This is a genomic window from Saccharopolyspora sp. NPDC000359 (assembly GCF_040300525.1).
Classification (GTDB): Bacteria; Actinomycetota; Actinomycetes; order Mycobacteriales; family Pseudonocardiaceae; genus Saccharopolyspora.
Genome location: NZ_JBEPDU010000059.1, coordinates 1 through 45,573 on the forward strand (window position 1 = coordinate 1; position 45,573 = coordinate 45,573).

The 45,573-nt window shown below is 72.8% G+C and carries 41 protein-coding genes and 1 pseudogene; 23 read left to right on the plus strand and 19 right to left on the minus strand.

Annotation, left to right across the window (positions count from 1 at the left end; all coding sequences use genetic code 11):
* Window positions 1–442 precede the first annotated feature (442 nt).
* Window positions 443–1,264, plus strand: coding sequence for a bifunctional allantoicase/(S)-ureidoglycine aminohydrolase (locus tag ABT324_RS28635; RefSeq protein WP_351183766.1), 822 nt, complete (start codon window positions 443–445; stop codon window positions 1,262–1,264).
* Window positions 1,265–1,513: 249 nt separating this feature from the next.
* On the plus strand, window positions 1,514–2,437 hold the full coding sequence (locus ABT324_RS28640) for a GNAT family N-acetyltransferase (RefSeq protein WP_351183768.1): 924 nt from the start codon (window positions 1,514–1,516) through the stop codon (window positions 2,435–2,437).
* On the opposite strand, the gene mca is transcribed toward ABT324_RS28640, so the two are convergent.
* Both mca and ABT324_RS28650 read right to left on the minus strand, forming a co-directional pair.
* Window positions 2,418–3,287, minus strand: coding sequence for a mycothiol conjugate amidase Mca (gene mca / locus ABT324_RS28645; protein ID WP_351183770.1), 870 nt, complete (start codon window positions 3,285–3,287; stop codon window positions 2,418–2,420). The two genes, ABT324_RS28640 and mca, sit on opposite strands and share 20 nt — an antisense overlap.
* Before the next feature lie 2 nt (window positions 3,288–3,289).
* A complete protein-coding gene (locus tag ABT324_RS28650) occupies window positions 3,290–4,693 on the minus strand; it encodes a DHA2 family efflux MFS transporter permease subunit (RefSeq protein ID WP_351183772.1) in 1,404 nt (467 codons plus the stop codon).
* A gap of 95 nt (window positions 4,694–4,788) precedes the next feature.
* Here ABT324_RS28650 and ABT324_RS28655 point away from each other — a divergent pair, with 95 nt between their 5' ends.
* Window positions 4,789–5,391, plus strand: coding sequence for a TetR/AcrR family transcriptional regulator (locus ABT324_RS28655; RefSeq protein ID WP_351183774.1), 603 nt, complete (start codon window positions 4,789–4,791; stop codon window positions 5,389–5,391).
* On the opposite strand, the gene ABT324_RS28660 is transcribed toward ABT324_RS28655, so the two are convergent.
* The 3 genes from ABT324_RS28660 to sigC form a co-directional block, all read right to left on the minus strand.
* The gene (locus ABT324_RS28660; RefSeq protein ID WP_351183776.1) at window positions 5,388–6,317 is read right to left on the minus strand and encodes a DivIVA domain-containing protein; all 930 of its coding nucleotides are present in this window, start codon (window positions 6,315–6,317) and stop codon (window positions 5,388–5,390) included. The genes ABT324_RS28655 and ABT324_RS28660 overlap by 4 nt on opposite strands.
* Window positions 6,318–6,477: 160 nt before the next feature.
* The gene (locus tag ABT324_RS28665; protein WP_351183778.1) at window positions 6,478–7,176 is read right to left on the minus strand and encodes a zf-HC2 domain-containing protein; all 699 of its coding nucleotides are present in this window, start codon (window positions 7,174–7,176) and stop codon (window positions 6,478–6,480) included.
* Window positions 7,177–7,216: 40 nt separating this feature from the next.
* The gene (gene sigC / locus ABT324_RS28670) at window positions 7,217–7,762 is read right to left on the minus strand and encodes an RNA polymerase sigma factor SigC (RefSeq protein ID WP_351183780.1); all 546 of its coding nucleotides are present in this window, start codon (window positions 7,760–7,762) and stop codon (window positions 7,217–7,219) included.
* 178 nt (window positions 7,763–7,940) lie between these two features.
* Between sigC and ABT324_RS28675 the strand changes: the two genes are divergently transcribed.
* Together ABT324_RS28675 and ABT324_RS28680 are read left to right on the plus strand one after the other, a co-directional pair.
* Window positions 7,941–9,278, plus strand: coding sequence for a PepSY-associated TM helix domain-containing protein (locus ABT324_RS28675; protein ID WP_351183782.1), 1,338 nt, complete (start codon window positions 7,941–7,943; stop codon window positions 9,276–9,278).
* A 2-nt stretch (window positions 9,279–9,280) separates the two neighbouring features.
* The gene (locus tag ABT324_RS28680) at window positions 9,281–9,949 is read left to right on the plus strand and encodes a DUF5134 domain-containing protein (RefSeq protein ID WP_351183784.1); all 669 of its coding nucleotides are present in this window, start codon (window positions 9,281–9,283) and stop codon (window positions 9,947–9,949) included.
* 18 nt (window positions 9,950–9,967) lie between these two features.
* Here the strand turns inward: ABT324_RS28680 and ABT324_RS28685 are convergent, their stop codons facing one another.
* Window positions 9,968–10,852, minus strand: coding sequence for a universal stress protein (locus ABT324_RS28685; protein WP_351183786.1), 885 nt, complete (start codon window positions 10,850–10,852; stop codon window positions 9,968–9,970).
* Between the two features lie 160 nt (window positions 10,853–11,012).
* Here ABT324_RS28685 and ABT324_RS28690 point away from each other — a divergent pair, with 160 nt between their 5' ends.
* The 4 genes from ABT324_RS28690 (at window position 11,013) to ABT324_RS28705 (ending at window position 16,941) form a co-directional block, all read left to right on the plus strand.
* Entirely contained in the window at window positions 11,013–12,023 is a 1,011-nt protein-coding gene (locus ABT324_RS28690) for an Acg family FMN-binding oxidoreductase (RefSeq protein WP_351183788.1), read from the plus strand.
* A 141-nt stretch (window positions 12,024–12,164) separates the two neighbouring features.
* Window positions 12,165–13,961 carry a flavin-containing monooxygenase gene (locus ABT324_RS28695; RefSeq protein WP_351183789.1) on the plus strand — a complete coding sequence of 599 codons (1,797 nt, stop codon included), beginning with the start codon at window positions 12,165–12,167 and terminating at the stop codon, window positions 13,959–13,961.
* On the plus strand, window positions 13,951–15,534 hold the full coding sequence (locus tag ABT324_RS28700) for a hypothetical protein (RefSeq protein ID WP_351183791.1): 1,584 nt from the start codon (window positions 13,951–13,953) through the stop codon (window positions 15,532–15,534). The genes ABT324_RS28695 and ABT324_RS28700 overlap by 11 nt, the downstream gene beginning before the upstream one ends.
* A 186-nt stretch (window positions 15,535–15,720) precedes the next feature.
* Window positions 15,721–16,941, plus strand: coding sequence for a phosphodiester glycosidase family protein (locus tag ABT324_RS28705; RefSeq protein WP_351183793.1), 1,221 nt, complete (start codon window positions 15,721–15,723; stop codon window positions 16,939–16,941).
* Window positions 16,942–16,945: 4 nt separating this feature from the next.
* Here ABT324_RS28705 and ABT324_RS28710 read toward each other — a convergent pair whose 3' ends face one another.
* A complete protein-coding gene (locus ABT324_RS28710) occupies window positions 16,946–17,746 on the minus strand; it encodes a crotonase/enoyl-CoA hydratase family protein (RefSeq protein WP_351183795.1) in 801 nt (266 codons plus the stop codon).
* Window positions 17,747–17,973: 227 nt separating this feature from the next.
* Here ABT324_RS28710 and ABT324_RS28715 point away from each other — a divergent pair, with 227 nt between their 5' ends.
* Window positions 17,974–18,621, plus strand: a complete 648-nt coding sequence (locus tag ABT324_RS28715; RefSeq protein WP_351183841.1) for a FadR/GntR family transcriptional regulator — start codon at window positions 17,974–17,976, stop codon at window positions 18,619–18,621.
* Between the two features lie 55 nt (window positions 18,622–18,676).
* On the plus strand, window positions 18,677–19,615 hold the full coding sequence (locus ABT324_RS28720; RefSeq protein WP_351183797.1) for an asparaginase: 939 nt from the start codon (window positions 18,677–18,679) through the stop codon (window positions 19,613–19,615).
* A gap of 297 nt (window positions 19,616–19,912) precedes the next feature.
* Here ABT324_RS28720 and ABT324_RS28725 read toward each other — a convergent pair whose 3' ends face one another.
* The 4 genes and pseudogenes from ABT324_RS28725 to ABT324_RS28740 all read right to left on the minus strand — a co-directional run bounded on the left by ABT324_RS28725 (window position 19,913) and on the right by ABT324_RS28740 (window position 23,334).
* Entirely contained in the window at window positions 19,913–21,130 is a 1,218-nt protein-coding gene (locus ABT324_RS28725) for an acyl-CoA dehydrogenase family protein (RefSeq protein ID WP_351183799.1), read from the minus strand.
* 22 nt (window positions 21,131–21,152) lie between these two features.
* Entirely contained in the window at window positions 21,153–22,292 is a 1,140-nt protein-coding gene (gene sfnG / locus ABT324_RS28730; RefSeq protein WP_502949814.1) for a dimethylsulfone monooxygenase SfnG, read from the minus strand.
* A gap of 271 nt (window positions 22,293–22,563) precedes the next feature.
* Window positions 22,564–22,884: pseudogene (locus ABT324_RS28735) on the minus strand (LLM class flavin-dependent oxidoreductase); the annotation flags it as partial.
* Between the two features lie 129 nt (window positions 22,885–23,013).
* Window positions 23,014–23,334 (minus strand): hypothetical protein, encoded by a 321-nt coding sequence (locus ABT324_RS28740; protein ID WP_351183805.1) that lies wholly within the window; start codon window positions 23,332–23,334, stop codon window positions 23,014–23,016.
* 86 nt (window positions 23,335–23,420) lie between these two features.
* Here ABT324_RS28740 and ABT324_RS28745 point away from each other — a divergent pair, with 86 nt between their 5' ends.
* Both ABT324_RS28745 and ABT324_RS28750 read left to right on the plus strand, forming a co-directional pair.
* Entirely contained in the window at window positions 23,421–25,712 is a 2,292-nt protein-coding gene (locus ABT324_RS28745; RefSeq protein ID WP_351183807.1) for a molybdopterin-dependent oxidoreductase, read from the plus strand.
* Window positions 25,713–26,007: 295 nt separating this feature from the next.
* Window positions 26,008–26,523 carry a lytic polysaccharide monooxygenase auxiliary activity family 9 protein gene (locus ABT324_RS28750; protein ID WP_351183808.1) on the plus strand — a complete coding sequence of 172 codons (516 nt, stop codon included), beginning with the start codon at window positions 26,008–26,010 and terminating at the stop codon, window positions 26,521–26,523.
* 79 nt (window positions 26,524–26,602) lie between these two features.
* On the opposite strand, the gene ABT324_RS28755 is transcribed toward ABT324_RS28750, so the two are convergent.
* The gene (locus ABT324_RS28755) at window positions 26,603–27,514 is read right to left on the minus strand and encodes an AEC family transporter (RefSeq protein WP_351183843.1); all 912 of its coding nucleotides are present in this window, start codon (window positions 27,512–27,514) and stop codon (window positions 26,603–26,605) included.
* Between the two features lie 211 nt (window positions 27,515–27,725).
* On the minus strand, window positions 27,726–30,887 hold the full coding sequence (locus tag ABT324_RS28760) for an arabinosyltransferase domain-containing protein (RefSeq protein ID WP_351183810.1): 3,162 nt from the start codon (window positions 30,885–30,887) through the stop codon (window positions 27,726–27,728).
* A 258-nt stretch (window positions 30,888–31,145) separates the two neighbouring features.
* Here ABT324_RS28760 and ABT324_RS28765 point away from each other — a divergent pair, with 258 nt between their 5' ends.
* The 4 genes from ABT324_RS28765 (at window position 31,146) to ABT324_RS28780 (ending at window position 35,225) form a co-directional block, all read left to right on the plus strand.
* On the plus strand, window positions 31,146–31,940 hold the full coding sequence (locus ABT324_RS28765) for an IclR family transcriptional regulator (protein WP_351183812.1): 795 nt from the start codon (window positions 31,146–31,148) through the stop codon (window positions 31,938–31,940).
* 412 nt (window positions 31,941–32,352) lie between these two features.
* Window positions 32,353–33,522: a 4-hydroxybenzoate 3-monooxygenase gene (locus tag ABT324_RS28770; RefSeq protein WP_351183814.1), complete on the plus strand. Its 1,170-nt coding sequence runs from the start codon at window positions 32,353–32,355 to the stop codon at window positions 33,520–33,522.
* Window positions 33,523–33,627: 105 nt separating this feature from the next.
* Complete coding sequence (locus tag ABT324_RS28775; protein WP_351183816.1) at window positions 33,628–34,512, plus strand: hypothetical protein; 885 nt, start codon at window positions 33,628–33,630, stop codon at window positions 34,510–34,512.
* Window positions 34,509–35,225 (plus strand): hypothetical protein, encoded by a 717-nt coding sequence (locus ABT324_RS28780; RefSeq protein ID WP_351183818.1) that lies wholly within the window; start codon window positions 34,509–34,511, stop codon window positions 35,223–35,225. The genes ABT324_RS28775 and ABT324_RS28780 overlap by 4 nt, the downstream gene beginning before the upstream one ends.
* A 57-nt stretch (window positions 35,226–35,282) precedes the next feature.
* Here the strand turns inward: ABT324_RS28780 and mdlC are convergent, their stop codons facing one another.
* Entirely contained in the window at window positions 35,283–36,869 is a 1,587-nt protein-coding gene (mdlC, locus tag ABT324_RS28785; protein ID WP_351183820.1) for a benzoylformate decarboxylase, read from the minus strand.
* A 108-nt stretch (window positions 36,870–36,977) separates the two neighbouring features.
* Between mdlC and ABT324_RS28790 the strand changes: the two genes are divergently transcribed.
* On the plus strand, window positions 36,978–37,889 hold the full coding sequence (locus ABT324_RS28790; RefSeq protein ID WP_351183821.1) for a LysR family transcriptional regulator: 912 nt from the start codon (window positions 36,978–36,980) through the stop codon (window positions 37,887–37,889).
* Window positions 37,890–37,895: 6 nt separating this feature from the next.
* On the opposite strand, the gene ABT324_RS28795 is transcribed toward ABT324_RS28790, so the two are convergent.
* On the minus strand, window positions 37,896–38,018 hold the full coding sequence (locus ABT324_RS28795; protein WP_351183823.1) for a hypothetical protein: 123 nt from the start codon (window positions 38,016–38,018) through the stop codon (window positions 37,896–37,898).
* Window positions 38,019–38,270: 252 nt separating this feature from the next.
* A complete protein-coding gene (locus tag ABT324_RS28800; RefSeq protein WP_351183825.1) occupies window positions 38,271–38,900 on the minus strand; it encodes a VOC family protein in 630 nt (209 codons plus the stop codon).
* 95 nt (window positions 38,901–38,995) lie between these two features.
* On the opposite strand from ABT324_RS28800, the gene ABT324_RS28805 reads away from it, so the two are divergent.
* The 3 genes from ABT324_RS28805 to ABT324_RS28815 all read left to right on the plus strand — a co-directional run bounded on the left by ABT324_RS28805 (window position 38,996) and on the right by ABT324_RS28815 (window position 41,518).
* A complete protein-coding gene (locus ABT324_RS28805) occupies window positions 38,996–39,547 on the plus strand; it encodes a heme-binding beta-barrel domain-containing protein (protein WP_351183827.1) in 552 nt (183 codons plus the stop codon).
* A 61-nt stretch (window positions 39,548–39,608) separates the two neighbouring features.
* The gene (locus tag ABT324_RS28810) at window positions 39,609–40,064 is read left to right on the plus strand and encodes a MarR family winged helix-turn-helix transcriptional regulator (RefSeq protein WP_351183829.1); all 456 of its coding nucleotides are present in this window, start codon (window positions 39,609–39,611) and stop codon (window positions 40,062–40,064) included.
* 23 nt (window positions 40,065–40,087) lie between these two features.
* On the plus strand, window positions 40,088–41,518 hold the full coding sequence (locus ABT324_RS28815; protein WP_351183831.1) for an MFS transporter: 1,431 nt from the start codon (window positions 40,088–40,090) through the stop codon (window positions 41,516–41,518).
* A 112-nt stretch (window positions 41,519–41,630) separates the two neighbouring features.
* Here ABT324_RS28815 and ABT324_RS28820 read toward each other — a convergent pair whose 3' ends face one another.
* The 3 genes from ABT324_RS28820 to ABT324_RS28830 all read right to left on the minus strand — a co-directional run bounded on the left by ABT324_RS28820 (window position 41,631) and on the right by ABT324_RS28830 (window position 43,841).
* Entirely contained in the window at window positions 41,631–41,834 is a 204-nt protein-coding gene (locus ABT324_RS28820; RefSeq protein WP_150066750.1) for a cold-shock protein, read from the minus strand.
* A 368-nt stretch (window positions 41,835–42,202) separates the two neighbouring features.
* Complete coding sequence (locus tag ABT324_RS28825; protein WP_351183833.1) at window positions 42,203–42,823, minus strand: L-threonylcarbamoyladenylate synthase; 621 nt, start codon at window positions 42,821–42,823, stop codon at window positions 42,203–42,205.
* A gap of 52 nt (window positions 42,824–42,875) precedes the next feature.
* On the minus strand, window positions 42,876–43,841 hold the full coding sequence (locus ABT324_RS28830) for a helix-turn-helix transcriptional regulator (RefSeq protein ID WP_351183835.1): 966 nt from the start codon (window positions 43,839–43,841) through the stop codon (window positions 42,876–42,878).
* Window positions 43,842–44,126: 285 nt separating this feature from the next.
* Here ABT324_RS28830 and ABT324_RS28835 point away from each other — a divergent pair, with 285 nt between their 5' ends.
* Window positions 44,127–44,765 carry a C39 family peptidase gene (locus ABT324_RS28835; RefSeq protein ID WP_351183837.1) on the plus strand — a complete coding sequence of 213 codons (639 nt, stop codon included), beginning with the start codon at window positions 44,127–44,129 and terminating at the stop codon, window positions 44,763–44,765.
* Window positions 44,766–44,787: 22 nt separating this feature from the next.
* On the plus strand, window positions 44,788–45,573 hold a 786-nt coding region (locus ABT324_RS28840), incomplete at its 3' end, for a cutinase family protein (RefSeq protein ID WP_351183839.1).

The window sequence follows — 45,573 nt, forward strand, 5'->3', positions numbered from 1 at the left end:
GGGGGGGGGGGGGTTCCCCCCCCCCCCACTCTCTGCCCCCCGGCCGGGGGGGGGGGGTTTTTCTATTCCACTCTCTCCCTAATCCACCCCCCCCCCCCCCCACCCCTCGTCAGGCGAGCAAGGAGTCCCCGGTTGGTTGCGCAGAACTCCGCCCGGGTGGTGGGTGCCCGGTGGGGCGGTGTGCGCGTGTCCGCGGTGGCCGACCGGGTTGACCGGCACGCCGCCGAGACCGGTGTCGCGCGGGCTGGCCACGAGGCCCGGGCGGGCGTTGAGCCAAAACGATTAGGCGCGGGTCACGGGCTCGTCAATGTGACGAATCGAGGCTGTCCATTCCGGGCTCGGGGCCTTACTCTGTGGACGTCTCGAACGCTGGCGGGCGCGGCGCACCCGGCACGCCTGCGCGCCCCAGCGTGCGAACGCCGATCAGGACAGGAGTTGCAACTTGAGCGAGCCGACGTACTACGCCCCCGAAGGTGGCCTGCCGTCGCAGACGACGCTGCTGACCGACCGCGCCATCGTGAAGGAGGCGTACACCGTCATCCCTCGCGGTGTCCTCCGCGACATCGTCACCAGCAACCTGCCGGGGTGGGACAACACCCGCTCGTGGATCCTCGCCCGACCCATCGCCGGGTTCGCCACCACCTTCGCGCAGTACATCGTCGAGGTCGGGCCGGGCGGCGGCAGCACGAAGCCGGAGCCGGAGAGCGGCGTGGAGTCGGTGCTGTTCCTGCTCACCGGCAACCTCGACGTGGTCATCGAGGGCGAGAAGCACCAGCTGACCCCGGGCGGGTACGCCTTCCTGCCGCCGGGCGCGAACTGGTCGGTGGCCAACACCTCCGACGCGGTGGCGAGCTTCCAGTGGGTGCGCAAGGCCTACGAGCACGTCGAGGGGATCCCGGTTCCGAAGGCGTTCGCGCTGCAGGAGCAGGACGTCGAGCCGACGCCGATGCCCGACACCGACGGCCGGTGGGCCACCACCCGGTTCGTCGACCCGAACGACCTCTCGCACGACATGCACGTCAACATCGTGACGTTCGAGCCGGGCGCGGCGATCCCGTTCGCCGAGACGCACGTGATGGAGCACGGGCTCTACGTGCTCGAGGGCAAGGCGGTCTACCGGCTCAACGACGACTGGGTCGAGGTCGAGGCCGGTGACTTCATGTGGCTGCGCGCCTTCTGCCCGCAGGCCTGCTACGCCGGTGGTCCCGGCAGGTTCCGCTACCTGCTGTACAAGGACGTCAACCGCCAGATCAAGCTGACCTGATCGACGGCGTGGCCCGGCGGAGCGGACCCGCCGGGCCGCCCCAAGACCTCGGTGCGCCACTGCACAGCCACGGCTTCCAGCTCACCAGATGAGCCAGGCACGTTGTCCGACAGGGCTTTTGCCGCCAGATCGCTCCAGAAGCCACTTCTGGTGCAGTGCGAGGAGGAATGTCGGCGCGTGCGCGCGGGAACTAGGCTGTACGTGATCCCCCGCCGTCTCCCAGAGCGCGCTTTGACCGGAATTCCCGACGTGACCACGCGCCCGATCACCGGGCACGGCGAGCTCGAGCTGTTCTCGCGGCTGCCCTACACCCTCAACGAGGAACTGGCCGACGACCTCGCCGCCGGCCGCCGACACCCGGGCTGGATGTGGGTCGCGCTGCGCGGTGGTCGGCTGCTGGCCCGGGTGGCCTGGTGGGGTCGACCGGGCGATGCGGCACCGCGGATCCTGGACGTGGTCGACGTCGACGACGCGGAACCCGACCGCGTGGACATCGGCGCGCACCTGCTGCGCACCGCGATGACCGCCACCCTGCCACTCGGGGCCCACCCTCCCGAGTACAGCCGCTTCGTCCCACCGGACTGGCGCGCGGATCCGGCGAGCGAGCGGGTCGTCGCGGATCGCGTGGCGGTGCTGGAGCGGGTGGGCGCCGAGCTCTTCGTGGAACGGCTGCGCCTGGTGTGGGAGCCGGGGACACCAGTGCCCGAGCCCAGCGGCCGCCTCCGGTTCCGGCCGGTCGAGGACGCCGCGGAGCTGGTGGACTTGATGACCGCTGCCCTGGACGGGACGTTGGACGCGCACTCCCGCGACGACCTGACCCGGATGTCGGCGCGCGAGGCGGCCATCGCGCAGTACGAGGACGAGTTCGCCCGCCTCGCAAGCCCCCGGCAGTGGTGGCGGATCGCGACGCTGCCCTGCGGGGAGCCGGTGGGCTTCGTCATCCCGGCCCACAACGGCTACAACGCCACGATCGCCTACCTCGCCGTGCTGCCCGCCCACCGCGGGAACGGCCACATCGACGACGTCCTGGCCGAGGGCACCCGCGTGCTCGCCGAGCAGCACGTCCCGCGCATCCGGGCGGCGACCGACCGCGGCAACACCCCGATGGCCGACGCCTTCCGCCGCGCCGGGTACGTCGAGTTCGAGCGCGAGATCAAGATGACCTGGAGCTGACCGCCCGGATCCCGGCGAACAGGTCGTGCTCCGGCAGGCTGGTGGGCACCTCGGACCGGGCGAGGTGGTAGTCCTCGGTGGGCCAGACCTCGCGCTCGACCTCCCTGGGGTGGGCGAAGAACGGGTTGTCCGGGCCCATCTGCGTAGCGTGCGCGAGCGCGGCCCGGTCCCTGGTCGCGAAGTGCTCGGCGCAGTGCACGCGGGTGGTGACCTCCAGTTCCGGGGCGTCGGCGGGCCATTCGGCGAGCACCGGCCCCATCAACGACTCGATGCCCCGGTGCAGCATCGCCTCGTGCAGGGCTTGGAACCACTTCCGGGACAGCGCGACCTGGTAGTAGAGCTTGAGCGGCTGCCAGGCCGCCCCGGCGTCCGGGTGGCGCGCCGGGTCCCCTGCCGCGTCGAAGGCCGCGACCGCGACCTGGTGGGTCTTGATGTGGTCGGGGTGCGGGTAGCCGCCGGACTCGTCGTAGGTGATGACCACGTGCGGCCGGAACTCCCGGATGACCGCCACCAGCGCGGCGACCGCGACTTCGGTGGGCTCCAGCGCGAAGCAGCCCGCGGGCAGCGGCTCGCCCCCAGCGGGCAGTCCGGAGTCGGTGAACCCGAGGAACTGCTGGCGCACACCGAGGACCTCGGCCGCCGCCGCCATCTCCCGCCTGCGGACCTCGGCGATGTCCTCCCGGACCTCCGGCCGGTCCACCGCCGGGTTGAGCACGTCACCGCGCTCGCCGCCGGTGCAGGTCACCACCAGGACCTCCGCCCCCTCCTCGGCGTAGCGGGCCAGCGTCGCGGCGCCCTTGCTGGATTCGTCGTCGGGGTGGGCGTGCACGGTCATCAGGCGCAGGGTCATGGTCACTCCCCTTTCCGGGATGGGAACAGGAACGCGGGGACGAGGCTCAGCGCGCTGAGGCCGAAGGCCCACCAGAACGTGTCGCCGAACGCCACCGCCGGGTCCGGGTCGCCGTTCTGCAGCACGACGACCAGCAATGCTGTGCCGAGCGAACCGCCGACCCGGTTGAGCACGTTCACCGCGCTCGCCGCTCGCGGCGCCTCGTGCCGGGCCACGCTGCTGTAGACCGCGGCCATGCCGGGCGCCATGGTCAGGCCCATGCCGATGCCGCGGAGCACCAGGGAGGCGGTCAGCAGCCAGCCCGGTGGTCCGGCCGCGAGCTGGGTGAAGGCCAGCGTGCCCACCAGGGAGGCGCTGATGCCGGTGAGCAGCAGCGGGCGCGGCCCGAGCCGGTCGGTCAGCCGCCCTGCCAGGTAGGTGGTGATGGCCGTGCCGAGCGCCTGCGGGGCCAGCAGTAGCCCGGCTTCCAGCGCGTTGACCTGCTGGACCTGTTGGTAGTACAGGGAAATCAGCAGCATCGAGCTGTACAGCGAAGCACCGAGCAGGAACGAGTTGCCGGTGGCGGCGGCGAACCCTCGTCTGGCGAAGAACCGCAGGTCGATTAGCGGCACCCCAGCGCTGCGCAGCGCGTGCACCACGTAGGCGACAAGCAGCGCCACCCCGAGCAGCAGCGGCAGGAGCGTACCCGGCGCGGTGAAACCGCCCGCGTCCCCCGCCACGGTGAACCCGTAGACCAGGGCCGCCAACCCGGGCGAGATCAGCACGAGCCCGCGCAGGTCCAGCCGGTTCTGCGGGACCCGCGAGCCGATCGACGGCAGCCACCGCACCGCGACCAGCAGCACAGCCGCGCCGATGGGCAGGTTGACCAGGAACATCCACCGCCAGTCCAGGCCCTGCACGACCAACCCGCCGAGCACCGGGCCGAGCACCGGCGCGAACATCACCGGCACCGAGGTCACAGCCATGACCCGCCCCATCCGGGAGGGCCCGGCGGCTTGGGCCACCATCGCCTGGCCGATCGGCTGCATCATCCCGCCGCCGATGCCCTGCACCACGCGGAACGCGATCAGCGCCGGGGCGGACCACGCGAGCCCGCACAGCGCCGAGCCGCCGACGAACACCGCCACCGAGCACAGCCACATCCGCTTGGCGCCGAACCGCTCCGCTGCCCAGCCGGAGACCGGCACCACCACCGACACCGCGAGCAGGTAGCCGGTCAGCACCCACTGCACCGTGCTCAGCGGCGCGCTCAGGTCCTGCGCGACCGCGTCGATGCCGACGTTGACGATCGTCGCGTCCAACCCGGCCAGCACCGCGGCGCAGAGCAAGATCCCCGCGGCGCGCCACATCTCGGCGTCCGTTCCACCAGCGGACTTCGCCGCGCGGGCGCTCGCCGGAGCCGTCATGGTCACCTCCTCCATTCGAAAGACCGGAGCGAACTTATGTCGAACCCATTAATTAGGTCAAGCCTAATCACTGGGTCTGGGCTAAGCTGGGTGCCATGGGCACGACGGGGTTGCGGGACCGGCGCAAGCGGCAGACGCGGCAGGAGATCTCCAACATCGCCACCCGGCTGTTCACCGAGCGCGGGTTCGAGGACGTGACGATCGCGCAGGTCGCCGCGGCCGCCGGGGTGGCGAAGATGACCGTCACCAACCACTTCCCGCGCAAGGAGGACCTGGTCCTCGACATCCACGAGGAGTTCGCCGCGCGCCTCGGCGAGGTCGTCGCCGACCGCCGCAAGGGCGAGTCACCGCTGGCCGCGCTGCGCCGCGCCTACTTCGAGGACCTGGCCCGGCGCGATGCGATGCTCGGCTTCTCCGGCCCGGACTTCGCCCGCCTGCTCGCCGGGAGCCCCACCCTGCTGGCCCGGCTGAGGGAGATCCACGAGGAGCGGGAGGCCCCGCTGGCGGCCGCGCTGGCCGACGAGCTCGACGGATTCGCCGCCGCGCTCGTCGCCGCGCACGTCGTCGCCGCGCACCGGACGTTGTTCCGCGAGGTGCAGCGGCGCGCGCTAGCCGGGCAGGACCACGACGAGATCGCCACCGCGGTCGAACCGCTGGCGGTGCGCGCCTTCGACGCGCTGGAGCGGCTGCTCGACTAGGCGCGGTCCGGGGCCGGTGCGGTCGCCAGGTGCTCGGCGACGAGGTCCAGCAGGGAGTCGACCTCGTCGGGGTCGTAGCCGCCCGCCTCGGCCTCACTGAACGCCGCGCAGCGCACCTCGTCAGCGGTCAGCGAGTCGTCCCCGCGCAGGGTCGCCGCCACCCGGTCGAGCAGGGCGTCGACCTCGTCCACGTCGTAGCCGCGCTCCCCCGCCGCCGCCTCGCTGAACACCACGCTGCTGATCGCCTCCGCGGTGAGCTTCGGGGTGGTGCGCATTCGGCGGAAGGCCTGGGCGATCGGCATCCGCTGCGCCGGGATGGCCCGCCCGCGCGGCGCCAGGTGCTTGAGGCTGGCCGAGACCATCACCAGGAACGCCACCACCCCGGCCTCCTGGTAGCCGGGGTGGCCGGGCTTCGGCGGGTTGAACCGGGCGGTCAGCAGGTCCTGCGCGGTCAGGGTGTCGGCTCCGCGCAGCGTCGCCGCGACGCGGTCCACGAACGCGTCCACCTCGGCCTTGTCCAGCGCTGGCTGCTGCGGTCCGGCCTGGTCGAAGCCGGGGTGCGCCACCAGCTCGGGCTGCTCGATCCGCGGCACGGCCTGCTGCTCGGCGCGCCGCACCACCCGCGACCCCGGCTCGGTGCGCCGCACCACCGGCCGGTTGCGCTCCTCCTGGACCTCGCGCTTCATCAGGGTGAGCGCGACCTGGTCCAGGAACGCGTCGACCTGCGCCTTCTTGTAGGCGCGCGAACCCCGCTTGCGCGTGCTGAACCGGACGGTCAGCACGTCGCGCGCGGTCACCACCCGCTTGCCGCGCAACGTCGCCACCACGCGTTGCAGGAACGCGTCCACCTCGGCCTCGTCGTAGCCGCGTTCGCGGCGCCAGGCCCTGGCGAAGACCACGTTGCGCACGTCGTCGGGGGTAAGCATCGGCGTGCCTCCAGGCGAGCGGGTTCCACCGGACGCATCCCCGGCCACCGCGCCGGGCCCCGACTCGCCCGTTCTGCGCCGCACAGCTTGCCCGGGCAGCCCCACGAGATCAAGCCCCTGCACCGCGGGCAGCAGCGCGACTGCGCCGGGTGGCGCAACGTCAAGCGGCGTGGTGGCTGACCGGGCGGAGGTGCCGGCGCTCGGTCTCGTCGTCCTGGTCCGGTGGCTCGGCCGCCCGCCCGGTGCCCGCCCGGTGCCCGGGTGGCGCGGCGGCACCCGGTTCCGGGGCGTCGCGGTGGTCGTGGCGCACCACGACCAGCAGGACCAGGCCCGCGACGAGGAAGCCGTGCGAGAGCAGCCGCGCAGCGGGGACCGCTTCGTTGAGCAGGTCGACCACGCTGAAGCCGACGAGCACCACCAGGAAGGCCGAAAGCACCGGCAGCAGGCCAGGAGCCGTCCGCGGCCGCACCGCGCTCAGCAGCAGTCCCACGCCCAGCGCCACGTTCCAGGCCGTGCTCTCGTTGAACAGGTGGGCGCTCAAGTGACCGCCGTGGCCGAGGTCCGCCGACCCGATCACCTGCACCAACCCGAGCAGCAGCTGGCACAGCGCCACGCAGGCCAGTAGCAGCCTCGGCCAGCGCCGCCGGTGGGGACGCGCCGCCAGCACACCACCGACCAGGTCGGGGGTGGGTTCGGCCGGGCGGACGCGCAAGCGCCGGGTCAGCTCGGCCGCACCGCGCTGCCACTCCCGGCAGTCCCCGCAGTCCGCCAGGTGCTCGTCGAGCTCCGCCGCGGGCATCGGCGGGTCCTCGCCGTCCAGCCGCGCTGAGATCCCCTCGCGAAAGTGCGAACAGTCCACGTCCATCCAGTCGTCGCCCGCGTTCCCGTAGTTCCCGGTCTCACCCGATTTCCTCGGATCGGCGTCGGCGGCCCCCCAGCAGGTCCTCCCGCGCTCGCGCGACCCTGGAGCGCACGGTACCGACCGGGCAGCCGCACACCTCGGCGGTCTCCTGGTAGGACAACCCCAGGACCTGGGTCAGCAGCAGCGCTTCCCGCCGCTCCGGATCCAGGTCGTCGAGCATGACGGTGAGCTCCACCAGCTCCTCGAACCCGCGCCGCGGGGTGTCCACCAGGGCCGCGTCGACCGGGGACACCGGCCGCGCGCGTTCGTAGCGCACCTGGTCGACCGCCACCCGGCGGGCGATGGAGAGCAGCCAGGTCCGCGCCGAGGAGCGCCCTTCGAAGCGGGGCAGGCTCCGCAGCGCCCGCAGGTAGGTCTCCTGGGCCAGGTCGTCGGCGCTGCGGGCACCGGCGAGGTGGGCCAGGAAGCGCCACACGTCCCGTTGCGTGGCGCGGACGAACGCCTCCAGCGCGGCCCGATCACCGCGGCCCGCGGCGAACGCGAGGTCGGTCAGCCGGGCGTCGTCGACCGCGGAGCTGCTCATGATCACGCAGGCTACCGCCGGAGCACGTCGACGAGAACGCTTGCTGGCCAGGCCTTCTCAGCCGGTGGATCAAATCTGGCAAATCCCGTTCTCACACCGGTCGCGCGAACCGCCGGGAACCGGAGCGGCCCCCGGCACGACTGCTACTGCGACGGGGCCGAACACGCCGAGGAGCAGCATGTCAGTCGAGGAGTCCACCGCCCGGGAACCGGCGGCGCCACCGCAGCGGCCGAACGAGCCGTGGTGGCCAGCGCTGCGACCACTGGTGCGGCGCCTGCACTTCTACGCCGGCGTCTTCGTCGGCCCGTTCCTGGTCGTGACCGCGTTGACCGGCCTGCTCTACATCTTCTCCCCACAGCTGGAGCAGGCCCTCTACGACCACGAGCTGCACGTCCCGCCGGGGCCGACCACGCAGTCGCTCGCGACCCAGGTCGGCGTCGCCCGCGATGCGCTGCCCGGCGCGGAGCTGGCCGCGGTGCGCCCGGCGCCGACCCCCACCGACACCACGCGGGTCATCTTCGACAACCCCGACGTGGCGGGCAGCTACTACCGCACGGTGTTCGTCGACCCGCACACCACCGAGGTCCGCGGCGTGCTGGAGACCTACGGCAGCAGCCAGTCGCTGCCGGTGCGCACCTGGCTGGCCCAGCTGCACCGCACCCTGCACCTCGGGGAGGTCGGCCGGGTCTACAGCGAGCTGGCCGCCAGCTGGCTGTGGGTGGTGGCGCTCGGCGGGCTGCTGATGTGGGTGCGCCGCAAGCGCAGCAGCGCCCGGTCGCTGGTGGCTCCCCGGTTGCGCGGCGCGGGTCGCCGCCGGGTGCTGTCCTGGCACGGATCGGTGGGCCTGTGGGCCTGCGCGGGGCTGCTGTTCCTGTCCGCGACCGGCCTGACCTGGTCGCTGTTCGCGGGCGAGAACGTCACGCAGTTGCGCTCGGCGCTGTCCTGGGAGACCCCGTCGGTGGCCACCGACCTGCCGCACCCGCCCAGCGGTGACGTCGGCTTCGACCAGGTGCACGCCGCCGCGATCGCGCACGGGGTGACCGGGCCGGTGGAGATCACCGCACCCGACGACGGCGCCTACAAGGTCGAGCAGACCGAGCGGCACTGGCCCACGCAGCTGGACGCCGTCGCGGTGGACCCGGGCAGCGGGCAGGTCGTCTCGGAACTGCGCTTCGCCGACCACTCGCTGGTGGCCAAGCTCGCCCGGTGGGGCGTCGACGCGCACATGGGGCTGCTGTTCGGCCTGCCGAACCAGCTGGTGCTCGCCGCGCTGGTCCTCGGGTTGGCCAGCATGGTCGGCATGGCCTACCGGATGTGGTGGCTGCGCAGGCCGACGCGTGGTTTCGGCGCACCACCGGAGCGTGGCGCCTGGCGGCGGGTCCCCGGGCGGGTCCTGGCGCCGATCATCCTCGCCGTCGCGTTCGTCGGGTACGCGCTGCCGGTGCTCGGTGCGTCCCTGCTGCTGTTCCTGGCCATCGACGTCGCGCTGGGCGCGCGCCGCCGGACGGAGGTCTGATCGTGGTGGAACCCCTGCTGCTCCGCTGGCTCCTGACCGCGCTGTTCACCGCTTCCGCGCTCTGGGGCCTGCACCGGTTGGTCCGGGCGGAGCCGATCTCACCGGTGTCGGCCCGCGGCGTGGCGGGCCAGGAGGTCCCGGGGACCCCGGCGGTGCGGATCAGCGCTGCTGCGCACGTCGTCATGAGCGCGGCGATGATCGCGATGTGCTGGCCGTGGGGCATGGCGCTGCCCGTCATCCCGCAGCTGGTGGTGTTCGGGGCCGCGGTGGCCTGGTTCCTGGCGCTGACCGCCAACGCCCGCTGGTGCACCGGGCACCGCCGGTGGCAGCAGGCGCACCACGCCGTGATGGCGGCCGGGATGTGCTGGATGCTGGCTGCGATGCCCGCCCTGATGTCGCACCAGCCGACCGGGTCCGGTCACGGGCACCACCACTCGATGGGCGCCGGGGTCCTGGCCTCGGCACCGGCCACCGCCCCGGTGAACGCGGTGGCGGTCGTCTGCCTGGTGCTCGGCGGCTACTTCGTGCTGACCTCGCTGCCGTGGCTGTCGGTCGCGGTGGACATCGGCAGGTGCGCCCGGACTCGACCGCAGCGCGCGGCCGCGTACGAAGCGGCCTGCCACGCCGGGATGGCCGTGGGGATGGGGGTGGTGCTGCTGACCCTGGCGTGACCGGTCCGCAGTGGACGGTCACGGGGCGCGCAGGACCGCCACCGGGCAGGGCGCGCGGTTGACGACCGCGTGGCTCACCGAACCGAGGAAGGTGCGCCGGACCGGCCCCCGGCCGTGGCTGCCCACCACCAGCAGGCTCGCCTGCTCGGCTTCCCGCAGCAGCGCCTCGGTGGGCTTCTCCGGCGTGACCACGCGCCGGACCGCCACGTCCGGGTACTGCTCGGCCCAGCCCGCCGTCGACTCCGCGAGCACCTCCTCGGCCTCCTCCCGGACCTCCGACCAGGGCAGCTCCCACTGCGAGACCCACTGGAACGGGTCCAGCGGCAGGTCGCTCCAGGCGTGCACGGTCACCAGGTCGCAGCGGTTGCGGGAGGCGAAGTCGAAGGCGAAGGCGATCGCGGCCCGGCTGGTGGCCGACCCGTCCACGCCGACCACCACCGGCGCCCCGCCCGGTTCCTCGCGGCTCCCCCGGACCACCACGACCGGGGCGCCACCGCGCTTGGAGAGCAGCTCCGCCGAGGTCGACCCCACCCCGACCGACGCCGCCAGCCGCGGCCCGCCGAGCACCAGCAGCTCGGCGTCGGCGGCCAGCGCGGCGAGCACCTGGGCGGGGTCGCCGAAGGGAAGTTCGCTGCGCACCGGCAGGTCGGGGTCGATCCGCTGGCACTCCTCGGCGAGTTCGGCGAGCTCGCGCCGCAGCACCTGCTGCAGCGGCTCGGACACGTCGCCCTCCCCCGGCACCCGGATCGCCGTGTGCTCCTCGAACGGCCAGGTCAGCGCGTGCACCAACAGCAGCGGCCGACCGCGACCGGCGGCTTCCCGCGCCGCCCACCGCACCGCGCGCCGGGACGCCTCCCCCAGGTCGAAGCCCACCACGACCGCCTTGCTGCCCGCCTCGGACATGCCGCCCCCTTCCGCCCGGCTCCCCTCCCATGTTGCGCCACCCCGGCACCGGGTGGTCAGGGCACTTCGTCACCGGCGGTCGGGCAGTGACCATCGGCTCTACCTCCGCCCGCGATCGCCCCGACAGGGTGGAGGACAGCGCAGCGACGGAGGGACGAGGATGAACACCACCATCACGCCAGTGGGCAGCCTGACCTCAGACGAGGTGCGGGACGTCCTCGTCGCGGCCACCGCCGCACCGTCGCTGCACAACTCCCAGCCCTGGCGGTTCCACTGCACACCGAGCGCGATCGAGCTGCACGCCGACACCTCGCGGGCGATGGACGTCGCCGACCCCGACCACCGCGAGCTGGTGCTGGCCTGCGGCGCTGCGCTGCTGAACCTGCGCCTGGCCGTCCGCGCCAGCGGGACCACCCCGGACGTCCGCCCGCTCCCCGACCAGGCGCGACCCGACCTGCTGGCGGTCGTGCGCCCGGCGGCGCGGCGCCCGGCCACCCCGGCGGAGCGGGAGCTGGCCGCGGCGATCCCGCGGCGCCGGACCAACCGCAAGCCCTTCCACCACGACCCGGTGCCCACCGCGCTCCAGGCGTCGCTGCGGCAGGCCGCCGAGGTCGAGCGGGGCTGGCTGGCCGTCCTGGACCCGCCGCAGCGGCAGGCGCTGTGCGAGCTGAGCCGGCGCGCCCACCAGGCCCAGCTCGCCGACCCGGACTTCGTCGCCGAGTGGCAGCGCTGGACCGGCCGCGCCGAGGGCCTCCGCGAGGGCGTCCCGGCCCGCAGTAGCGGCCCGACCCCGGAACCGCAGGACGAGTTCGTGCTGCGCGACTTCAGCGGCGGCACCGCGCGCACCCGGGTGGCGGGTAAGGACTTCGAGCCGGAGCCGCTGATCTGCGTCCTGGGCTCCTTCCAGGACTCGCGGCACGCGCAGCTGCAGGCGGGGATGGCCATGCAGCGGGTCCTGCTGACCGCGACGGCGAACGGCCTGGCCAGCTCGTTCCTCTCCCAGGTGGTCGAGGTCCCGGCCACCCGCCGGGAGCTGCGGGAGCTGATCGGCGGCGGCCTGTGGCCGCAGATCGTGCTGCGCGTCGGCTATGGCTCCCCCGTGCCCGCCACCCCACGGCGCCCGCTGGAGGAGGTCGTGACCGGCGAACTCGCGCCGAACCACAGCGGCTGAGCACCACGTCGAGTCCGAAGTGGACACTGGTTGGCGGCCCCTGCGTTGACGCCGGGCGGAGCGTCCCTGGTAGCGTTTTAAGTCAGTCACCTGATTTAACCGCGGCCAGGGCCCCCGCTCGCCGCTGCGAGGAAGGCCAGCATGTCGACGCTCCCCGCCGAACTCGACTTCGACCCCGACGCCCTGCGCGAGCGCTACCGGGCGGAGCGCCAGCGCCGGGTCCGCCCCGACGGCAGCCAGCAGTACCACCGCGCCGAGGGCCGGTTCGGCTACTACGCCGAGGACCCCTACGTCGCCCCAGGGTTCACCCGAGACCCGATCCGCGACCGGGTGGACGCCGTGGTGGTCGGCGGCGGCTTCGGCGGCCTGCTCGCCGGGGCGCGGCTGCGCCAGGCCGGGCTGGAGCGGATCCGGATCGTGGAGAAGGGCGGCGACTTCGGCGGCACCTGGTACTGGAACCGCTACCCGGGCATCCACTGCGACATCGAGTCCTACGTCTACCTCCCGCTGCTGGAGGAGGTCGGCACCATCCCGGGGTGGAAGTACTCGCCCGGCGAGGAGATCCGCCAGCACGCGATGGCCATCGGCCGCACCTTCGACCTCTACCGCGACGCCTGCTTCCAGACCGCGGTGCGCGAGCTGCGCTGGGACGACGGCGAGTGGGTGGTGCGCACCGACCGCGACGACGAGGTGCGCGCGACGTACGTGGTGATCTCCAACGGCACCCTCGACCACCCGAAGCTGCCGGGCATCCCCGGCATCGAGACCTTCACCGGGCACACCTTCCACACCAGCCGCTGGGACTACCGCTACACCGGCGGCGGACCGGACGGCGGCCTCACCGGGCTGGCCGACAAGCGGGTCGCGGTGATCGGCACCGGCGCCACGGCCGTCCAGGTCATCCCGCACCTGGGCCGCGACGCCCAGCACCTCCACGTCTTCCAGCGCACCCCGTCGTCGGTGGACGTGCGCGGCAACCGGCGCACCGACCCGAGGTGGGTGGCCGCCCTGGAACCCGGCTGGCACGCCCGGCGCCGGGAGAACTTCCAGGCCGCGGTCACCGGGCACGAGGTGGCCGAAGACCTGGTGTCCGACGCCTGGACCGCCAGCGGCCAGGTGCTGGGCAAGATCATCGCCACCGACGCCCACGCGCACCACCCGGGCGAGGAGTGGGAGCGCCTCGAGGAGGTCCTCGACTTCCAGAAGATGAACGAGCTGCGCGCCCGCGTCGACGAGGTCGTCGACGACCCGGCGACCGCGGAACTGCTCAAGCCCTGGTACCGCTACGGCTGCAAGCGGCCCACCTTCAGCGACGAGTACCTGCAGACCTTCAACCGCCCCAACGTCACCCTCGTCGACACCGCCGACACCGGCGGGGTCGAGCGCATCACCGAACGCGCGATCGTGGTCGGCGGCGCGGAGTACGAAGTGGACTGCATCATCTTCGCCACCGGCTTCGAGGTCGGGAAGTCCGACGCGATGACCGGGCGGCTGCCCGTGCACGGCAGGGACGGGGTCGGGCTGCTGGAGTCGTGGGCGACCGGGGGCGTGCGCACGCTGCACGGCTTCTGCAGCAACGGCTTCCCGAACCTGTTCCACCTGGGGTCGCTGCAGAACGCCCCATCGGTGAACTTCGTGCACGTCCTGGACGAGCAGGCGATCCACATCGGCGCGGTGGTCGCCGAGGCGCGCAGGCGCGGGGTGGAGCACGTCGAACCGACCCGGGAGGCCGAAACCGCCTGGGTGGAGACGATCCGGGCCACCGCGCCGGACCAGGAGCGCTTCGCCGCCGAGTGCACCCCGGGCTACTACAACAACGAGGGCACCCCGCGCGGTCCCCGCCAGACCTACGGTCCCGGCCCGGCCGCCTTCCAGCGGCTGCTGCGCGAGTGGCGCGAGGGCGAGGGCATCAACGAGGTGCTCGGCGATGCGCGCTGAACCGACCCGCTACGGACCTGCCGGGTCGCCGCGCAGCGAGCGGTGGCGGATCGAGCGGCTCACCGAGGCCAACCCGCTGTGGGGCTCCAACGGCATCGCGTTCGGCCCGGACGGGCGGCTCCACGTCGCGCAGTACGTGGCCGGGCGCATCAGCGCCGTGGACCTCGACTCCGGGGACGTCGAGGTGGTGGTGGACCTGGACGGTCCGGTCCAGTCGCCCGACGACCTCGCCTTCGGCGCCGACGGGTCGATGTACATCACCGACCTCACCCCCGGCCGGGTGTGGCGGCGCGCGCCGGACGGCTCCTTCACGCTGGTCACCGACGAGGTCGCAGTGCCCAACGGGATCGCGTGCGTCGGTGATCGGGTGTTCGTCAACGAGATGCGGCCGGGCGGCCGCGTGCTCGAGGTGACGCCCGGCGCGGAGCCGGTGGTGCTCGCCGACGGATTGGCCATGGGCAACGCGATGCAGCTCGGCCCGGACGGCTGCCTGTACTACCCGCACATGCTCACCGGCGAGGTCCACCGCGTGCCGCTGGGCGGTGGTGCGCCGGAACTGGTCGCCGAGGACGTGCACGCCCCGGTGGCGGTCCGCTTCGACCAGGGCGGGGTGCTCACCGTGCTGTCGCGGGGCGCGGAGGGCATCGTCACCCGGATCGACCTGTTCGGCACCGGCGACCGCGCGGTCGTGCCGGGCGAGGTGTCCGGAATGGACAATGCCGCGTTCGACGCCGAGAACCGCATGTTCGTGTCCAGCTTCGCCGCGGGCGGGATCGCCGAGCTCGCCCCGGACGGCAGGGCCCGCGAGGTGGTGCCGGCCGGGCTCGTCGGCCCGTTCGGGGTGGCGGTGCACCGCTCCGGCACCGTGTTCACCGGCGACAACTACCGGCTGGCCAGCCTGGCGGAGGGCGAGGTCAGCACGCGCGAGCTGCTGGTGTTCAGCCACGGTGTCGCCGCCGACGACCACGGTCGGGTGCACCTCACGTCGCAGTTCGGCGACGTGCGCAGCTACCAGCCGGAGGACCGGGTGCTGACGACCCGCGCCCGGGAGCTGTCGCGGCCGACCGGTGTCGCCGCACGCGCGGACGGGAGCCTGGTGGTGGCCGAGACCGGCGCCGGACGCGTGGTCGCCATCGCCGAGGACGACGTCCTGACCGTCCTGGCCGAGGGCCTGGACTCCCCGGTGGACGTCGCGGTCGACGAGCAGGACCGCTGCTACGTGACCGACGAGCGGCGCGGCACCGTGTCGCTGGTCGGCGCGGACGGAACCTCCGTCGTGGCCGCGGGTCTCGACGCACCGCAGGGCATCGCCGTGCTCGACGGGGAGTTGTTCGTCGTCGAGACCGGTCGGCGCCGGTTGCTCGCGATCGACCCGGCGACCGGTGCGCAGCGCGTCGAGGCGCAGGACCTCGCCGTCGGCCTGCCACCGGGCACGGCGCGCCCGCAGCCCGAGCTGTTCAACTGTGGACTGCCCGGCGTGCCGGTGCCGTTCGCGGGGGTGGCCGCTGGTGCCGACAGCTCGCTCTACGTCTCCGCCAACGGCGAGGGCAGCGTGCTGCACCTGCGCCGCTGAGGAACACCCGCGCTCCGATCCGCCTTTCGGGCGATGCTGGGTCTTCCGGCCCAGCGCGCTGCGACTTCCGCACCGATCGCCGCCTCGTCGGCAGGCGCAGTTCGGGTCTAGCACACCAGTTGTTCATCATCGGATGATTCGGTGATCGAAACCGGGGTGCCGGAATTCCGAGGAAGGCGGTCGACGATGGCCCTTGCCGAACTGGGGCGCCGCAGGGCGCTGAGCGCCGCGGTCGCGGCCGGTGCGCTGCTGCTGTCCACACCGGCGGCCACGGCTGCCGAGGCGCTGCGCACCGACGCGCAGTTGTTGGCGCCCGGGGTGAGCTACCGGCCCTTCGAGATGTCCACAGCGCACGGTCCGGTGGTCGGCTACCTGCTCACCGCCGACCTGCGCGTGCCCAGCGTCGAGCTCGACCTGCTGCACCCGGGTTCGGTCGCCGCGCGCGACGAGGTACCGGACATGACCAACGCCCGGGGCGCGATCGCCGGGGTCAACGGCGACTTCTTCCACATCAGCGAGGAGCACGAGGGCATCCCGGCCACCGGGTCCTCGGTCGGGCCGGCGATCGCCGACGGCCACGACCTCAAGGCGGCGGTGCCCGACGGCCAGCGCTTCGGTCCCGCGCTGCCCGCCGGGACGTCCACTGAGGACGTCTTCGGCGTCGGCGTCGACCGGCGGGCGCGGGTGTCCAGCCTGGAACTCGACGGCCTGCTCCGCAGCGGCGGCCGGACCGCCGAGATCTCGGGGCTGAACCAGTACGCGCTGCCGGTGGACGGCATCGGCGCCTACAACGCCGACTGGGGCGTGGTCTCGCGCGAGCGAGCGGTGTGCGGCACCGACGACGACCGCTCGGCACCGTGCAGCGAGCAGACCGAGGAAGTGGTGGTCAGCGACGGCGTGGTGACCGCCACGCAGGACCGCCCCGGTGCCGGGGGCATCCCGGCCGGGACGGTGGTGCTGGTGGGCCGCGAGGGCGGTGCGGCCGAGCTGGAGGAGCTCAAGCTCGGTGATCGCGTCGTGGTCGAGACCCACCTGTCGGCGGCGGAGACCCCACCGCTGGACTTCGCCGTCGGCGGCTTCCCGATCCTGCGCGACGGACGCCCCCTGCCCGGCCTCGACACCGAGGAGCTCGCCCCGCGCACCGCGGCCGGGGTCAGCGCGGACGGCCGGACGGCCTACCTGCTCGTCGTGGACGGGCGGTCGACGGCCAGCACCGGTCTGAGCGTGCGCGAGACGGCCGACCTGCTGGGCTCTCTCGGCGCGGTGGACGGGGTCAACCTCGACGGCGGTGGCTCCTCGACCGTCGCGGTGCGCGAACCGGGCCAGGACCTGGCCACGGTGCGCAACGTGCCCTCCGACGGCGTGCCGCGCCCGGTCGCCAACGGGGTGGGCATCTTCTCCCGCTGATCCCCTACCGGAAGGCGCGGGCGACGTACTCGGCGGCCTCCTTGGCGGCGTTGGCCTTGCGGGCGATCTTGTGGTTGGCGCCGAGGAGGAGTCGCAGCTGGTAGGCGCTTTCCAGGCGGAACGCCTGCCACGGGGAGACGTGCCAGGCGCGCTGGAACAGGCGCTTGGTCGCCGCCACCGCGTCCGGGGAGCGGGTCGCGAGCTGCTCGGCCAGCGCCAGCGCCGCCGCGTGCGGATCGTCGGCGACCTCGGTGACCAGGCCGAGCTCGCGCGCCCTGGTGCCGTCGACGACCTCCGCGGTCATGGCCAGGCGCTTGGCGACGTCCATCGGCAGCAGCTCGCGCAGCGTCGCGGTGCCGCTCATGTCCGGCACCAGCCCCCACTTCGCCTCCATCACGGAGAACTGGGCGTCGGGCGTGGCGAACCGGAAGTCGGCGCCCAGCGCGAGCTGGAGCGCCCCGCCGAAGCAGTGCCCGCGGACCACGGCCAGGACCGGCACCGGCAGCCGCCGCCAGACCCAGCACGCTTCCTGGTAGAGGTTGGTGGAGCGCCACGGGGGCCGGAGGAAGTTGCGCATCATCTGGCGCTGGTTCTTGCCCACCGAGGCGAAGTCGAGCCCGGCCGAGAACGAGCGCCCGGCGCCGCTGAGGACCACGGTGCGCACCGATCGGTCCGCGCGCACCTGCGCGGCGGCGTCGACCAGCCCGCGCAGCATGGCCAGGTCGAGTCCGTTGAGCCGGTCCTCCCTGGTCATGGTGACGTGGGCCAGCGGCCCGTCGATCTCGACCGACACGCGATCCGACATCTGCGACTCCTCGGGGTCAGCGGGGACCATCTGATCCTACTGGTCGGTAACATATCCGGGCCCGCACCCCTGATCAACGACGCAGCGTCATCGCGACGTGTTCTCCATCGCCCTTTCGCTGGAGCCCACGCGCCGGGTTGACAACGGACAGTGCTCGATTCACCCTTCGAGGCGTGAACCTGTCTGACAGCCGGACAGCTGGGCCCGGGGTCCAGCGCGTCAGCGCGATGGAGGCCGTGCTGGCCCACCTCCGCGACGCCATCGCGCGCGGCGAGTACGCGGTCGGCGCCAAGCTGCCCTCCGAAGCGGCCCTCGGCAAGGAGTTCGAGGTCAGCCGGTCGGTGGTGCGCGAGGCCCTGCGCGGCCTGCAGGCCCTCGGGCTCACCGTGTCGCGCACCGGCAAGGGCACCTTCGTCGTCGCCGACGAACCGGTCGACAACCCGAGGTTCGGTTCCTACTCGGCGCGGGACCTGTTCGAGGTGCGCCGCCACGTCGAGATCCCGGCCGCGGGTTACGCCGCCCTCCGGCACACCACCGACGACCTCGGCCTGCTGCACGACCTGCTGGAGCGGATGGCCCGCGAGACCGACGGCACCGCGTGGGTCGCGCTGGACTCGCTGTTCCACATCACCGTCGCCCAAGCTTCGGGCAACCCGGTGTTCGGCAAGGTCATCGAGGAGATCCGGGACGCCCTGGCCAGGCAGTCGGCGTTCCTGAACCAGCGCGGGGACCGCCGCGCCGAGTCCGACGCCGAGCACCGCAGGCTCGTCGAGGCCATCGCCGGCGGGCAGCAGGACGCCGCGACCGAGGCGATGGCACACCACCTGGCCAACGTCGAACTCGCGCTCAGCGACCTCGTCGGGCGCCCCCGCTGACCCGGCCGCCCGCGCGGACCAAGCCCTGACAACGCTTTTCGAGGAGGACCCCGAGATGAACGCCGCTCCCCCGGTCGGAGTGCCCGCGCACGCCCCGCTGGTGCACGTGCTGCGAGACGGCATGGTGGAGAGCGTGCACCACGGCTCGGTCGTGGTGCTGGGCCCGGACGGATCGACGCTGTTCCAGGCCGGTGATGTCGACACCGCCTGCTACCCGCGCTCGGCGGCCAAGCCGATGCAGGCGGTGGCCATGGTCCGCCTCGGTCTGGCGCTGCCACCGGAGCTGCTGGCGCTGACCGCCGCCAGCCACTCCGGCGAGCAGGTCCACCTCGACGGCGCCCAGCGCGTGCTGGCCGCGACCGGGTTCGCCGAGGACGACCTCGGCAACCCGGCGGACCTGCCGTTCGACCCGATCGAGCGCGAGCGCTGGATCGCGGCGGGCCGACCGGCGCGCAAGCTCGCGCACAACTGCTCCGGCAAGCACGCGTCGATGCTGTGGACCGCGCACGAGAACGGCTGGTCGACGGAGGACTACCTAAACCCGGCCCACCCGCTCCAACGCGAGATCGCGGCAACCGTCGAGGACCTCACCGGGCAGCAGATCGCTCACGTGGCCGCGGACGGCTGCGGAGCCCCGCTGTTCGCCGTGTCGCTGCGCGGGCTGGCCACGGCGGCCGGTCGGATCGCCAGCGCGCCGCCGGGATCGCCGGAGGACCGCGTCGCGCAGGCGGTCCGGGCGCACCCGGAGATGGTCGCCGGAACCCGCCGCGACGCCACCGCGCTGATGAGGGCGGTGCCGGGGCTGATCGCCAAGGACGGCTTCGAAGCGGTGCAGATCGCCGCCCTGCCCGACGGGACGGCGATCGCCGCGAAGATCGCCGACGGCACCGACCGCGCCCGCCTCCCGGTCACCCTGGCGGCCCTGGCCCGCGCCGGAGTCGCCCCGGAAGCCCTCGCCCCGTTCACCAACCCCCACCTCGTCGTCGCCGCCTGACCACACCACGATCCCGCCGACCCGACCTCGCGGGCCCCAGCCAGAACACGCACCACACCCCCGCGAACCGCCGGGACCCCGCAGTTTCAATTGAAACTGCGAACCGGCGGCGTGTCGGACACCGACTTGCCGTGGGCGTGTCGGTGCTGTGCGATTCCAATGGAAATCGATTCGGGACGGACGTCGCGGCCGCTTTCTGCCTGGTGCCGGGTGTGGCCGTGCCGGTGCGGGTCGTGAGCGCGCACCCGGTGTGGGGCCCGGATGCGCGCTCACGACCTCCTACCCCCGCCGCGGTGGTCAGGTGTACCAAGTGGGTTCGGGCAGTTCGCCGAGCAGCACGTAGCGCCCGACCTCGACCCGCTTGTAGGCCACCGGGTCGTGCAGGCTGTGGGTGCGCAGGTTCCGCCAGTAGATGTCCAGGCCGACCGAGTTCGCCGTGGCCCGCGCGCCGGTCACCTCGAAGATCCGGTTGCTGACCTCCAACCCGGTGTCGATGATGCGCTGCTTGGCCGCCGCGACCAGCACGGCCACCTCGCCCCGCTGCTCCGGGGTCAGCGCCTCCCGCTCGGCGTGCAGCAGCTCGGACAGCTGCGCGTTGGCCTTGTCGACCAGGGCTTCGGCGGCCCACAGCTTCGCCTGCAGGTCGCCGAACGCGTCGAGGATGTAGAACTCCTCGGTCGCGGAGTCCTTGTTGTCCCCGCCGTAGGGCCAGGGGCGGGTGCGCGCGGTGGTGTAGGACCGGCCCGCTCCCAGCGCGGCCTGCGCGATGCCGAGGTAGAAGTTGGCGAACACCAGCTGGATCGTCGGCACGTTCAGGGTGTTGTAGGTCAGGGCCTGGAACTGCTTGTCCACGTAGCCCGCGGCCGCGGACCAGGGCACCCGCACGTCGGAGACCACCACGCTGCCGGACTCGGTCAGCCGCTGGCCCAGGTTGTCCCAGTCGTCGCCGAAGGTGATGCCGTCCTGCTCGGACGGGACGATTGCGAACACGTGCTCGCCGCTGCCCTCCAGCACGCCTTCCAGCACCGTCAGGTCGGAGACCTTGCTGCCGGTGGAGAAGGACTTCTTGCCGCGGAACACCAGCGCGTCGCCCTCGTCGGCGATGAGCAGGTCGTCGTCGCGCGGGTTGACCGCGCCGCCGAAGAAGAGGTTGCCGGTGGTGTAGAGCTCCTCGACGGCGGCGATCTGCTCCGGGGTGCCGACCAGCCGCGCCGCCCACGCCCACAGGTAGTGGTAGCCGAGCAGCTGCCCGATCGATCCGTCGCCCTTGGCGACCTCGCGGATGACCCGGTAGGCGGTCTCCCAGGTCTGGCCCGCGCCGCCGTGCTGCTCCGGGCCGAGCAGGGTGACGAGCCCGGAGTCCTTGAGCAGCCGCACCTCGGTGCGCGGGGTGCGGTTGGCCCGGTCCCGCTCGAGCGCGTCGGTCGCCAGCACGGCCGCGACCTGCGCCGCCCGCTCGATCCAGCCCTCCGGGGTGGTCGGTCTTGCTTCGCCGGTCCAGTCCTCAGTGGTCATCGGTGGTGCCCCTCTCCTGTTGTCAACGAGCGTTGCCGACGCCGGCGGGGTCGCCGGTGCGGTCGAGGTCGGCTTCGAGTTCGCGCACGATCGGCAGCACGTGCCGACCGAAGTGCTCGACGTCCTCCAGGTAGTGCAGGAACCCGAGCAGCAGGAGGTCCGCGCCGCGCTTCTTGTACTCGATGATCCGGTGCGCGATCTGCTCCGGGGTGCCGACCAGCCCGGTACGGAAGCCGTCGTTGTACTGCACCAGGTCGGCGAACTCCGAGTCCGCCCACATGCCCTTGCCGTCCGCGGTGGACTTCCCGGCCTGGCGCACCGCGGACCGGAACCCCTCCACCGCGCCCACGTCGGCCTTGTCGATGATCTCGCGCAGCACGTCGCGCGCCTGCGCCTCGGTGTCGCGGGCGATCAGGAAGCCGTTGAGGCCGAACCGCACGGTGCGCCCGTGCTCGGCGGCGGTGGCCCGCACGTCGGCGACCTGGTCGGCGAAGCCGTCGAAGTCCTTGCCGTTGCTGAAGTACCAGTCGGCGACCCGGCCCGCGACCCGCCGCGCCGCGGTGGAGTTCCCGCCCTGGAAGATCTCCGGGTGCGGGCGGCCGGGCACCTGGTGGGGCTGCGGGCGCAGGCTGAAGTCGTGGATTCGGTAGAAGTCGCCGCTGAGGTCGAAGTTCGACTGGGTCCACAGGCCGCGCAGCACCCGGATGAACTCCTCCGTGCGCCGGTAGCGCTCGTCGTGCTCCAGCCACGGTTCGCCGAGCCCGGTGAACTCGTCCTTGAACCAGCCGCTGACGATGTTCACCGCGAAGCGGCCCTGGGACAGGATGTCGGCGGTGATGCCGAACTTGGCGAGGATCGCCGGGTGCCACAGGCCCGGGTGCGCGGCGACGATGAGCTTCAGCCGCTCGGTGGCCAGCAGCAGCCCGAGGCTGAACGCGGCCGGGTCGTGCTGCTGGGCGGCGCCGTAGCTGGAGGCGTAGCGCACCTGGCTGAGGGCGTACTCGAACCCGCTGCGCTCGGCGAGCACGGCGAGTTCCCTGTTGTAGTCGAAGCCGAACTCCGTTCGTTGCTCGATGGTGCTGGTGACCAGGCCACCACTGACGTTGGGCACCCAGTAGGCGAACTTCAGCGGTTCGGCGCGGCGTGCGTCGGACATGCTCATCTCCTGTCACGCGTGGTGCGGTGCTGCCGGAGGGCGCGCTCGACCGGCGCGGGAACTCGTTCCGGCAGTGGGGAGGAGGGGATTCCGGCCGCGCTGGAAGCGGCCGGGAGGACCTAGGAGATCAGAAGTCGCGACAGGACTGCGCGCCGACGCGAGCGAGGTCGACGTGGCGGCGCTTGGTCAGCCGGTCTGCGGGGGACACGGTTCAATGCCACCAGGGGCGATCAGCGGTGTCAACGGATCCGGCGCACTTCCCACCCTCCGGACAGTGCCGCTGGAACGTCGCCGCCACCTGCGCGCCCAGCGTCGGCGACAGCCGTCCAGGCCGGAACGCGACCAGAAACTTCAGCCGCTCGGTGACCTCCGCCAGCATCGCGGTGGACAGCCAGGCGTCCTCGCACCACGCTCCGGTCGGGGTCAGCGCGCCCTCGAACCTGAGCTGCTCGGCGCTGCGGGCGATCTGGCCGAGGTAGGCCAGCGTCGCCGGGCGGGAACCGGACGCGGTTGCCGTGGTGGCCACGCCGTGCCCGCCGCCGACGAGGTACCGGCTGTCGCCGTAGGTGGGCAGGAACCAGTGGAAGGTCAGAGGCATAGTTGCTCCAGGAGATGCGGGACCGCCCAGCACGTGGTCGCGAACCCGTGGTGTCCGCTGTGGATTCAGGTGGGACCCGCTGCGCGTGGCCTTCGGCGCCGTCGGCGGCAGGACCAGCTCGTCGCACCGCTAGCCGGGGAGCGCAACGCACAGGAACCCCGACGAGTGGCGCACCGCGGAGGCCGTCAGCTCCACGTCGGCCCGCGCCGCGGCGAAGATGATGCCGCCCCCGTCGGAGCAGCCGTGCACGACGACCACCCGTCCAGTCGCCGGTTGTGCGTCAGCGTGCCCGCCGTGCCGCATGCTGCGGGGCAGCGCGGTCGCCCGGTCACGGGCTTGCACCAGGTGCGTGGGGACCGTGGTCCAGCGGGCCAGGGGCGCGGCGGGCCTGGCCGGACCACTCGGCGAGATCAGCACGGCGACCGGGTCGGTGCGGTGCTGCTCGTCCACCGGGGCCCCTCCCGCGCCCGCGCCCGCCGGTCCCGGACAGCCCCGGCGCGGGTTATCGTGCCCAAAGACGGCTGGTGGAGGCACGCATGACGACCGAACCGAGCTGGCTGCCGAGCAGCTCGCACTGGGGCGCCTTTCGCGCCGCGGTCGCTCCCGACGGCACCCTCCACGTCCGGCCGCACCCCGCCGACCCCGCGCCGTCACCGCTGCTGGGCAACCTCGCCGACACCGTCCGGCACCGCACCCGGGTCCGGCGCCCGGCGATCCGCCGCGGCTGGCTGGAGAGCGGGCCCGGCCCGACCGGCGCGCGCGGCGAGGAGGAGTTCGTCGAGGTCTCCTGGGACACCGCGCTGGACCTGGTCGCCGAGCAGCTGGAGCGCACCCGGCGCGAGCACGGCAACCAGGCGGTCTTCGGCGGCTCCTACGGCTGGTCCAGCGCCGGGCGGTTCCACCACGCGCAGAGCCAGCTGCACCGGTTCCACAACACCATCGGCGGGTACACCGCCTCGCGCGGCAACTACAGCTTCGGCACCTCCCAGGTGCTCCTGCCCCACCTGATCGGCAGCACCGACGCGCTGCTGCAGCACGCCGACAGCTGGCAGACCATCCGCGAGCACACCGACCTCGTGGTGGCCTTCGGCGGTCTGGCCACCAAGAACCTCTCCATCGCCGCTGGCGGCATCACCCGCCACACCGGCTCGGCCGCGCTGCGCGAGCTGGGCACCGACGTGGCGGTGGTCAGCCCGCTCGCCGACGACGTCCCCGCTGGTCCCGGCTCGACCTGGTACCCGATCGTCCCCGGCACCGACGTCGCCCTCCAGCTCGGCCTGGCCCACACCCTGCTCACCGGCGGGCACCACGACCAGGACTTCCTGGAGCGCTTCTGCACCGGGTTCGAGGTGTTCGCCGACCACCTGCTCGGCAGGCGCGACGGCACCCCGAAGTCCGCCGAGTGGGCGGCCGGGATCTGCGGGATCGACGCCGCGGACATCCGCTCCCTGGCCACCCGGATGGCCGCCGGGCGCACGCTCATCACCGTCTCCTGGTCGCTGCAGCGCACCGAGCACGGCGAGCAGCCGGTGCAGGCGGGGCTCGCGCTGGCCGCGATGCTCGGCCAGGTGGGGCTTCCCGGCGGCGGTTTCGGGCACGGCTACGGGTCGATGGCCGACGTCGGCGACGACGCCCCGCTGCTGCGCCCGCCGACGCTGCCGCAGGGCCGCAACCCGGTGTCGGCGTTCATCCCGGTGGCCCGCATCGCCGACCTGCTGCTCAACCCGGGGCAGCGGTACGACTACGACGGGCAGCGCCTGACCTACCCCGACATCCGGCTGGTGCACTGGGCGGGCGGGAACCCGTTCCACCACCACCAGGACCTCAACCGGCTGCGGCGGGCGTTCGGCCGACCGGACACCGTGGTCGTGCAGGAGACGCACTGGACGGCGACCGCCCGGCACGCCGACGTGGTGCTGCCCGCCACCATGGCGCTGGAGCGGGAGGACCTCGGCGCCGGGCGGCGCGACAGCCACCTGATCGCGATGCACCAGGTGCTCCCCCCGGTCGGCGAGGCCCGTGACGACCACGCCATCCTCGCCGGGCTCGCCCAGCGGCTGGGCGTGCACGAGGAGTTCACCGGAGGCCGCTCCCCGCGCGAGTGGCTGGTGCACCTCTACGAGCAGTGGCGCGGTCGGCTGCTCGCGCAGGGCCACGACCTCCCGCCGTTCGACGAGTTCTGGGCGGCCGGGGAGGTGCGCGTCCCGGACGTGCCGCGCCCGGCGCCGCTGGTGGCGTTCCGGTTGGACCCGCAGCAGAACCCGCTGCACACCCCCAGCGGCCGGATCGAGCTGCACTCCGCGACGATCGAGTCCTTCGGCTACCCGGACTGCCCCGGGCACCCGGCGTGGTTGCCCACGCGGCAGCGGCGCGGCGGACCGCTGCACCTGATCGCCAACCAGCCGCCAACCCGGCTGCACGGCCAGGGCGATGTGGGCGCGGTCAGCCAGCGCGCCAAGGTCGCCGGGCGCGAACCGATCCGCATCCACCCGCAGGACGCCGCCGCGCGGGGCATCGCCGACGGTGCCGTGGTCCGGGTGTTCAACCACCTCGGCGCCTGCCTGGCCGGGGCGCGGCTGACCACGGACGTCCGGCCCGGGGTGGTCGTGCTGGCCACCGGCGCCTGGTTCGACCCACAGCCAGACCCGCTCCGCCCCAACGAAACCCTCTGCGCGCACGGCAATCCGAACGTGCTCACCGCCGACGTGCCGTCCTCCCGGCTGTCCCAGGGCTGCTCCGGGCAGCACGCGCACGTCGAGGTCGAGCGGTACGACGGCCCGGTCCCCGCGCTGCGCTGCAGCGAGCCACCGCCGCTGTCCGATTCCTGACCACAGGGCAGGTTTTCCACGCCACCCGCCTCGAATCCGCCGCCGTCGCGGCGGTTTCGCCGGAACCACTTCGCGAAGTGGTCCTGGTCCTTTGCAGTGACGTCGTTTCGGGAATGTTGACCGGATTCCAGCCTGCTGATTATGGTCCAGACCACACCTCTTCCGGGGCGGCCGGTCGACCGGCGGTCGTCGACCACACCGTTGCTCTCCCCCACCAGGCGCAGTGCGCCGGACCGCCAGCACCGGGGGCTCGCTCGGCCGGGAACGTCCCGGCCGGATCGACAAGGGAGTCGAGATGACATCGAAGCGCAAGTTCGCCGCTGCGGCGGTCGGCGCGGCGATCGCGCCCTTCCTGGTGGCCATCCCCACCTCGACCGCCAGCGCGCACGGCTACATCGACACGCCGCCCAGCCGGCAGGCGCAGTGCGCATCGGGCACGGTCTCCTGCGGGGAGATCAAGTGGGAGCCGCAGAGCGTCGAGGGCCCCAAGGGCCTGACCAGCTGCAGCGGTGGCAACTCCCGCTTCTCCGACCTCGATGACGACAGCAAGGGCTGGAAGGCCACCAAGGTCGGCAACTCGGTGAACTTCCACTGGACGCTCACCGCCCCGCACGCCACCACCACCTGGGAGTACTTCATCGGTGGCAACCGCGTCGCGGTCTTCGACGACGGCGGCAAGCGGCCCGGCAACTCGCTGTCGCACACCGTCGACCTCGGCGGCGTGAGCGGCAAGCAGAAGCTGCTGGCGGTGTGGAACATCGCCGACACCGCCAACGCCTTCTACGCCTGCGTCGACCTCGACGTGAGCTGAGTCGCGCCGGGCACCAGCCCGGTTCGCCCGATCCCGCGGAGTCCGGCGGCGCCAGCCGAGCCCCGCGGGATCTCGCGGTTCAGCCGAGCAGCGCGGTGACGGTGAACAGGACAGGGACGGACAGGATGGTGGACAGCAGGATCGACTCGCGGGCCAAGCGCACACCCACCTCGTAGCGCGAGGCGTACACGAACAGGTTCTGCGCCGCGGGCAGCGCCGAGATCACCACCGCCGCGAACAGCGACGCACCCTCCAACCCGAACAGCCCGGCGCCGATCGCCCAGGCGATCACCGGGTGCGCGAACGACTTCAGGCCGACCGACAGCAACACCGGCCAGCGCTCGGACCCGCCCGCGGGCAGCGCGCTGCCGCGCAACGAGATGCCGAAGGCCAGCAGCACCGTCGGCACCGACAGGTGCCCCAGCAGCGTGATCGGTTCCAGGACGGGGGCCGGGATGCGCCACCCGCCCAGCGAGAGGGCCACCCCGATCAACGAGCAGATGACGATCGGGTTGCGCAACGGCGCCAGTAGCCGCGACCACACCGGACCGCGTGCCCCGGACTGCGCGCAGTCGATGACGGTCAGCCCGATCGGCGTCATGACCAGCAGTTGGAACAGCATGACCGGGGCCACCAGGGTGGCGTCGCCGAGCACGTAGACCGCGATCGGGATGCCCAAGTTGCCCGCGTTGACGTAGCTGGAGCACAGCGCGCCGATCGTGGTGCGCCGGATGTTCCACCCGCGCACCAGGCCGACCAGCACGAACAGCCCGGCGGCGGCGAACGTGCTCAGCGCCGTCACCAGCAGCGGGATCGAGAAGATCACCGAGACGTCGGACTCGGAGAGCATCTTCAGCAGCAGCGCCGGGGTGCCGACGTAGAACGAGAGCCGGGTCAGCGCCTCGCGCCCGCCGTCGCCGAGCGCACCGGTGCGGCCGAGCAGGTAGCCGATCAGCACGATGGCGGCGATGACACCGAAGCCCTGGACCACCCCGGACAACGGACCTCCCGCGGCTCAGCCCCGCGGCGTCCACTGCGGACGGTGGTGACCAGGCGAGGTCCTCCTCGCGCGCGAAGCGTTGTGCTCTTCCGTGCTCACGGGTTCCACCGGCGCGGACCGCGCCCGCGCGACCGCCACCCGCACGGTTAGCAATCCTAAGCGATCAGCCCGGCTGCGAGGGCATGGCGCTGCTCACAGCCGTTCACGTCTTGTCGCCGGTCTCGACGGTCTCCAGCGGTTGCAGGTCGGTGCGGCCGTTGGAGCTGGGCGGACCGCCCGGCAGCCGGACCGCCTTCGGCAGCGCGCCGGGACTCCAGGTACCCCAGTGCGTCTCCTGGTGGACCACCACCGCCGCGTCGGCGGGCACGGCGTCCGGCTCGAAGGGGTCCACCACGTAGAACACGCCCCAGTCGCGGTGCAGGTCGCCCTCGAGGTAGCTCGGCATCGCCCGCACGCTGGCGGCCACGTTGAGCCAGCCGAACGGTCCCCCACCGGAGGAGCCCGACCAGCTCTGCCCCATGTCGCGCAGCATCCCGCCACCGGCCACCCGGAACCGCGGCAGCTCCGCGATCCCGTGCTCCAGGCTCGCCAAGTCCAGGCAGGGGTGCACCAGCGCCGCAGTCCACTCGACGAACGTCGGCGCGTCCCCGGCCACCTCGGTCATGGTGGTCAGCTGTGGGACGCGCGGGGCGCTGAAGGCCAGCCAGCCGCCCTCGTCGACCTTCTGGTCCACCGCCAGCACCCGCAGCTTGGTGGCACCGTCCACAGTGAACCGCAGGTCGCGCCAGGTGCCGCTGTTCTGCACCAGCTCCCGCTCGTCGGTGATCTCGAAGCCCGCCGGGGTGTCCCGCCCGAGCTCGACGCGCAGCGAGTTCGCCCCCGTCGCCGAGCCGGCGAACTGCAGCACCACCGGGGCCTCGCCCGAGGTGGCCTGCGGCGGCAGGTCGTACCAGGGGGTGCGCACCTCGCCGGTGCCGGTGGCGTCGCGGTCGTAGCTGCCCCACACCGGGGCGTCGTCGCCGCCGAAGGCGAACGGCGGCGTCCAGAACTCGGTGCGCGGGTAGCCGAACCGGTGGAAGCCGCGCGAGGCGGCCGCCAGGTAGTCAGCGCCCTCCGCGGTCCCGGTGCGGCGGTTCTCCGCGCTGCGCGGCTGGTCCTGCGACACCGCGAGCACGCCGCGCCGCGGATCGGTCTCGACCTGGACGTAGTCCGACAGCCCGCAGCTGCGCCCGGCCAGCTGCTTGACGTTGTCCGCCCCGAGGCTGTAACCGGCACGCTGCTCGTGGATGCCCACCCCGAACAGCACCACCTCGCCGACCAGGAGCACCGCGCAGGTGAGCGTCAGCGGAGCCGCGCCCAGCAGCACGCCGCGCCGCCGCGCGTCGGCAGTGACCACCGGCAGCTCGTCGTGGCGCAGGTGCTCGACGACGGCCACCACGGCCGCGATCGCGGCGGCGACCAGGAAGTAGGTGCTCGCCGACCGCCCGTCCAGGCTGGGTGCGCGGTCGAACCACGGCACCCCCCAGCCCGAGACGTACCACCACGAGTTCGTCCCGGTGACCGAGAACGCGCACACGACCATCAACCCGGCGAAGAACGCCGCCCGGTTGCGGCGCGAGCGCAGCACCGCGGCGCTGGTCGCCAGCGCGGTCAGCGCCGCGACCACGGCCCCCACCCCCGCGAGCACGCCGAAGTGGTGGGTGTGCTTGGTCGGGGTGGCCGCGAGCACCACGAAGCACAGCGCGGCCACCCCGAGCAGTCGGCGGCTCGGCCCCAGCGCCGCGCCCCGGATCCGACCCTGGCGCAGCAGCACCACCCCGCAGGCCAGCACGCACAGCATCACCAACAGCACCGGGAAGCGCCGCGTCAGTGAACCGTCCGGCCACGGCCCGAACAGCTTGTCGTAGCGGACCAGCTCCTCGTACCAGGACTCGTTCGGCCCGAACTTGGTCTTCAGCGCCACCGAGTCCAGCACCGACTGCAGCGTCTGGTCGAAGAACACCCCGACCAGGATCACCAGGCCCGAGGCCGCGATCGGCGCCAGCACCGGCAGCACCCCGCGCTCGCGCACGCGCCGCCACAGCAGTCGCAGCAGCGGCTTGGCGGCCACCACGAACGGCAGCACCGCGACCATGCCGTGTGGATTGGCCCCCAGGCCCAGCGCCGCGGCCACCAGACCCAGCGAGGCCGGGGTCAGCCGCCGGGTCGCCACCGCTCGCTCCACCGCGCACAGCGACAGCAGGAAGAACGCCACCACCACCGGCTCCGGCCGCAGGCCGTTGTTGTACGGCAGCCAGAACGCCAGGAACACCGCCGCCGCGGCCCAGCCCGCGGACTCGCTGCGCCGGACCTGCTGCCCCATCCGCGGCAGGACCCCGCGGCTGATCAGCAGCCAGCTGAGCACGCCGAGGAACAGCGCGGGCAACCGCACCCACGGCGTGGCAGCCGAGACCTGCACCCACAGCGCGTAGAGCTCGTAGAACCAGCCGAACGGCGACTCCGGGTTGGCGAACCAGCGGAAGTAGTTGGTGACGTACCCAGCGTCGTCGGCGGCGCGCAGCATGGTCAGGATGTAGCCGTCGTCGGCGGTCATCGCGCCGATCAACCACCAGACGCCGAGCGCGCCGACGACCGCGACGTCGCGGACCTGCGGCCGCCACCACGCCGGTCGCAGCAGTCGCGGTGCCCGCCGCACCTCCAGCTTGCTCAGCGCCAGCACCGAACCGGCGAACGCCACCACCGCCAGCACCATGACCGCGACCTTCAGCGGGGTCGGGGTGCTGGCGAACCGGTCGTCCACCCGAGCCTGGAACGACAGCCCGCGCACGTCGTCGACCGCGCCGTCGAGCTGCGAGAAGATCCCGGTCAGCTGCGGACGCCGGTCACCGCCGACCGCGGCCAGCTCGGTGCCACCGACACCGGCTCGGGTGCCGGAGGAGTCCGCGTGCACCGAGATCGCGCAGTCCCCGCTGGGCAGCGGGGTCGAGCCGATCTGCTGCCCGCGCGACCACAGCGACACCGCGCCGTCCTCGACCTGCAGGCTCAGCCCGGTCGCCCCGCCGTACTCCGCCGACGGCGGGTTCGTCGCGACCAGCACGGCCGCCCCGGTGCTGCGCGCGTCCAGGCTGCGCGCGCTGGCGCAGGGGACTTCGGCGGTGAGCCACAGCGGCGTATGGGTGACCAGCGGGGCCGACACCGGGGCGGTGCCGTGCTCGGTCGGCCACTTCAGGGTGGTGATCTCGTGCTGCACCGGGAGCAGCGGGACGGCCAGGGCTGCCAGCGCCGACAGCAGTCCGAGCAACACCGCCCAGCGCCGAGCAGCGGCGGATCCGCGTCGCGTGACCTCACCCGACCGCTGAGCCACGCGATCGCCACCTCATCCCTGCCGACAACAGCCAATCCCACTGAGCTTAGAGAGGCGCGCGGACCAGCCGACAACCGGAGCAGCCGATGTCACCCGGCGCGGTCGATCCGCTACCGGGGGCGCGGGGTAGATCTCCGCCCGGCCGGGTGAGCCCCGGACGAGGGTGGTCGCTCCGCGGGCGCCCCCGGCCCGCTCCCGCTCCGCCGGTGTCCGCCGTGGTGAGATGGGCGGGCGTCGAGGAGTGCGTGGGGTGGTGCGATGGGCGACCGCGGAGCGGCGCCGACGGTGGCGTCCCGGTTGTTCCGGATCCTGGAGGCCTTCTCCCCGGAGCGGCCGTCGCTGACGCTGTCGGCGATCAGCAGGCACAGCGGGCTGGCGCTGACCACCACCCACCGCCTGGTCGGCGAGCTCACCGGTTGGGGTGCGCTGGAGCGGGCCGCTGACGGCCGGTACCGGATCGGGTTGCGGATCTACGAGCTGGCGGGCCTGACCCCGCGCGGCACCTTCCTGCGCGAGGTCGCGATGCCGTTCCTCGGCGACCTCTACGCAGCCACCCGGCAGAACGTGCAGCTCGGGGTGCGCGACGGCGACGAGGTCGTCTACGTCGAGCGCATCTCCGGGCGCGAGGCGGTCCCGGTGGTCTCACGCCCCGGCGGTCGGCTCCCGCTGCACGCCACCGGCGTGGGCCTGGTGCTGCTCGCGCACGCCGTTCCCGAGCAGCAGGAGGCGGTGCTGGCCGGGCCGCTGAAGCGGTTCACCGAGCGGACCCTCGCCGATGCCCGGCAGCTGCGCGGGGTCCTCGCCGACGTGCGCCGGCAGGGCTTCGCGATCAGCGACCGCCAGATCGAGCTGACCACGCTGTCGGTGGCGGCCCCGGTGCACGACGACTCCGACGAGGTGGTCGCGGCGCTGTCCATCGTCGTCCCGGCGCAGCGCACGGACCCGATGACCCTCGTGCCCGCGGTCCGGGCGGCGGCGCGCGGCCTCTCGCGCGCCCTCGGCTCGCCCCACGCCCAGGCCCTCCCACCCACGGCCCACCTCGAACACCGCTGATCAGCACGTGCACCGCACCGGCTGTCCGGAGTGGCGCGACGCCACTGGGGATCAGACGTCTCTCCACTGAGGTGATCCCAGGGAAATCGCACCAACGCGCCACCGGCGTGTCGAGCAGCCGACACGCCGGTGGCGCGCAGTTTCAATTGAAACTGCGCCCGTTCCCCACACGCGTTCGAGGTTTCAATTGAAACTGCGGGGCGGCCGGTGCACGACTCGCCCGGGAGCGAATGCCAGTGCGGTCACCTCGTTGGCACCGGGGTGGGACCGGGGACGGCTGGAGGTGGACTTCCGGTGGGCGGAAAGGGGCGTTCCGCGTCGCTGGTCGCGTGCCGATCGTGGACCGTGAGGCTGCGGCGGCGGTCACACCGGGGTGCACCGCCCGCAGCAGGTCCGAGGGAGGAATCGGTCGATGCGGATCCAGGTCGGGATCGTCGGGGCGGGCCCCGCCGGGCTCATGCTCTCGCACCTGTTGCACCAGCGCGGCGTGGAGTCGGTGGTGCTCGACACCCGGACCCGCGAGGAGATCGAGGGCACCATCCGGGCCGGGGTGCTGGAGCAGGGCTCGGTGGACCTGATGGTCGAGACCGGGGTCGGCGAGCGCGTCAAGCGGATCGGGATGGTGCACCGCGGCATCGAGCTGCGCTTCGGCGGGCGCGGCCACCGGATCGACTTCGACGACCTCACCGGCGGGCGCGGCGTGACCATCTACCCGCAGCACGAGGTGCTCAAGGACCTCATCGCCCGGCGCCTGGCCGACGGTGGGGACATCCGCTTCGGCGTCTCCGACGTGCGGGTCGAGGACATCACCGGCGACCGGCCCCGCATCCGGTTCACCCAGGACGGCACCGAGCAGCAGCTCGACTGCGCGCTGGTCGCCGGCTGCGACGGGTCGCGCACCACGACCCGCTCCCTGATCCCGAGCCCGCACCCCCGGCAGGACCACTTCCGCCAGTACCCGTTCGCCTGGTTCGGCATCCTGGCCGAGGCGCCGCCGTCGTCCGACGAGCTGATCTACGCCCACCACGACAACGGCTTCGCCCTGATCAGCACCCGCTCGGCGACCGTCCAGCGGCACTACCTGCAGGTCGACCCCGACACCTCCGTCGAGGACTGGTCCGACGACCGGATCTGGTCGGAGCTGCACACCCGGGTGGCGGGCGTGGAGATCCAGGAGGGTCCGATCTTCTCCAAGTCGGTCCTGCACTTCCGCAGCTTCGTGTGCGAGCCGATGCAGCACGGCCGCCTGTTCCTGGCTGGCGACGCCGCGCACACCGTGCCGCCGACCGGGGCGAAGGGCATGAACCTCGCGCTCGCCGACGTGCACGTGCTCTCCCGCGCCATGGCCGAGTTCTTCGCCACCAGCGACCGCACCGCGCTCGACGCCTACACCGCGACCGCCCTGCCCCGGGTCTGGCGCGCGCAGCACTTCTCCTGGTGGATGACCTCGATGCTGCACCGCATGCCCGGGGCGACCGGTTTCGACCGGCACCGCCAGCTCGCCGAGCTGGACACCGTCACCCGATCCCGCGCGGGCCGGACCCTGCTGGCCGAGAACTACGTCGGCACCCCGTTCGACTGAAGCGACTGCCCGCGCGGATTCGGCCGACCCGCAACGGGATTGCGCTGTTCGCGCCCACCAGCACCGGCTCGCTGGCTAGTCTCGACCGGGTCGGAAGGGGACGGGATGGGCGGTGGAGCCGACGAGACGACCCCGGAACCGCGCGAGATCCGCAACCAGATCGGTGGGGGCTCCGTCGTGCACGGCCCGGTGGTGCAGGCCGGCACGTTCACCGGGCAGGTCCACCACCACCACTGGGACGACCGACGACCGCTGGCCCTGCCCGCGCTTCGGTCGTGGGTCGACCGCATCGCAGCGGACTACCGCACGATGGTCGAGCACGCGGACGACCGCGCGGGCGCCACGCACCTCCGGCAGCTCGACCTCGTGCGCGCCGAGCTGGACGACACCGGCCCCGACGACGAGCAGCGCAGGGACGCGGTCCGACGCCTGCTGGTCACCGGCATCACCAGCTACCTGGCCCGGCCCAGCATCGCGCCGGACCAGCCGGTGCCCGAGCAGGTCCTGCTCGACCTGATCGTCTTCGCGCTGTGGCCGGTGGTCACCGCGAAGAAGCTGCCGGCGGACTGGCAGGGTCAGCTCGCCCAGATCACCTCACCCCGGCTGGCGGCGCTCGTGGAGCGGGCGCGGGCGGACCGCGATCCAGCCCCCGAGGGCTTCGCGCGCACCGTGGCCAACAAGTCGTTCTCCGCTGCGATGGCCACGTTGTTCGACGACCTGGCCGATCCCCGCCGCGGGGGCGCGGTGCTGACGGCGATGGCGCTCGCGGGCGGTCTGCCCGCTCCACCCGTCGGACGTGAGGCAGGTCGGAAGGTCGCCGCCTGGGCGCTCGCCCTCGCCGGTGGTACCGCGTTCGCAACGGCACTGCGGGACCGCGCTGCGGGCATCGCCCGGATCGCCGGTGAAGTGGCCGCCAACGCGCCCTTCGACCCGAGCGACCCGTTCGACCCCGCGGACCTGCTGGACCTGGTCGATTGGCTGCTCTGGTGACGGGTTCCCCGCTCGATCTCGTGCTCACGGCCGGGTGGCTCACCGCGAGGATCATCTTCGCCGGCACCCTCTGGCTCCACCTCGTCAGCCTCGGCAACCCGCGCGTGCTGCACGAGGACGCCAAGATCTTCCACTACCTCAACGCGGCGCCGCCGACCGTCGTCTTCCGCTGGCGGAAGGGCATCGGCGGGTACGAGGTCGTCGTCTACAACGCGGTCACCGACGAGGAGGAGGCGAAGCCGGCGCTGTTCCAGCTGGACAAGTGGTCCCCGACCTACCTGCTGTGGCGGAAGCGCCGACCACAGCCCAAGAACGCCATGGTGCGCAGCGTGCTGCTCGGCTTCCTGCTGCGATTGGTCTTCTTCATCTGCTTCTTCCTCGGCTCGTTCGCGCTGGTCGGGTGGCTGGCGATCACCGAGCACCCGCACTGGTTCGTGGCGCTGGTGGTGCTCGCCGTCCACCAGCTCGCCTTCGCCCGCACCAACCTCCGCTTCGTCTGGTTGCGGTGGTGGCTCTTCGTGGTGATCGGCCTCGGGGTGTGGGTGTACCTGCAGGGCGGGGTGTTCGAGACGTTTGCGGTGTGCACCGTCGGTGCGCTGATCACGCTCGCCGTCCTGGGCCAGTGGTACCTGGCGGTGAGCCCGCGGTTCGAGACCATGCGCCGGTTGGAGATGGGCCCCTTCGACCCGCAACGCCGGAGGAAGCCGTGGTGATCCCGCGCGAGGCCGGCCCCCGGGGTTCGAACCGGGTGGTCCCGGTGCAGGCGGGGATCAGGGTTCGGTGAGTTCGGTTTCCGCTTCGATGAGCACCGGGCCGTCCGCGTCCAGCGCCTCGGTGAGGGCCGCGGTGAACTCCGCGCCGGTGCGCACCGCCGTCGCCTCGACCCCGTAGCCGCGGGCGATCTGGGTGAAGTCGATGCCGGGCACGTCCATGCCGGGCACCTCACCGGCGTCCAGGACCTTGGAGAACCAGCGCAGCGCGCCGTAGCTGCCGTTCTTCAGGATGACGACGATCACCGGGATCCGGTACCGCGCGGCGGTCCACAGCGCGGTGATCCCGTAGTTGGCCGAACCGTCGCCGATGAGCCCGATGACCTGGCGCCGGGCGTGCGCCAGCTGCGCGCCGACCGCGGCGGGCAGCCCGAACCCGAGCCCACCGGAGGCCGGGAAGAAGTAGCTGCCCGGCTCGGAGAGGTCTGCCTGCGCCCAGAAAGCACCGGTCGTCGCGGTGGATTCCTTGACGTAGACGGCATCTTTCGGGGCGTGCTCGCGCAGCAGCGCGAACAGCTCCTCCGGGTGCAGCCGGTCCCCGGCGGACCCCGCCGCCGGGTGTTGCGGCAGCGGCGGCAGCTGCGGGCGCAGCCCCGGGGTGACCGCGTCAGCCAGCCGCGACAGCGCGTCCTTGACGTCACCGACCAGCGCCTCCCCCACCGGGGCCCGCGCGGCCTCGCCGGGGTCGCTGGTCAGGTGCACCAGGCGGGCGCCCGCGGGCAGGTACTCGCCGGGCACGAACTGGTGGTAGCGGAACACCGGGGCACCGACCACCACGATCAGGTCGTGCTCGCGCAGCGCGTCGGTGACGCCCTGGACCGCGGCGGGCAGGACACCGCGGAAGCTGCGGTGCCGGGTGGGGAACGGGCACCGCGACGCCGACGGCGCGATCCACACCGGCGCGCCCAGCCGGTCGGCCAGGCGCACCGCGTCGCCGTTGGCGCGCTCGGCGTCGATCTCCGGGCCCAGCACCAGCACCGGGCGCTCGGCACCGTCCAGCGCCTCAGCCAGCTCGGCCAGCTGCGCCTCGCTCAACGATCCGGCGGTGCCGGTCCTGCGGGCGAGCAGGTGCCGCGCCTCCGCGGGTGCTTCCTGGGCCCAGTCGTCGTAGGGCACCGAGACGTACACCGGGCCCTTGGCGGGCAGGGTGGCGATGTGGATGGCGTTGCTGATCGAGCGCGGCACGTCCTGCGCGCAGGCCGGTTCGCAGCTCCACTTCACCAGCGGCTTCGGCAGCGCGGCGGCATCGACGTTGGCCAGCATGACCTCCTGGCCGATGGTCGAGCGCACCTGCTGCCCGGCGGTGATGACCAGCGGGCTGTGCGAGTGGACCGAGTTGGTCAGCGCGCCGAGCGCGTTGCCGGTCCCGGCAGCCGCGTGCAGGTTGACCAGCGCCGGGCCGCCGCGGGCGAGGGCGTAGCCGTCGGCCATCGCCAGCACCGCGCCCTCGTGCAGCCCCAGCACGTAGCGGAAGTCCTCGGGCATCCCGGCCAGGAACGGCAGCTCGTTGGAGCCCGGGTTGCCGAAGATGGTGGTCAGGTCGTGCGCTCGCAGCAGTTCGTAGGTCACGTCGCGGACGTCGGCCATGCGTGCTCGCTCCCCGTGTCGGTAACGCCCGTCACCATAGGGAGCGCGGGTGCCATAGGCCCAATGAATGCTGTTGATCCCGGCATGGCCGGTGCCTATCCTCGCTGCGTGGTCGACTTGGACCTGAACCTGGTGAAGACGTTCGTGTTGCTCTACGAGACCCGCAGCGCCACCAGGACGGCCGAGGCGCTGTTCATCACGCAGCCGTCGGTGAGCCACGCGCTGCGGCGGTTGCGCCGCCACTTCCACGACGAGCTGTTCACCCGCTCCCCCGACGGGCTCGCCCCGACCGAGATCGCCGAGCGGATGTACCCGCGCCTGCAGCAGGCGCTGGAGGTGATCGAGGAGACGGTGTCGGGGGCGGGTCGGTTCGACCCGGCCACCTCGGCGCGCACGTTCCGGATCTGCGCCACCGACCTCGGCGAGATCAGCCTGCTCCCCGCGGTCCTGGCCCGGCTCGAGCGGACCGCGCCGAACTGCGCGGTGGAGGTGCTGCCACTGGATGTGGCCGCGGCTCCGAAGCACCTGCGCCAGGGTCGGGCCGACGCGGTGATCTGCACGCCCCGCATCGACGCCCCGGACCTGCGGCGCGACGCCCTGTTCCAGGAGCACTACTCGGGCCTGCGCGCCCGCGCGCACCCGCGCATCGGCGACCGCCCGACGTTGGCGGAGTACCTGCGGGAACGGCACATCGTGGTGGACCCCGCGGCCGGGCACGTCGACGCCGACACGGAGCTGGCCCGGCTCGGGCACCGGCGCGAGGTCGCCGCCCGGGTACCGCACTTCACCGCGCTCCCCGACCTGCTGGCGCGGACGCACCACCTCTCCGCGGTGCCCAACGGGGTGGCCGGGCTGTTCACCCGTTCCCCGGAGGTGGCGACCTTCCGGCTGCCGTTCGAGATCCCGACGGTGGAGGTGTCGTTGTACACCTACCGGCGCGCGCTGCCCTCCCCCGGCACCGACTGGCTGCGCGAGCTCATCCGGCGGACCCTGCGCCGCGGTCCGATCCAGTCCACTTGAGACGGATCAGGCGGCGACCCGCTCCGGTGCGGCGGCGGTCGAGTGGCGCCGGACGTCGACCAGGTAGCCGATCCAGAAACCGACCACACCCGCGCCGACGACAGCCAGCGCCCCAACAGCACGCACCATGGGAGTTCCCCTTCTCCTCGGCGCCGGATCCCCTGACCCCGGCCCACCAGGTCCGCCCCCGATGCTGGACCCGCCGGGTGGCAGCGCCGTTGCTGGAACGATAACGGTCGGTGACACGGCCGACCACACCGCCCCGCGCGGGCTCGACCACGCTGCGCGACGGTCCACTGCGGACTTCCGCGCTCCCGGGGGTCACCCCACCCGGGTCGATCGACACCGAACGGCGCCGTTGACCTGATCGGGCCCGGCGCCTCAGCGCAGCTCGACGCGGCCGCCGGGGCCTTCGATCTCGGCGCGCAGCGTCGGGGCATCCGCCCGGGTGAGCTCCAGGTGCACCCCGACGGCCCGCAGGTCCGCCCGCACCGACTCGGGGTCCGGGTGCTCGGCGCGCAACGCCAGGAGCCGGACCTGCGGCAGGCCGGAGTCCGCCGGGTGCGGGGCGCTGCCCCAGTCGATCAGGAACGGGACGAGGCCGTCCCTGGGGCTGGGTTCGCGCTTGGCCAGCCGCCACTCCAGCAGCTGCCCGTCCGGGGTGCGCCGCGACATCGGCCGGGGCTCGCCCGGGTCGTGCCCGGCGCCGCGCGCGTCGCTGACCGCCTGGTCCAGGTCGGGGGTGCGCACCGCCCAGGTCACCAGGCGCGGGACGGTCAGGGTGGCCAGCCCGAAGGCGGTCGGCGGCCGCGTCGCGGTGGGGTCCGGGCCGATGACCTCCAGGTAGGCCCGGCCGCCGAGGCCGACCAGGTAGTTCTGCGTGCCGTTGTCCGGGTGCCGCCCACCGGGCACCGGGTCGACACCGAGCAGGTCGGCGACCGCGCGCACCCCGGCGAGCAGGTCCGGCACCCCGTACACCAGGTGGTCCAGCCGCGGTTCGACGTTCGTCATCCGCACCTCCCGCAGGTTCGGCCCCGCAATCCCACCACCGGGCGCGGGGAAGATCAACGACTCCCAGATTGCGGGCACCGCCTACGCTGCCACGCATGGCTCATCCCCACGACCTCGCTCCGCCCCCGATCCCCGCCGACACCGCCGACCTGACCAGCGGCCCACCGCTGCACGACGCGTGCCGACCGCTGCGCGCCCTGGTCGGTGTCTGGCGCGGCCGCGGGGAGGTCGACTACCCCACCATCGACGGCCCGTACCGGTTCGGCCAGCAGCTCACGATCTCCCACGACGGGCGGCCGTTCCTGCGCCACGAGGCGCGCGCCTGGTTGCTCGACGCCGACGGCGCGGTGCTGCGCCCCGCCGCGTGGGAGACCGGGTGGTGGCGTCCCCAACCCGACGGGACGCTGGAACTGCTGCTGTCCCACTGCACCGGGATCCAGGAGCTGTTCCACGGTGAGGCTGCGGAGCAGCGCTGGGACCTCACCACTGACTCCGTGGTCCGGGCCCCGACCGCCAAGGACGTCCGGGCCGCGCAGCGCAGCTACGCGCTCGTCGACGACGACACCCTGGACCACACCGAGCACCGCGCCATGGTGGGCGTCGAGATGACACCGCACGTGGCCGCGCGCCTGCACCGCACCCGCTGACCACGCACTGCCGGCCCGGGCGGCCGTTCACGGCCGGGAGAAAGACAGCTATGCTGAATACATGAGCCGTGACGACCCCGCTGCCGACGACGCCGCCGGGGTCGCCAGCGCAGCCGCGGAAGTGCGCACCGGCGTGATGCGGCTGGCCCGGCGGCTGCGGGCCGAGCGCAACCCCGGCGAGCTCACCCTGGGCCGGATGGCGGTGCTCGGCCGCCTGGAGCGCGACGGCCCGGCCACCAGCAGCGCGCTGGCCCTCGCCGAGCGGGTCACGCCCCAGTCGATGGCCCGCATGGTGCAGCACCTCATCTCCGCCGGGCTGGCCGAACGCGCCCCCGACCCGGACGACCGCCGGGCCGCGATCATCCGCATCACCGACGCGGGCCGCGACCGGGTGCGACAGGACCGGGAGCGCCGCGAGGCGTGGCTGGCGCAGGCGATGACGACCGAACTCAGCGACGTGGAGCGGGAGGTGCTGGTGCTGGCCGCCCGGTTGCTGGACCGGCTGGCCGACTCCTGACCGCTCGAGCAGGAGCCCCGACGATGACCCGAACGCACGAAACCCCACCCAAGAAGGACAGCAAAGCTGAACGAAGCGCCGCGGATCCCGCCGCGGCCCCGGAACTGCCCGGCCGGTTCATCACGCCGATCGCCTTCGGCACCATCCTGCAGCCGCTGAACTCCTCGATGATCGCGGTCGCGCTGGTCAGCATCCGCGACGTGTTCGACGCCGGCACCTCGGTGACCTGGCTGGTCTCCGCGCTCTACCTGGCCACCGCGGTCGCCGCCCCCGCGATGGGGCGCGTCGCCGACGTGCTCGGCCCGCGCCGCACCAGCCTCGCCGGACTGCTGCTGGTCGGGCTCACCTCGGCGGTGGCGCCGTTCTCGCCGAACGTCGCCGCGCTGGTGGTCTGCCGCATCCTCATCGGCATCGGCACCGCCGCCCAGTACCCCTGCGGGGTGGCGATGATCCGCCGCGCCGCAGACCGGTTGCGCTCCCGCCCGAACAACGCACTCGCCGCGCTCGCGGTCTGCTCGCAGGTCACGGCCTCGCTGGGCCCCACCCTCGGTGGGCTGCTGGTCGGCCTGTTCGGCTGGTCCGGGGTGTTCTGGGTGAACGTGCCGCTGACCCTGATCGGCGCCGCGGTGATCCTCTGGTGGGGCCCGGCGGACCCACCCGCCCAGCGCGGCCGCGGGCGGCTCGCCGTGCTGCGGCGGGTCGATCCGGTCGGCATCGCGCTGTTCGCCGCAGCGATCACCGCGCTGATGTTCTGGCTGCTGTCGCTGAGCGGCACTGCCCGGTGGTGGTGGCTGGCGATCGCCGTGCCCGCCGCCGCGCTGACCGCCTGGTGGAGCTCGCGGGTCCGCGACCCGTTCCTGGACGTGCGGCTGCTGACCGAGCGGGCGCTGTCGTTCACCTACGTGCGCACGATCGTGACCTACACGGCGTTCTACTGCGTCTTCTACGGACTGCCGCAGTGGCTGGAGGAAACCCGCGACCTCGGCCCGGTCGGCGCTGGTCTGGTGGTGCTGCCGATCTCGGCGGTCGGGGTGGTCTCGACGCTGCTGGCGAACCGGCTGCAGCGCAACCGCAGCCCGCGCGCGGCGCTCATCGTCGGCACGGCCGCGCTGTGCGCCGCCGGGCTGCTGCTGACCGTGCCCGCCGCGGACTCGCCGGTCCTGCTCCTGCTGGTGATCTCGGCGGTGCTCGGGGTGCCGAACGGGTTCAACAACATGGGCAACCAGCGCGCGATGTACGCGGTCGCCCCGGCCGAGCGGATGGGCGCGGCCTCAGGGCTGTACCGGACTTCCCAGTACGTCGGTGCGAACCTGGCCGCCGCGCTGCTCACGCTGGTGATCGGCGAGCGCGCCACCGACGCCGGGCTGCACCGGATGGGCCTGGCAATCGCCGTCCTCGCGGCGGTCCTGCTGGCCGCCTCGCTGTTCGCCGCCCTCCGCGAGCGCCGCGGCTGAGCGGGCCGGGGACAGGTACGCGAGAAGGCCCCGCACCAGGGGTGCGAGGCCTTCGTCGTCGAGCGGTTCAGCTACCCGTGTCGCGGTTGCGGAACGGGTCGGATCACCGTTCTCAGAGGGCGCGGACGCCAGCCGCCTGCGGGCCCTTCGGGCCCTGGCTGACCTCGTAGGAGACCTTCTGGTCCTCCTCGAGGGTGCGGAAGCCGCGCGCCTCGATGGCCGAGTAGTGGACGAAGACGTCCGGGCCGCCGTCGTCCGGAGCGATGAAGCCGAAGCCCTTCTCCGAGTTGAACCACTTCACGGTTCCCTGTGCCATGCTCTTCTCTCCTTCTGGGAGCCGGTACTACATCAGGCGGCCACACTGCGTCACCACCTGGGTCGCGGATCTCGAACGGCGACTTCTCCAGCTACAACCAGATAGCAGCACGCCCGCATCACCATCCTGCGAGTGTGCGCGAACACGACCCCAGAAAAATACGACCGAGGTAGACACTACACGTTCAGCCAAGATCGCGCCGCTGTCGATCCACCAGCGTGTCGTAGCCAACAACGCACCCCCGGAACCCGCTCCGACCTGGGTTTTCCCGGCCGGACCCAGCGAGGTCGGCGGCTGCGGGCACCACCCGTCCGGACGATTTCGCGCCCGGCTTCAGCTGTAGGCGAAACGAGTGTCCCCCGGATGGGTCATTCGAAGCGGGACGGATCACCCGCGCCGTACCGGACCACCTCCGGTTCGGGACCGGAGAAGTCGACCACCGTGGTGGGCTCGGTGCCGCAGTCACCGGAGTCGATCACCGCGTCCAGCACGTGGTCCAGCTCGTCCTTGATCTGCCAGCCCTGGGTCATCGGCTCCTCCTCTCCGGGCAGCAGCAGCGTGCTGGACAGCACCGGCTCGCCGAGCTCGGCCAGCAGCGCCTGCACCACCACGTGGTCCGGGATGCGCACCCCCACCGTCTTCTTCTTGGGGTGCAGCAACCGCCGCGGCACCTCCTTGGTGGCCGGGAGGATGAAGGTGTAGCTGCCCGGCGTCGAGGCCTTGATGGCGCGGAACACCGCGTTGTTGATGATCACGAACTGGCCGAGCTGGGCGAAGTTCTGGCACACCAGGGTGAAGTGGTGCCGGTCGTCGAGGTGCCGGATGGCGCGGATCCGCTCCATGCCCTCCTTGTTGCCCAACTGCGCGCCGAGCGCGAAGCAGGAGTCGGTCGGGTAGGCGATCAACCCGTCGGCCCGCAGGATGTCCACCACCTGCCCGATCGCACGCCGCTGCGGGTTGTCCGGATGCACGTCGAAGTACTTCGCCATGCGCAGAGCTTAGATCCTCGGCGCGGCACCCAGCCGCGCGCCGCGCGGGCGCTCAGAGCAGCCCGCGCTTGGCGGCCTGGACCCCCGCCTGGAAGCGGGTGGTGGCGCCGAGCTGGTCGAGCAGGGCCGCGATGCGGCGCACCACCGTCCGGCGGGACAGGTCCAGGCGCCGGGCGATCGCCTCGTCGGTCGCCCCCGCCGCCATCATCGTGATGATCGCGCGGTCGCGGTCGGAGAGCTGGTCCTGCTCGCGCTCCACCGACACCGGCAGTGCCAGCGTCCACAACGTCTCGAACAGCCCGCACAGCGCGTTGAGCAGCCCCGAGGCGTGCACGACCAGTGCGCCTTCCAGCCCGATGCGGTCGGGTTCGGGGACCAGCAGGGCGATCTCGTCGTCGCCGATGGTCAGCTTCACCGGCAGCTCCGAGAGCAGCCGCACGTTCTCCCCGAGCTCGGCCATCCTGGTCATGGCCGCGAACAGGCCCGGGTCGTCGTAGACGTCCTGGCTGTAGACCGTCCGGTAGCGCACCCCGGCGGCCATCCGGCGGGACTGGACCTCCTCCTGGGCCCGGAAGTGGTGCGGCTTGCTGCTGTAGGGCGGGCGGTCCAGCCAGCGGACCTGCCGCGCGGCCCGCTCCTGCAGCCGGGTGGTGAGCATGATCAGCCTGGTCGGGTGCTCCACCGGCTCGACGTGCCGGGAGAACCCGGCCCCGCGCTGCGCCTGGTGGTAGAGCCGGTCCAGCTCCGCCCCGGCCCGCCACAGCTCGCGCCGCCTGGTCTCCTCCGCGCGCAGGGCGGCCGACACCGCCCGCTCCGGCGGGGCTGCCTCCCAGAGGTCGGAATTCTTGCCGACCTCGGCGACCAGGTCCAGTTCGGACAGCTCCTCCAGCGCCCGGGCCACCACCGCGGTGGGCAGCCCGGTGTCGCGCACCAGCAGTTCCCGGGGCAGCTGCCCCCGCGCGGTGAGCGCGCGGTACACGCGCCCCTGGTCGCTGTCGGCGGCGAGGACGTCGAGCACGGGGACCTTCCGGCGGAGCGGGACGACCGGGGCAGCCTAGAACGCCTGGTCGAATGGGGTCAACGAGGTGGCGCCGCACTGGCGCAGATGCGCGATGACCCAGGTGAGCCAGTGCCCAGGCCTGGCGTTGGCCGGTTCGATCTTGGCAGGATTCGCGTCGAATCCCAACATCAAGTGCGCGCAACGGGTTGCCGATTCACCGACTCGCCGGTAACCGCCCGCGCCGCAACGGCTTCCAGCGGAACCGCGCGCACGAGCCGGGGGGCTCGTTCTCCAGGAGGCAGGATGTTCTCGTCGAAACTCGCGGCCTCGGCGGCCGCCCTCACGCTGCTGGTCACCGGCGCGGCCGCCGCATCAGCCGCGGCGTTATCCCCCGCGTCGACCCCAACCCCGGCCGCACCCGTCGTCCGGCCATCGGGCGAGCACGTGCTCCAGGTGGACTACCAGGTGCAGGAGACCGGCTACTGGTGCGGGCCCGCGGCGACGCGGATCGCGCTGTCCGCGCGCGGGATCTACCGCAGCCAGGCCGACCTGGCCGCCGAGCTGGGCACGCACACCGGCGGCACCGACTGGATCGGGCAGGTCACCCGGGTGTTGAGCGCGCACGTCGGCTGGTACGAGACCAAGGAGATGCCCGCCGACCCACCGACGCAGGCCCAGAAGGACCTGCTGTGGAACGACATCGTGCTGGACATCGACAACGGCTACCCGGTCGTCGCCAACATCGTCGCCCCGCCCGGCAACCAGCCGCCCGGCTACCCGCCGGACCAGACGATCTACCACTACTTCACGGTGATCGGCTACAACGACGTCGACCGCACCGTGCTCATCGCCGACCCGGCGTCGTTCGGCGGCAACCAGATCTACTGGTTGACCTTCGACCAACTGGCCTCGCTCATCCCGCCCAAGGGCTACAGCGCCTGACCCGCCGGAACGGGGAGTTTCGATGCGCATTCGCAGGAATTGGCTCCGCGTGCTGGGCACCGCGTCGGCAGCGCTCGCGCTCGGCGCCGTGGTCCCGAGCGCGACGACCTCGGCGGCCGAGCAGTGCCCGGACACCGCGGTGTTCGAGGTCGACGGTTACGGGCACGGGGAAACGCTGACGAACTGGAACAACTCGGCCTTCAACGCCGCGCCACCGGCCGGGTGGCAGATCGTGCAGGTGCCCTACGAGGCGGGCGTCTTCCCCGGGGTCGACCGCCTAGCCCTGGACGAGTCGGTCGCCCAGGGCGCGGCCCGGTTGGAGAGCGCGGTGCGCGACTTCCACACCGGTTGCGCCGGGTCCCGCCTGGTGCTGGCCGGTTACTCGGAGGGAGCGCTGGTCGCCGGGGAGGTGCTGCAGGTGCTCGGGAAGGACGGGTCGATCCCGCGCGAGCAGGTCAACGGCGTGCTCTACGGCAACCCGCGGCGCGCGTTCGGCGACGGTGGGGTGGGCGGCGTCGCCGGGGGCATCGAGACCAACGTGCCCAGCATCCTGCCGGGCGTGACGATGCGCGGCGGCCACGACTGGAACGGCTTGGCGGTGCACGAGGTCTGCAACGTCAACGACGGGATCTGCAACTCCACCAACATGATCACCAACCTGGCGGCGTTCGCCAACGGGCTGGTCGGCTACGCCAGCGGCGACCACGGCTACGACCTGGACCCGGCCCGCGACCTGGGTTCCGGGGTGACGCTGCACCCGCAGCCACCGCGCGTGCCGCACGGGCCGCCGCTGCCCATCCCGGTCGGC

Coding starts and splice junctions, on each gene's coding strand:
- ABT324_RS28775 (WP_351183816.1), top strand. CDS start 33,628: ATGGGCGGTGGAGCCGACGAGACGACCCCGGAACCGCGCGAGATCCGC.
- ABT324_RS28800 (WP_351183825.1), bottom strand. CDS start 38,900: ATGACGAACGTCGAACCGCGGCTGGACCACCTGGTGTACGGGGTGCCG.
- ABT324_RS28825 (WP_351183833.1), bottom strand. CDS start 42,823: ATGGCGAAGTACTTCGACGTGCATCCGGACAACCCGCAGCGGCGTGCG.
- ABT324_RS28650 (WP_351183772.1), bottom strand. CDS start 4,693: ATGACGGCTCCGGCGAGCGCCCGCGCGGCGAAGTCCGCTGGTGGAACG.
- ABT324_RS28710 (WP_351183795.1), bottom strand. CDS start 17,746: ATGTCGGATCGCGTGTCGGTCGAGATCGACGGGCCGCTGGCCCACGTC.
- mdlC (WP_351183820.1), bottom strand. CDS start 36,869: ATGGCCGACGTCCGCGACGTGACCTACGAACTGCTGCGAGCGCACGAC.
- ABT324_RS28705 (WP_351183793.1), top strand. CDS start 15,721: ATGGCCCTTGCCGAACTGGGGCGCCGCAGGGCGCTGAGCGCCGCGGTC.
- ABT324_RS28675 (WP_351183782.1), top strand. CDS start 7,941: ATGTCAGTCGAGGAGTCCACCGCCCGGGAACCGGCGGCGCCACCGCAG.
- ABT324_RS28695 (WP_351183789.1), top strand. CDS start 12,165: ATGTCGACGCTCCCCGCCGAACTCGACTTCGACCCCGACGCCCTGCGC.
- ABT324_RS28750 (WP_351183808.1), top strand. CDS start 26,008: ATGACATCGAAGCGCAAGTTCGCCGCTGCGGCGGTCGGCGCGGCGATC.
- ABT324_RS28720 (WP_351183797.1), top strand. CDS start 18,677: ATGAACGCCGCTCCCCCGGTCGGAGTGCCCGCGCACGCCCCGCTGGTG.
- ABT324_RS28815 (WP_351183831.1), top strand. CDS start 40,088: ATGACCCGAACGCACGAAACCCCACCCAAGAAGGACAGCAAAGCTGAA.
- ABT324_RS28765 (WP_351183812.1), top strand. CDS start 31,146: ATGGGCGACCGCGGAGCGGCGCCGACGGTGGCGTCCCGGTTGTTCCGG.
- ABT324_RS28795 (WP_351183823.1), bottom strand. CDS start 38,018: ATGGTGCGTGCTGTTGGGGCGCTGGCTGTCGTCGGCGCGGGTGTGGTC.
- sigC (WP_351183780.1), bottom strand. CDS start 7,762: ATGAGCAGCTCCGCGGTCGACGACGCCCGGCTGACCGACCTCGCGTTC.
- ABT324_RS28725 (WP_351183799.1), bottom strand. CDS start 21,130: ATGACCACTGAGGACTGGACCGGCGAAGCAAGACCGACCACCCCGGAG.
- ABT324_RS28715 (WP_351183841.1), top strand. CDS start 17,974: ATGGAGGCCGTGCTGGCCCACCTCCGCGACGCCATCGCGCGCGGCGAG.
- ABT324_RS28745 (WP_351183807.1), top strand. CDS start 23,421: ATGACGACCGAACCGAGCTGGCTGCCGAGCAGCTCGCACTGGGGCGCC.
- ABT324_RS28770 (WP_351183814.1), top strand. CDS start 32,353: ATGCGGATCCAGGTCGGGATCGTCGGGGCGGGCCCCGCCGGGCTCATG.
- ABT324_RS28685 (WP_351183786.1), bottom strand. CDS start 10,852: ATGTCCGAGGCGGGCAGCAAGGCGGTCGTGGTGGGCTTCGACCTGGGG.
- mca (WP_351183770.1), bottom strand. CDS start 3,287: ATGACCCTGCGCCTGATGACCGTGCACGCCCACCCCGACGACGAATCC.
- ABT324_RS28700 (WP_351183791.1), top strand. CDS start 13,951: ATGCGCGCTGAACCGACCCGCTACGGACCTGCCGGGTCGCCGCGCAGC.
- sfnG (WP_502949814.1), bottom strand. CDS start 22,292: ATGAGCATGTCCGACGCACGCCGCGCCGAACCGCTGAAGTTCGCCTAC.
- ABT324_RS28655 (WP_351183774.1), top strand. CDS start 4,789: ATGGGCACGACGGGGTTGCGGGACCGGCGCAAGCGGCAGACGCGGCAG.
- ABT324_RS28810 (WP_351183829.1), top strand. CDS start 39,609: ATGAGCCGTGACGACCCCGCTGCCGACGACGCCGCCGGGGTCGCCAGC.
- ABT324_RS28820 (WP_150066750.1), bottom strand. CDS start 41,834: ATGGCACAGGGAACCGTGAAGTGGTTCAACTCGGAGAAGGGCTTCGGC.
- ABT324_RS28690 (WP_351183788.1), top strand. CDS start 11,013: ATGAACACCACCATCACGCCAGTGGGCAGCCTGACCTCAGACGAGGTG.
- ABT324_RS28660 (WP_351183776.1), bottom strand. CDS start 6,317: ATGCTTACCCCCGACGACGTGCGCAACGTGGTCTTCGCCAGGGCCTGG.
- ABT324_RS28805 (WP_351183827.1), top strand. CDS start 38,996: ATGGCTCATCCCCACGACCTCGCTCCGCCCCCGATCCCCGCCGACACC.
- ABT324_RS28835 (WP_351183837.1), top strand. CDS start 44,127: ATGTTCTCGTCGAAACTCGCGGCCTCGGCGGCCGCCCTCACGCTGCTG.